Origin of the sequence: Gulosibacter sp. 10 (assembly GCF_900163695.1) — a bacterium.
Lineage (GTDB): Bacteria > Actinomycetota > Actinomycetes > Actinomycetales > Microbacteriaceae > Gulosibacter.
The window spans coordinates 112518-169004 of the sequence record NZ_FUIC01000012.1; the positions used below are offsets into that span (position 1 = coordinate 112518).

The window sequence follows — 56487 nt, forward strand, 5'->3', positions numbered from 1 at the left end:
AGGCCTATGCGCTGCCGGGCGGCCTCCGCGCGCGCCTCGGCGTCCTCCCCGGCAGCTGGCCGCGACTCGTGCTCGGGAGCCTGCTCGGCGCGGTGGCGCTCGCGGCGACCTACGCCGCGACGGCCTACTTCTTCGCCCGGGTCATGCAGATCGAGCTGCAGTCCTGGGCCTTCATCGGCCAGGCCATCGCCCTCGCCGTGCCGCTCGGGCTGCTGTTCGTCCTCAGCACGGCGGGCGAGGAGATCGCCTGGCGCGGATTCCTCCAGCACGCCTTCCGCCGGGGCGGCTTCTGGCGTGCCTCGGCCGGGGTCTCCGCGATCTGGGTGCTGTTCCACGTGCCCCTGCACGCGGCGATGGCGGCCCAGGGCGCGTTCCCGTGGGCCGTGGCCGCGGCCACCACGGCGGCGCTCTTCGGGCTCGGCATCTTCCTCAGCGCCCTCGCCGTCCGGTTCGGGAGCATCTGGCCCGCGGCGCTCGCCCACGCGGTGCCGGTCGGGGCGATCAACTTCCTCGCCGACGGGGGAGCCCTCCCCGCCGGGCAGATCGTGGCGGCCACCCTCCTCGCGGGCCTCGCCCTCCTCCTCGTGGGCGGACTGCTCGCCAGGGGCATCCCGGCCGCGATCCCGGAGCGCTCCGCAGAGGCACGCCGGCGTCCGACGTTCGGGCCGCGCAGCTCGACCGGCACCGCCCCGGGTAGGCTATTGGGATCATGATCAACCTCGAAATCTCCGAAGACATCGCCCAGCTGCGGTCCACGTTCGCCGATATCCGACAGGTGCTGGACCCCGAGGCGCTCGAGCGGTCGATCGGCGAACTCGAGCAGCGCGCATCCGCCCCCGACCTCTGGGACGACCCCGAGCGCGCGCAGCAGGTCACCAGCGCCCTCTCGCACGCGCAGGCCGATCTCAAGCGCATCCGCTCGATCGAGGAGCGGCTCGACGACCTCGAGGTGCTCGTCGAGCTGGCCAAGGAGGCCGACGACGAGGACACCGCGGCGGAGGCCCGTCAGGAGCTCGAGGCCATCGCCAAGGTCATCGGCGACATGGAGGTGCAGACGCTGCTCGACGGCGAGTTCGATCCGCGGCCGGCCGTCATGACCATCCGCGCCGGCGCGGGCGGCGTGGACGCCGCCGACTTCGCCGAGATGCTCCTGCGCATGTACCTGCGCTGGGCCGAGCACCAGGGCTACAAGACCACCGTGCTCGACACCTCCTACGCCGAGCAGGCCGGCATCAAGTCGGCCACGATCGAGATCGACGAGCCCTACGCGTTCGGCACGCTCTCGATCGAGGCGGGCACCCACCGCCTCGTGCGGATGAGCCCGTTCAACTCGGCCGGCTCGCGCGAGACGAGCTTCGCCGCGGTCGAGGTCGTGCCGCTCATCGAGCAGACCGACCACATCGAGATCCCCGAGAACGACATCCGCGTGGACGTGTACCGCTCCTCCGGCCCCGGCGGCCAGTCGGTGAACACCACCGACTCCGCCGTGCGCATCACCCACCTCCCGACCGGCACCGTCGTCTCCTGCCAGAACGAGAAATCGCAGATCCAGAACCGCGCCGCCGCCATGCGCGTGCTCCAGTCGCGCCTGCTGCTGCTGCAGCGCGAGCAGGACGAGGCGAAGAAGAAGGAGCTCGCCGGCACCATCACCGCCTCCTGGGGCGACCAGATGCGCTCGTACGTGCTCGCCCCGTACAAGATGGTCAAGGACCTGCGCTCGGGCTTCGAGACCGGCAACCCCGACAAGGTCTTCGGCGGCGATCTCGACGAGTTCATCTCGGCCGGCATCCGCTGGCGCAAGACGGCGCAGCAGGAGACCTGATCGCCCGCTCCGGTGCTACCATCCCGGCAAGAGCGCAAGACGCTCGCGCAGACCTCGACCCGGCGAGCACCAGGAGCGAAGCCAATGGCGGCAACGAAGCAGCACTCCCCGGTCGCCGAGACGTTCGCCTCGCGGAATGCCTTCATTCTCGCGGCGATCGGATCGGCGGTCGGCCTCGGCAACATCTGGCGATTCCCGTACGTCGCCTATGAGAACGGCGGCGGGGCGTTCATCATCCCGTACATCGTCGCGCTGCTGTGCGCCGGCATCCCACTGCTCTTCCTCGACTACGCGATCGGCCACCGCTACGGCGGCTCCTCGCCCCTCTCGCTCGCGCGCATCATGCGCTGGATGGAGTCGCTCGGCTGGTGGCAGGTGCTCGTCTGCGTCATCATCGGCATCTACTACGCCGTGATCGTGGCCTGGGCGCTGATGTTCATGATCTTCTCCGTCACGAAGAGCTGGGGCGACGACGCCAACGGCTTCTTCTTCGGCGAGTTCCTCAACCTCGCCCCCGAGGCCGGGGCCGGATTCGACTTCGTCCCCGGCGTGTTCTGGCCGCAGGTGCTCGTATGGGGCTCGCTGCTCGTGATCATGCTGCTCGGGGTGCGCAAGGGCATCACCCGCGCGAACCCTGATCTTCATGCCGCTGCTGGTGATCATGTTCCTCGTCATGGTGGTGCAGTCGCTGTTCCTGCCCGGCGCCATGGGCGGCCTGGACGCGCTGTTCACCCCCGACTGGAGCGCACTCGGCGACCCGAGCGTGTGGTCGGCGGCCGTGGGGCAGATCTTCTTCTCGCTCTCGGTGGGCTTCGGCATCATGATCACATACGCCTCGTACCTGCGCCGCAAGACCGACCTCACCGGCTCGGGCCTCGTCGTCGCCTTCTCGAACTCGAGCTTCGAGATCCTCGCCGGCGTCGGCGTGTTCGCGGCGCTGGGGTTCATGGCGAACGCGGCGGGGACGGGAGTCAACGACGTCGTCGACTCGGGCATCGGCCTCGCCTTCGTGGCCTTCCCGACGATCATCTCGGAGGCGCCGTTCGGGGCGGTGATCGGGGTGCTGTTCTTCGGCTCCCTGCTCTTCGCGGGGCTGACCTCGCTCATCTCGATCATCGAGGTGGTCATCGCGGGCGTGCGGGACAAGCTCGGGCTGCGCCGCGTCCCCGCCGTGCTGCTCGTCGTGATCCCGATGGCGGCGATCTCGCTGCTGCTGTTCCCGACCACGACCGGCATGTACATCCTCGACGTGTTCGACGCCTTCGTGAACCAGTTCGGCATCCTGGCGGGCGCGCTCGCGATGGTGATCGCCGTGTCGTGGATCGCGCGACGCATCCCGGCGCTCTCGCGCCACCTCACGGTGCTCTCCTCGTTCCCGGCGCGCAGGATCTGGATGGTGTTCATCTCCGCGGTGGTGCCGCTCGCGCTCGCCGCGATGCTCGTCAGCGAGATCGTCAAGAACACGAGCGAGGTCTACGGCGGCTACCCGCCGGAGTTCGTCGCGGTGTTCGGCTGGGGCATGTCCGGGCTGCTGATCGTCGGCGGCATCCTGCTGAGCCTGCTGCCGTGGAGCAGCCGGGTGCGGCCGGTGTTCGACGAGGAGCAGGCCGATGAGCTGAACCGCAAGATCATGAGCGGCGAGCTCGTGCAGGCCGACGACGGCCGCACGACCCCGGTCGAGACCGTCGACGCGAAGGAGCGAGAGGTATGAGTCCCGAGGCAGTCATCATGATGATCGTGGCGTTCGCGACCGTGTGGGGCGGGCTCGTCGCGGTGACGATCAACCTGCAGCGACGCGGCACGGATCGCGAGGAATAGCCGCCGGATCCGCTCACCGAAATCACAGCCGCGACGCGCGGCCGGCCCCGCGCGTCGCGGCGGCTTTCCGGAGGTCGGCACGTAGCGTTAGCGTGCCATGATCAGATTTGACCACGTCTCCAAGGTATTCCGCGGGCAGAAAGACCCCGCGCTGGACAGCGTGACCTTCGAGATCCTCCGCGGCGAGTTCGTGTTCTTGGTCGGGCCCTCGGGGTCGGGCAAGTCGACGGTGCTCCGGCACATCCTCCTCGAGGATCACCCCACGAAGGGGAAGGTCCACGTGCTCGGGCAGGATCTCGCGAAGATCTCGAACCGCAAGGTCCCGTTCTACCGCCGCAACGTCGGCATGGTGTTCCAGGATTTCCAGCTGCTCGCGAACAAGACGGTCTACGAGAACGTCGCCTACGCCCAGAAGGTGATCGGCCGTTCGCGGGGCCACATCCGGCAGGCGGTGCAGGACGTGCTGAGCACCGTCGGCCTCTCCGGCAAGGAGGACCGCCTCCCCAACGAGCTCTCGGGCGGCGAGCAGCAGCGCGTGGCGATCGCCCGCGCCGTGGTGAACAAGCCCGCGATCCTGCTCGCCGACGAGCCCACCGGCAACCTCGACCCCTCCACCTCGAGGGGGATCATGAGCGTGCTGCGGCGGATCAACAAGAACGGCACGGCCGTGCTGATGGCCACGCACGACGTCTCGATCGTCGATGAGGAGCGGCAGCGCGTCATCGAGCTGCTCGACGGGGCGATCGTGCGCGACGAGGCGAAGGGCGTCTACACGCCCGAGGTCGTCAAGTACGAGGCGCCCGAAGCCCCGGAGGTCGCCGAGGAGCCGGGGCCCAAGACCATCGCGGCGGCCATGGCCGAGCGCGTGGCGGCCCCCGACCGCCGCAGCGCCAGGCGAGGCGCCGGGGTGGACGTGCCGACGTCGCGGCTGCCCGAGGCGGATGAGGACGACGGCGAGGACTTCCACCGCGAAGGGGGGCGGCGCTGATGTTCGGATTCATCATGGGCGAGATGTGGCAGGGGCTGCGTCGCAACACCTCCATGGTCATCTCGGTGATCCTCGTGACCTTCGTGTCGCTCACCTTCGTGGGCACCGCGCTGCTGCTGCAGATGCAGATCCAGTCGATGAAGACCTACTGGTACGACCGGGCGCAGGTGGCCGTGGACTTCTGCACGGACATCTCGACCTCGCCCGACTGCGCGGCAGGGCTCGCGACGGAGGACCAGAAGGAGGCCGTCGAGGCCGAGCTGAGCGGTCCCGCGCTGTCGCCGTACATCGACAACTACGAGTTCGAGTCGCAGGATCAGGCGTACGAGCGCTTCGTCGAGCAGTTCGAGGACGATCCCATGGTGTCCTTCGTGAAGCCGGAGCAGCTCAACGAGGCGTTCTGGGTGAAGCTCGCGAACCCCGAGGACTCGGACATCGTGATCCAGACGATCTCGGGCATGCCCGGCGTCGAGTCGGTCACCGACCAGCGGCAGTTCCTCGACTCGATCTTCGCGGTGCTCAACGGCGGCAGCATCGTGGCCTTCGCGGTCGCGATCGTCATGCTCGTCGCCGCCGTGCTCCTGGTGGCCACCACCATCCGGCTCTCCGCCTTCTCGCGCCGCCGCGAGCTGCGCATCATGCGGCTCGTGGGCGCCTCGAACGGCTTCATCCAGGCGCCGTTCGTGCTCGAGGGGCTGCTCGCCGGGCTCATCGGCTCGGTGCTCGCCTCGGGCGCGGTCGTCGGGGCCGCGCACTGGTTCGTGCAGGGCTACCTCGCGCCGAGGATGCCAGGCATCCAGCTCGTCTCGGTATGGCCCGACGCGCTGCTCGCCTCAGGCGTGCTCATCGTGCTCGGCGTCCTGCTGGCCGGGCTCTCGTCGAGCGTGTCCATCCGGCGGTACCTGCGCGTGTAGGCGGCGAGGTCCGCCCGCGGCGGCATCGGCCCCTCGGCGGCCGGTGCCGCTACGCGCTATCCTAGAAGGCTGCAATGCGAATTCGGACGCGGCGAGGCGCCCGCGCGGACCAGTGAGGAGGGAGGCACCATGGCCAAGGAAGAGGGGCTCAAGGTCGTCGCGACCAACCGGAGGGCCCGACACGACTACACGATCGAGGACACCTACGAGGCGGGCATGGTCCTCCACGGCACCGAGGTGAAGGCGCTCCGGGAGGGGCGCGCCTCGCTCGTAGACGGCTACGCGTACGTGGATCGCGGCGAGATGTGGATCGACAACGTCTACATCCCCGAGTACTTCCAGGGCACCTGGAACAACCATTTGCCGCGCCGCAAGCGCAAGCTGCTGCTCCACAAGGAGCAGATCCGCCGCATCGCCGCGAAGACCCGCGAGGGCGGCTACACCGTCGTGCCGCTGCGGCTCTACTTCCTCGACGGCCGGGCGAAGCTCGAGATCGGCGTGGCGAAGGGCAAGCGCGAATACGACAAGCGCCAGGCGCTGCGCGAGCGGCAGGACCGCCGGGAGGCCGATCGGGCGATGGCCGCCCGCAAGTACGTGGGGGAGTAGCCTCCGCGCGACCCCGGCGGGCCGTCCCGCCGATCAGGAGGGGAGCCGGCAGCCCGAGGCGATGTCGACCATCGCGTCCCGATCCTGCAGGGTGACGGCGATGTCGTAGCGGTCGGCGAGGTAGGTGATGCGCGCCACGTAGACGCAGTGGTAGCCGGCGTCGGCGGGCAGCCATTCTCCCGGCAGCCGGTCGCCCTTGGCCTGGTTCTCGGGGCCCGAGACGGCCTCGAGGTTCACGGGGTCGTTCGCGAACTGCTCCCGCTCCGACGTCGTCCACGAGTCGGCGCCGCCCTGCCACGCCGCCGAGAGCGGGATGACGTGGTCGATCTGCACCTGCGGCGAGGTCTCCGGTCCGCGGACGAACTCGATCGTCTCGCCGGTGTACGGATCCACGAGGGTGCCGGTCATCACGCGGCAGCCGTCCTCGGCCCAGATGATCTCGTCGAGATCCCGGGCGAGGATGTCGTTGCGCGTGTCGCAGCCGTTGCCGTCGGGATCCGTCCAGTGCGGGAACTCGTCGCGGTCGTAGCCGATCCGGCCGCGATCGGTGATCCGCAGGGCGCCGGCCTCGGCGGCCACCGCCTGGCCGTCGATCGCGATGCCGCCCTCTACCTCGACGGCGAGCCCCGTCTCGAGCAGCGGGTCGAGCTGGGAATCGGGGGCCGCGGTCCGCTGCTCCCCGTCGAGCAGCCCTGCGTCCTGGACGAGGTAGAAGACGAGCGCGAGGACGACGAGGAGCACGAGCAGGATCCATCCGGCGCGGGTCTTGGGCAGCTCCCGCCTGGCGGGGAGGCGGAGGCGGCGATCGGTGGTGCGGGACACGGCATCCTTCGCGGTCGGGGGAGGCGGACGACGTACCAGTATCGGTGCGGGGAGGGCGCGGCGCGCGCAGGCGCAGCGGCGTGGGCGGATTCGTCTCCTCGCCTCGCGGGCCGATAGCGTGGCGAGGATGCACGCCTTCCGGCGGTCGATGCCGCCCCGCACGCTCGCCCTGCTCGCGCTGGTCGCGATCGGGGCCTTCGTCGACGGCGCGATCCTGCTGCTGCTCCTGCTGTCGAGCTCGGCGCAGGAGGCCTCCTGGTGGGTCACCGGCATCGTGCTCGCGAACCTGCTGCCGCCCGTCCTGCTCGCGCCGGCGCTCGGCTGGGTGGTCGACCGCATCCCCGGGCGCCTCGCATGGGCCGGCGGCTTCGGCGTCTCCGGGGCCTCGACCATCGGCCTGGCCCTCGTCGACGCTCCCGCCGCCTCCGTCGCGCTGGCCGGGGTGCAGGCCACCTGCGCGGTCGCGGTGAGCGCCACGCAGTTCAAGCTGCTGCCCGCCGCCCCCGGGTTGACCGAGCGCAGGGCGGCCTCGCTCGTGGTGACCCTCGCGGCCGTCGCCGGCATCGTCGCGCCGCCCGTGGCAGCGCTGATGTCGGGAATCGGCATCCGGGCCGCGCTGGTCGTGTGCGGCGCGCTCTTCGTGCTCTGCGCGGTGTCGGTCGGTCTCCTCGTCCCCGGCACGGGCAGGGCCGCGGTGCAGCGCTCCTCGTGGCACGAGATCTGGCTCGGCACGCGATCGCTCGGGCACATGCGCTCCTTCGCGGGGTTCGTGCCGGTCATGGGCGCGATCGTCGTCGCCACCTCCATGGAGGGCGTCGCAGGGGTCTTCTACCTGCAGGATGTCGCGGGCGGCGCGGTGGGATACGGCCTCATCCTCGCGGCCTGGGCAGTCGGCAGCCTCGCGGGCTCCTCGATGACCCTCCTGCCGGGGTTCCGGCTGGGCCCCGGCGCGAGCGTGCTGCTCGGCGCGATCGGGATCTCGGCGGCGCTGCTCTTCGAGGGGCTCGTGCCGATCGCGGTGCCGATCCTCCTCGCATTCCTCGTCGGCGGCGTCGCGAACTCGGTGCACAACATCGGCGTCCGGAACCTCGTCTACGACACCGTTCCCGAGGAGCTCCAGGGCCAGGCCTGGGCGGTGGTCGGCGCGCTCTTCTCGAGCGGGGCGGCCCTCGGCAACCTCCTCGGCACGCCGGGGCTCCTCGCGCAGGAGCGCGCGCTCGTCATCGCATCCGGGGCGCTCGGGCTGGGCGTCGCGGTCGTGTCCGCGGCGGTCATCGCGCTGCTGCACCGGCGTCGCGGCGGCTGAGCCGTCCCGTGACGGCGCGCGGCTACGCCGTGTGCTGCAGCCGGAGGTGGTCGGCGAGCCACTCGATCGCGAACTCGTAGCCGAGCGTCCCCGCGCCCGCGATCACGGCCTTCGCGAGTGGGGAGACGTACGAGTGGCGGCGGAAGGGCTCGCGCGCGTGCACGTTCGAGATGTGCACCTCCACGGTCGGGGTCTCGGCGTATTCGAGGGCGTCGTGGATGGCCACCGAGGTGTGAGTGTAGGCGGCGGGGTTGATCACGATGCCGACCGCGTCCCGCCGCGCCTGCTGGATCTTCTCGACCAGCTCTCCCTCGTGATTCGACTGGAAGAACTCGATCCCGAACCCCGCCGCATCCGCGCGGCGGCGCACGCGCGCCTCGACGTCCGCGAGCGTCTCCGCCCCGTAGATCTCGGGCCGGCGCGTGCCGAGCGTGTTGAGATTGGGGCCGTTGAGCACGAAGATCGTCGGTCGCTGCATGCCTCGATGCTACTCGCTCGCCGCGCGCGGCTGCCGTCCTGCCGCCGCCGTCTCCCAGCCGCCGCGCCGCCCGGCCGGGGTCTCCCGCGTGCTAGGCTCCAAGCCGCCCGAGGACGGGCGCCGGCGGCCGGAGGGCCGTCGTCTCTACAACGGATCGTCCGGCGCGTACCCGCCGGTGGAGGAAACCATGGCAACAGTGACGTTCGACGCCGTGAGCTGCGTCTATCCGGGAGCCGATCGCCCGTCGGTGGATCGGCTCGACCTCGAGATCGAGGACGGCGAGTTCCTCGTCCTCGTCGGCCCCTCGGGCTGCGGCAAATCGACCACCCTGCGGATGCTCGCGGGCCTCGAGGAGGTCCATTCGGGCCGCATCCTCATCGACGGCCAGGACGTGACCGATGCGCCGCCGAAGGACCGCGACATCGCGATGGTCTTCCAGAACTACGCGCTTTACCCGCACATGACGGTCGCGGAGAACATGGGCTTCGCGCTGAAGATCGCCGGCGTCGACAAGCAGGAGCGGGCGGAGCGCGTGCTCGAGGCCGCGCGCATGCTGGACCTCGAGCCGCTGCTCGAGCGCAAGCCCAAGGCGCTCTCGGGCGGCCAGCGGCAGCGCGTCGCGATGGGCCGCGCGATCGTCCGCGAGCCCCAGGTCTTCCTCATGGACGAGCCGCTCTCGAACCTCGATGCGAAGCTGCGCGTGCAGACCCGCACGCAGATCGCGTCGCTGCAGCGCCGCCTCGGCGTGACCACCGTCTACGTCACGCACGACCAGACCGAGGCGCTCACGATGGGCGACCGCATCGTCGTGCTCAAGGACGGGCTGCTGCAGCAGGTGGGCACCCCCCGCGAGCTCTACGAGACCCCGAGGAACGCCTTCGTGGCGGGTTTCATCGGCTCGCCTGCCATGAATCTGCTCGACGGCACCGCGACGGCGGAGGGGGTGCGCGTGGGCGGCCTCATCGTCCCGGTCGAGCGGGGCCTCGACGCCTCGGGCGCGGTCACGCTCGGCGTCCGGCCCGAGGACTTCCGGGTCGTGCCGGCGGGGGAGCCGGGTCTCGAGATCGCCATCGACCTCGTGGAGGAGCTCGGCGCCGACGGCTACCTCTACGGCCGCACGACCGGCGAGCATCCGGTCGCCGTCGTGGCGCGCGTGGACGGCCGCGCGCACCCGGGCGCGGGGGAGACGGTGACGCTGGCGCCGAACCCCGAGCACCTGCACCTCTTCGACGGGGAGTCGGGCGAGCGTCTGAACTGAGCCGATCGCCGGCGGACGATCCGGCGGAGACGGGGACGCCCCGATCGGAATCGATTCCGATCGGGGCGTCGACGCGTTCGGCGCGGTGATCAGGCCTCCGCCTGCTGCGCCTGCTGCGCTTCGGCGCGCTCCTGGCGCGCGGTGCGGGCGCGGAAGAACAGCGCGAGCAGGCCGCCCGAGATGTTGTGCCACACGCTGAACACGGCGGCGGGCAGCGCGGCCGCGGGGTTGAAGTGCGTGCTGGCGAGCGTGGCGGCGAGGCCGGAGTTCTGCATGCCGACCTCGACGGCCGTGGTGCGTGCGACGCTCTCGGGGTACTTGAAGATGCGCGAGGCGAAGTAGCCGAGCAGGTAGCCGAGGCCGTTGTGGAGGATCACCACGACGAAGACCAGGGCGCCGGCGACGAGGATCGTGTCGGCGGAGCCGGCGACGACCGCGACCACGACGAAGGCGATGCCGAGCACGCTGACCCAGGGCATGGCGGGCAGGATCGCGCCGATCCACCTGCGCAGGAGCCAGCGGACGAGCAGGCCGCCGATGATGGGGATGAGCACGAGCTGGACGATCGACAGGGCCATCGCCCCGGCGTCCACGGGGAGCAGCGCTCCCGCGAGCCACAGCGTGAGCACGGGCGTGAAGATCGGCGCGAGGAGGGTCGAGACCGAGGTCATCGTGATCGAGAGGGCGACGTCGCCCTTCGCGAGGTAGGTGATGACGTTCGAGGAGGTGCCGCCGGGCGCGCAGCCGACGAGGATGACGCCGATCGCGAGCTCGGACGGGAGCTGGAAGGCCCAGACGAGCGCGACGGCCAGGCCGGGCATGATGGCGTACTGCGCGATCACGCCGAGCAGCACCGGCAGCGGGCGCTTCACGACGAGCGCGAAGTCCGGCAGCGTCAGCGTGAGGCCCATGCCGAACATGATGATGCCGAGGGCGAGGTTCACGTACGGGCCGAGCGCCTGCATCTGGTCGGGCAGCAGGAAGCCCAGCAGGAAGGCGGCGATGACGATGATGGGGAAGACGGTGACGGCGAGGCGGGCTGAGCGGTCCTCGCCCGAGGGCTTCGCCGGGGTCGGTGCGGGTTTGGTCATGGGTTCTCGTTCGATCGCATTCGGACAGGGTGCAACTTCTCAGTCAGTTCACAGAATCTACCGGGTGCCGTGCGAATTCGCGAGGCGGGCGGGGCGCCGCACGGTTCGGGCCGATGCCGGGAGCGCGGAAACGGGGGCGGGGACGGCTCCTGTGGAGCCGCCCCCGCCCCCGTGAACGGCGACGCGCGTCAGCCTTCGAGCACCGCCGTGGCCGCGTCCCGGATCGCCTGCACCTTCTGGTCGAAGTAGGTGCCGAGCGAGGTGCCCGTGGTGGTCATCGAGTACGCGCTCGGCTCGATGTTCTGCCACTCCGTGAGGATGGCGTTCTCGGCCGAGACCTCCGCGTCGCTCGTGGCCTGGCCGAGGCCGTCGAGCTCGGGGTAGAGCGGCTGGTCGACCTCGGTGGTGGGCTCGGTGGTGCGCAGGTGGTCGACCACCTCGGCCCAGGCGTCCGACACGGACTGGTATTCGGTGGCGGCGACGTCGCAGACCGCCTGGAAGTCCGTGAGGAAGCACTGGTCGGAGTAGAGGGTGGAGAGCTCCGAGTAGTAGTTCACGTACGTCGTCTCCATGGCGGCCGCGAACTGCTCGCGGGTGTCGTCGTCGTAGAGGTTCGGGCAGCCGCCGCTCGCGTTGCACTCGTAGTAGACGTTCGCCTCCTCGATCTCGATGCGGCCGCCCTCCTCGACGACGTTCGCGTCGGCGAGCACGCCGTCGATGTTCGACTCGAGCTCGTCGTAGAGGTCGGCGTAGGCGGCGTAGTTGCCGCAGAACTCGCCGAGGGTGGCGAGGGAGCTCTCGCTCGTGCTCAGGAAGGCGTCGGCCTGCGTGCGCTGCTCGTTGAGCTTCTCCGCGTCGGCCTGCGCCTGCACGTAGGCCTCGGAGGCGGTCGCGCCCTCGTCCTCCGGCAGCGAGGGGACGTCGGCGTTCGCGAGCTCCTCGCGCTTCTCCTGCGCGGTGGGGATCGCGGCGCATGCGTCGTCGAGGGCGGTGCGGTTCTCGGAGTTGAGATCGAAGAACACCCGTGCGGAGGCGCTGATCGGCGTCGAGATGTCGACGGCCGAGACGGCCGCCAGGCTCTCCTCGTTCCAGGTGCCCTGATAGGACTCGAGGTCGCTCTGGAAGGCCGCGGCGAGCTCGTCGCCGCGGTTGACGTTGTTGTTGTGGATGATGAGCGGGGTCGCGATGGCCGCGCCGGCGATGAGCACGACGCCCACGATGGCGGGGATCATGATGGCCTTGCGCTTGAACCACTTCTTCTTGCGCTTGGGCGCGCCGTCGTTCGGGCCGGTGCCGCCGGGACCGCCCGCACCGGGTCCGGTCGGGCCGCCGGGGCCGCCCGGACCGCCGAGGTCCGGTCCGCCCGAGAACCCGCTGAAGGGCACGTGCTGGTCGCCGGGGAGCGCGGCGGGCGGTGCGCCGAAGACCTGCGGGGCGTCCTGCGCCTGTCGGCCGTCCTCCCAGGGAGCGGCCGAGGCGGCCCAGGGGGCGGCGTCACCGGCGCCCGTCGACTGGTCGTTCCAGTCCTGCGACCGATAGGCCTCGGTGGGCTGCGCGTCCTGCTGGGCGGCCGCGTCCCGGTCCGAGGCGAAGTCCTGACCGAAGCCCTGCTGCGCGTCGAATGCGCGGGTGGGCTGATCGAAGCCGCCCTGATCGAAGCCGCCGCGGTCGAAGGCCTCGGTGGGCTGGTCGTCGGTGCGGCCCGATGGCACGGGGGAGAACGGCACCGTGTCGTGCGCGGACGCCTGTCCGAAGGCATCGGCGGCCTGGTCCTCGGCGCGGTCCGAGGGCGCGGGGGAGAACGGGGCGGTGTCCGGTGCGGAGGACCGGTCGAAGGCCTCGGTCGGCTGCGCGTCCGCCGGCTCCGGAGCCTCGTCCCGCGGCGAGGGCGCCGGCGAGAAGGGTGTCGTGTCATGACCCGGAGCGGCCTGCTCGGGCGTCGGGGAGAACGGCTCCGTGGGCGGGCTGAACGGCTCGGTCGCGGGCTGGAATCCATCCGGGCCGTCGGCGCGACCCGCCTGCCCGCCCCAGCCGGAGCCCGCGGCGTCCGATGCCGGCTCGCGGCCCGCGTCGTCCGCTGCGGCGGGCTCCTCGGCCCCGGCGGGCGGGGGCGGCGGTGCGCCGAATCCCCGGGACTCCGGCGCGAAGGGGGACGCGAACGGCGACTGCTGCTGCTCGAAGGGAGCGCTGCTGAACGAGCCGAAGCCGTTCCCCTGGTCGGTATCGCGCGGCTCGCCGTGCGCGTCGGACGCCTCGGGGCGGCCGCCCTGGGCATCGGACGACTCGGCGCCGTCCCAGCCGTCGGCGGACCGGTTCGGCGTCGACTGCGACTCGTCGCCGGGCTTCTCGCGGTCCGGCCCCTGGGTACCATCATTCCAACTCATACCGATAAGGATATGCCGCGCCGCCGCCTCGATGCTCGCCGAACGGCGAATCAATCTCAGGTCGTAGGGGGACAAACGCCGGGGAGTGGAATATACTGGCTGATCTCAGGGTTTACTCTGAGGAACCCGCCCGGCCCTGGTCAGGCGGGGGACAACTCCACAGTGTCATGCTGCAGAGTCACGGGGATGATCGGTTTCGACATCGTTCGTGAAACTGCGTGAAGCGGGTCGAGGACGCGGGGTTATCTCGTAAACGCCCCTCGCAACCGATAAGTGCCAATAACAAGCGCACTGACTTCGCCCTCGCTGCCTAAGTAGCGAGCCCGAGTCCGTCAGCCCAGATTCGCGTTCGGTCTGGTTCCTGGCGTCATTGAGAACGCTTGCTGCGTAGCCGCGTCACAGGGCTGCGCAGGACTTCTACTGTGACTGGGCTCGTGTCGGTCAAGGTGTCTGCCCCCATGACCGGAGCCGAGTAGCACGCACGGCAGACTGCACCCGGAGAAACCGCAGAATCTCGGCGATGGACGGGGGTTCAATTCCCCCCATCTCCACGAATCGAAGGCCCGCCTTCCGCACTGCCGTGCGGAAGGCGGGCCTTTTTCGTGCGCCGACGGGCAGCGCCCGGTCGTGCCTCGGCGAGCAGTGCCGGTCCGTGCCCCGTCGCCCGGCGCCGTGCCCGCTCGGGCGATCCTCGACGGCCCCTCGGCCCCGACTCGGATCACCGGGCGGGGAGCCCGCCGCCGGGAGCCCCGCCCGGGTAGCCGAGGAACATCGCATGGGCGAGGTTGATGAGCGCCATCACCTCGCGCTCGTGCATCCCCTCGACGCCGGGCAGCTGGATCCAGCGGCAGCGGCGGTCCCGGATCGTGCCGGAGGGCCCGACCCGGTGCCGGAGCTCGGCGGGCAGCCGCTCGTTCACGCCGACCAGCCCCGATTCGCTGAGCGGCATGAGCGCCCGACGCTGATAGCTCCCGCTGCTCTTCGCGCGCACCCATTCGTGCCGCGCGGGCAGGAAGTCCTGCCAGGGGATCGGCCCGACGCCCCGGAGGCCGAGGCCGCGGGCGTCGATGACGACCGGCAGCCTCTCGGCCTCCAGGAATCGGCGCTGCCGACGCCGGTTCGCGATCATCCGCGCCGCGAGGCCGACGAGCACGGCCTCGACCATGAGGATCCCGAAGACGGTGGCGCCGGTGAACCGGACCCCCGACGCGGCGGCGATCACGGCGACGACGAGCCCGCCGACGACGAGGAGCAGCAGCAGCCCGATGAGCACCGAGTAGAGGGCCTTGAGCGCACCCGCCTGGCCGTCGGAGGTGCCGGGCAGGGAGATGCTCCCCCTCATCCGCAGGGCGTGCGCGGCGTGCTCGAAGCCGGTCGACGTCGTCATGCGATGCGGCTTCCGGGGATCGGCGCCCCGATCATCGCTGCGGCCCCACGGCGCCTAGAAGAGCCGTTCCGAGGCGAGGCGCGCGCCCTCGGCGAGCGAATCGAGCTTCGCCCACGCGATGTCGGGGTGCACCCGGCCGCCGAGGCCGCAGTCGGTCGAGGCGATGACGTGCTCGCGCCCGACCACCGAGGCGAACTGCTCGAGGCGGTCGGCCACGAGCTCGGGGTGCTCGACGACGTTGGTCGAGTGCGAGACGAGGCCGGGGACGATGAGCTTGCCCTCGGGCAGCTCGACGTCGCGCCACACCTTCCACTCGTGCGCGTGGCGCACGTTCGCGGCCTCGAACGAGTAGGAGCCGGCGCGGACCTCGAGCATCTGCTTCACGAGGTGCCGGAACTCGATGTCGGTGGTGTGCGGCCCGTGCCAGGAGCCCCAGCACAGGTGGAAGCGGACCTTGTCCTCGGGCAGGCCATCGAGGGCGTGGTTGAGGGCGTCGATGCGCACCTGCGTGAAGGCGAGGTAGTCCTCGACGGTGGGCTCGGGCACCACCTGGTCCCAGGACTCGGCGATCGAGGGGTCGTCGATCTGCACGGTGAAGCCGGCGTCGACGATGGCCTTGTACTCGTGCTTGAGCGCCTCGGCGCAGGCCCACACGACCTCTTCGTCGTTCGCGTAGAACTCGTTCGGCAGGCGGGCCGCCGAGCCGGGGGAGAGCGCGGCCACGAAGCCCTCGGCGGGCGATTCGAGCTCGTCGAGCGCGCGGCGGAGCCCGGCCACGTCGGCGGCCACGGCGTCCTCGCCGATGTACTCGATCTTGCCGGTGATCGAGGGCTGGTTCAGCGGCTTGCGGCCTGCGAGCACGCCGTTCTCGGGGTCGTGGTAGGCGTCCTTGAAGCGGGTGCGGTCGCGTCGGTGCGAGAAGGAGGCGAGCCGGATCCGGCCGGGCTCGGAGAGGACGACCTCCTCGTCCGCCTCCTGCCAGCGGTCGGCATTGCCGGGGGTGAGCCCGGAGAGGCGCGTGAACGAGTAGTTCCACCACCCGCCGTAGTCGACGGACTGGGTCATGATGTGGCCGTACTCGCCGTCGTTGAGCACGTCGATGCCGAGCTCGTCCTGCCGGCGCACGACGCCGACGACCTCCTCGTGCAGCACCGAGGTGAACTCGTCCCAGCCGAGCTCGCCCTCCTGGTGGCGCCGGTTGGTCTCGAGCAGTCGCCTCGTGCGGGGCAGCGATCCGACGTGGGTGGTCTGGAAGCGGTCGTTGTTGGGCTGCGTCATGGTGTCCCTTCGGGTGTTGGATAGTCAGACGGTACTCCCTGCGCGCTGTCCGAGGTCTCGGCGCCGTCGCCCGGCGTCACGACGCAGACGATCTCGCGATCGTCCTGCTCGTCCCAGCCCGCCTCGCCGGGGGCGAAGCCCATCGCCGCCCACGAGTCGGAGGCCGCGGGGGCCCCGCCCGTGTAGTCGGCGAAGGCCGCGGGGCACAGCTCGTCAGTGAGGGCCTGGAGCGCCTCGTCGCCGGGGAAGGCGTCCCCCTCGACGGGATGCACGTCCGTCACCTCGAAGAGGTGGGGCTCGCTGCAGGGGGTGACGAAGGCGGCGGTGTGCTCCGCATCCGTCGAGAAGCAGTCGCCGCGGCTCAGCGAGAAGACCGAGACGGGCTCGGGGGAGGTCTCCTGCATCGCGCATCCGGCGAGGCCCAGGCCCGCCAGCGCGGCGATCGCCGCCGCGCGCACTGCTCTCGTAGTCACGCCTTTCAGGCTACCCGCACCGGGGCTAGACTGACGCGGTGTCGAATACCCCCGAGAGCATCGCGAATCGCTGGCCCGCCTTCATCGTGACGATCGCGGTGGCGATCACCACGATCCTCGACCTCGTGAAGGTGAACGTCACGATCTCGCCGATCGAGGAGACGCTCGGCGCCACGTCCTCGCAGGCGCAGCTGATCGTCGCGGGCTACGTGCTCGCCTTCGGCATCTTCCTCGTGCCCGCGGGCCGGCTCGGCGACATCTGGAACCGCAAGGCGATGTTCATCATCGGGCTGAGCGTGTTCACCGCGGCGAGCCTCTACTGCTCGCTCGCCCCCGACGCGGTGCAGCTCGTGGTGGCGCGGTTCATCCAGGGCACCGCCGCGGGCATCCTCATGCCGCAGGTGATCGGGCTCATCCAGAACCTCTTCCAGGGCAAGGAGCGCGGGCAGGCCTTCGGCATCTTCGGCGCCTCGATCGGCCTCGGCACGGCTTTCGGCCCGACCATCGGCGGGCTCTTCATCGGCGCGCTCGGCTCGGAGCTCGGATGGCGCTGGACCTTCGGCATGAACGTGCCGCTCGCGCTCGTCATCCTGCCGTTCGCGATCTGGCTGCTGCCGAGCAGGCAGAAGCACGAGAAGCACAGCGACCTGGACATCGTCGGCACCGTGCTGATGGCCGGCACGGTGCTGTTCGTGATGCTGCCGTTCGTGCTCACCTCGGGCGGGGCGGACGACGACCCGCGCCGCTGGTGGCTGCTGCTCGCGGCCGCGGGCTTCGCCGCCGCGTTCGTGTGGTGGGAGCGCCGGTACGTCGTCAAGGGGCGCAGCCCGGTCATCGACTTCGGGCTCTTCAAGTTCCCCTCCTACCGCAACGGCGTGCTCATCACCACGCTCTACTTCGGCATGATGCCGCCGATGTTCTTCGTCATGACGCTCTACAACCAGCAGGGGCTCGGGCACCCGGCGGTCGTGGTGGGCATGATCAGCATCCCGTTCGCGATCGTCTCGGCGGTGATCGCCGCGGTCACCGGCAAGTACACGTTCCAGCATGCGGCGGGCATGGTGCTGAGCGGTCTCGTGATCTTCGTGACGGCGATGATCGGGCTCGTGCTGATCGCGCTGCTCGTCGAGCCGGAGGCCACGCCCATGTGGATGGCGATCATGCTCGGCGTGGGCGGCGTCGGCCCGGGCCTCGTGATGTCGGCGAATCAGATGCGCACGGTCAAGCACGTGCCGCTCGAATCGGCCGGCGTGGGCGGCTCGTTCATGCAGGTGGGCCAGCGCCTCGGCAACGCGATGGGCATCGCGATCGCCACCTCGATCTTCTTCTCCTTCGTCTCCTCGCTGCACCTCGTGGACGGGCTGCCGGATCCGAGCGATCCGGCCACGCTCGAGATCTACCGCCAGGGCTTCGTCGCGGCGATGTCCTTCGTCGGCGGGATGGGCCTGCTCGTGCTCGTCATCGCGGTCTTCGACTACCGGGTGGACCGCCGGGAGCGGCGCGCCGGGGCGGCGTAGGGGCCCGGGTTCGCTCGAGCCCGCCGGAGCGCCGCCGGGGCTTGCCGTTCCGGATGCGAATAGCTCACAGGACCCGCATAGACGGCTCTGCGGGCCATACGCATCCGGAACGGCGGTTCGCGCGCCGCACCCCCGCAGCAGTACCGTGAAGCGCATGGAGCAATTCGAGTTCGTGCATCTGGACGAGGACCGGCGGGATCAGTACGAGCAGCTCAACGACTGGACCTGGCCCTCGACCTTCACCCCCGAGCAGCAGCGCGCGCTGCCGTTCCCCTTCGATCCCGAGCACACGCTCGGCTTCGCGGATGGCGACCGGCTCGCGGCCGAGGCCGCCTTCTACCCGTTCCCCGACCTGGCCGTGCCGGGCGGGCGGGTCCGCGCGAACGGGCTGAGCACCGTCGCGGTCCACCCCTCGTACCGGCGGCGGGGACTGCTGCGCAGCATGATCGAGCGCTACTTCGAGATGAGCATCGCGCGCGGCGACGCCCTCAGCCTGCTCACCGCGCAGGAGTATGGCATCTACGGCCGCTTCGGCTACGGGCACGCGAGCGACACCCTCACGCTGCGCATCCCGCACGGCACGAGGCTCGTCGCGCCCCGAGACGGCGGGGGAGCCCCTCCCGTGCTCGACTTCGACTACGCCGACCCGGACCGCGACGCGGCGTTCATCCACCGGGTCCAGCGCGCCCAGGATCGTCCGGGCACGCCCGTCCGTGAGCTCGACGGCTTCCAGCGCCGCGCCCTGATCGGCGAGCCGCTGCCGGCCCAGCCCGTGCGCATCCTGCGCGTGGGGGCGGAGGGTGCGCCGGCGGCCTACGCGCTGTACACCCGGCCCCACGCCGACGCGTCGGCGAAGACCCTCACCGTGTTCGAGTGGAACGCCCTCGACGCGCGCGCCGAGCACGCCCTCTGGCAGGCGCTCGTCGAGAAGGACCTCATCGAGACGGTCGTGGCGATGCACGTGCCCACGGACTCGCCGCTGCTCTCGCTGCTGCCCGACCCGCGCGTCGCCGAGCCCGCGCTGCGCGACGACATGTTCGCCCGCATCCTCGACCTGCCCGCCTGCGCCGAGGCGCGCCGGTACGGCGCGGACCTCGACCTCGTGCTGCGCGTCGACGATCCGGTGCTCGAGGCGAACGACGGCCGGTGGCGGCTCAGGATCGCCGAGGGCCGGGGGAGCGCCGTCCGCGCGGAGGGCGAGGAGCCCGATCTCGCGCTCTCGATGTCGCAGCTCTCGGCCGCGTACCTCGGCCGGCCCGTGATCGCCGCGCAGGCCCGCGCCGGACTGCTCGAGGAGCGGACGCGGGGCGCCGCGGATGCGCTGCACCGGGCCCTGATCTGGCCCGAGCAGCCCGCGGCGACCTGGGGGTTCTAAGGGCCGGCCGGGCCGGTGCCGCTCAGGCCCGGTGGAACACCTCGAGGGCGGCCTCGTGCACGTTCGCGTTGGTGGCGAGCGCCGAGCCGTGCCACGGCCCTTCCTTGCCCTCGATCGAGGTGAACTGCCCGCCGGCCTCCTCGATGACGGGGATGAGCGCGGCCATGTCGTAGGGCTGCAGGCCGACCTCGCACGCGACCTCGAAGGAGCCCTCGGCCACGAGCATGTAGGGCCAGAAGTCGCCGATCGAGCGGGAGCGCCACATCCGGTCGTTGAGCTCGACGATGGGCTCGAGGCGGTCGATCTCCATCCAATACTGCATCGAGCCGTAGCTGAGCTGGCCGTCCTCGAGGGTCTCGACGCCCGAGACGTGGATGCGCCGGTCGGTCGCGGTGTCGGAGTCGGCGAGGTCGTCGTCGAGGTATGCGCCGTGTCCGGTGGCGCCCCACCAGCGCCGGTTCAGCGCCGGGGCGGAGACCACGCCGACCTCGGGCCTGCCGTCGATGACGAGCGAGATGAGCGTCGCCCAGATCGGCACGCCGCGCATGAAGTTCGCGGTGCCGTCGATGGGGTCGATGATCCACTGCCGGCGCGAGTTGCCCTCGCTGCCGTACTCCTCGCCGAACACCGAGTCGCTCGGCCGCTCCTCGGCGAGCTTCGCCCGCAGCGCCTGCTCGACGTTGCGGTCGCCGTCGGTCACGTGCGTGCGGTCCTCCTTCACGTACACCCCGAGGTCGCGCCTGCGGAAGTAGTCCATGGAGATCTCGTCGGCGATGTCGGCGAGCTGCCGGGCGAGGCGGAGATCGGCGGTGATGGGGTGCAGGAGTTCGACGGCCATGCCTCAAGTATCCCGCTCCGCCCGTGATTTGCCTGCGGGCCGCACCGTGCCCGCGCGGTTCCGACACGCCCGAGGCCGGTCGAGCGCCGCGATTCTGGGCATCTCGGAGGCGGCGGGATGCGAACCCCATGCATTCTCGTTATCGTGCCGCGGTGGCCGTTCTCCCACGTAGGTGGGGGCCGAGGCCGCGAACCGACGAAGCAGCACCGGAGGAGGGGACTTTGATGACGACGATGACGGCGACCGCGACCCAGCGGTTCGAGGAAGTGCATCCGCGAGACGCCAGGCTGAGTCCGGTCTTCGAGGAGCTCGTCAGGGAGTACGAGCGCGCATACGGCGATTTCGAGGGGTACGCCGAGGCCGAGGTGCACGGCGTGGACGAGGAGCGCTTCACCCGCGAGCGGGGCGGGGCGTTCGTCGCGCTCGTGGACGACGAGCAGGACGCGGTGATCGCCACCGGGGCGGTGCGCCGCTTCGACGATCGCACCGCCGAGTTCAAGCGCATCTGGGCGCATCCGGAACGGCGGGGCGAGCGGCTCGCGAGCCGGATGCTCGAGCGGCTCGAGGAGCGCGCCCGCGAGCTCGGCTACGGCCGGGCCTACCTGACCACGGGCCCGCGCCAGCCCGCCGCGGATCGGCTCTACCGGCGCAGCGGGTTCACACCCCACTACGATCCCGAGGCCTTCACGATGCACGCCTACGTGAAGCCGCTCGACGACGCGGCGGAATCGGAGCGGCTGCCCACGGCCGCAGTCGAGCAGCTCATCGACTTCGAGGATCTGGTCAGGCTGTCCTAGGGCGGGAGCGCCGGGTCGGCGGGGATCGCCGGCCCGGCGCCCGTCACGGGGCGGGACTCGTGTCCACGGCCTGCTGCAGCAGGTCGGCGGCGGTGAAGTAGTCGAACACGGGCAAGCCGGTGCGCCGCCGCAGCGCCCGGGAGACCAGCGTGAGCTCCCCGCATTCGACGCAGATCGCGCCGATATCGGGATGCCCGGCCAGGGCCTCCTCCACGGCTGCCGACGCCTGCCCGACGATGGCCTCGATATCGGTGATCTCGCCCGCCTCGAATACCTGCGCGGCGAACGGGCCCGGTCCGTCCAGGCCTCGCACGATCACCCGGTCCCGCGGGTCGAGGCCGGCCGCGCGGATGCAGCGCGCGTCGGCCGCGGCCCGGTTCGAGGCGAGCACGAGGATCGTCCGGTCCCCGACGAGCGCCCGGATCATCGGCAACTGCAGCAGGCTCGAGCTCAACACCGGGACCGGGAGATCCCGTGAGAGCGCCGTTTGATATGGCGTGAAATAGCCGCAGGTGGTGATCACCCCTGAAGCGCCCTCCGTCACGACCAGCTCGGCGGCCTCGAGCACGCTCGGGTAGAGCTCGGGGTCGGCGCGCAGCGCCAGCCGCTGCAGCGCCTCGTGGCAGAGCGGACGGGCGATGACGGCGAAGCGATAGGAGCCGGGGTGCCCTGCCGTGCCTGGGATCGGCACGACATCGCCGAGCGTGACGAGGCCGAGCGCTGCGGCGGAGGATGCGGTGGACACGGCGCGCCTCACCGCGACCAGACGGTGGAGCCCGTGGACTGCTCCTCCGCGTTGTCGATGCCGAGGTCGATGCCTCGGCGGTCCCGCAGCAGCAGGGTCGCGAGAAGCCCCGCGAGGGTGAGGGCGCCGAGGTACAGCGATACCGAGGCCGTCGTGCCGGTGCTGTTCACGAGCCATGTGGCGATCATGGGTGCGAAGGCGCCGCCGAGCACGGCGCCGAAGGTGTTCGAGACGTTGACCCCGGAGTACCGGACCGTAGCCGGATAGAGCTCCGCGTACCAGGCGGCCTGCGGGCCGGAGGTGAACCCGAGCCCGACGGTGAACAGGCACATCGCTAGGTAGAGCAGCGCCATGCTGCCGGTGTTGATCAGCCAGAACAGCGGGAACACCATCGCGAGCTGGCACGCCCAGCCGATGAGATAGCAGGTCTTCCGCCCGATGCGGTCGGAGAGCACCCCGGCGAGCAGCGTCATGAGCAGCCAGGTGACGGCGCTGAGCATGACTCCGAGCACGACCGCGGTGCGGTCGAGCTGCAGCGCGCCGGCGGGATCCGTGGTGTAGTTCTGGATGAAGCCGCCCGTGGTCATGTACCCGGCCGCGTTGTTGCCCGCGAACACCACCGAGGTGAGCAGTACGACGGGGCCGAACCTGCGGAAGAGCACCACCACGGGCATCTTCGTCTGCTGCTTCCTCTCGGACATCTCCGCGAATACGGGGCTCTCGGAGACGGAGCGGCGCACGATGTAGCCGATCGCGACCAGCACGACGCTGAGCAGGAAGGGCACGCGCCAGCCCCATTCCAGGAACGCGTCGCCCGGCGCGATGACGCCGGTCATCAGCGCGATCACGCCGCTCGACAGGAGCATCCCCAGCGGCACGCCGATCTGCGGGAACGTGCCCCACAGCCCGCGCCTGTTCGAGGGCGCCGATTCGACGGCCATCAGCGCGGCCCCGCCCCATTCGCCGCCGGCCGAGAAGCCCTGAAGGATGCGCATCAGGACCAGGAGCACGACGGCGGTGATGCCGATGTGCTCGGTGGTGGGGAGGAACCCGATCAGGGTCGTGCTCGCGCCCATGAGGATGAGCGTGAAGACGAGCATCGCCTTGCGGCCGATCCTGTCGCCGAAGTGCCCGGCGACGAAGGCGCCGAGCGGCCGGAAGAGGAAGCTGACGCCCACCGAGGCGAAGGAGAGCATCGTCGCCGCGGCCGGGCCCGCTGGCTCGAAGAAGACGGCGGGGAAGACGAGCGCCGCGGCGCTCGCGTACAGGAAGAAGTCGTACCACTCGATGGTGGTGCCGGTGATGGTGGCGAAGGCCACGCGGCGGAGATTCGCCGGGGCGCTGGACGGCGCGCGCGTTTGGCGCGCGGCGGAAGAGGGCAGGGACATCGTCGTACCTCGTGGTGATCGGGATGGGTGATGGGATCGGGAGTCAGACGCGCTCGGGCTGTATGCGGGCGATCCACGCCGAGCGCATGTCCCGCAGCACCCACTTGAGGCGGTCGTCGGGGATGCAGTACCCGCCGACGCCGGTTGTGAAGAGGATGTCGAAGATGCGGCCGGACAGCGCCTCGAGCGCATCCGCCCGGTGCTCCGCGGGCGGAACCACCGGCAGGAGCACGGCGATGGTGTCGTGCCGCTGATCGACGATCTCGACGCGGTAATCGCCCTCGGGCATGTAGCCGAAGTACCACCGGAGCTCGGCGACCGGATCCTCGATGAGGCGCGCGCGGGCGGCGGGGTCCGAGGTGAGCAGCCGGTAGTGCTCGGCGGGGTCGTGAGTCGTCCGCGCGGGAGGAGGCGTCGAGGGGCCGCGCGCGAGGCGAGCCGATTCGGCGTCCGGCTCGGGCGCGTCGGATGCCGCCGAGGACCGCTGCACCGGTGGAATCGGCCCCGACGCCTGCGCCCGGCGATGCGCCTGCCGCATGCCGAGGAGGTCCATCTTCAGCCCCTCGGGCAGCAGCCAGCAGAACTGATCGGCGCTGCGCCACAGGTCCATCTGGTTCGGGATGAAGCCGTCCGGGCAGGCGGCGCGGGTCTCGGCATCTGGCATGGGCGGGATTGCGAAGTAGAGCGTGTCCCGGCGCTGCACCCTGATGTCGAGCCGGACGCCCGCGGGCACCCTTACGCCGAGCTCGAGCAGCGCAGTCGCGGGTTCCGTCCGCAGCAGCGTGGCGAAGCGGGGATCGGACCAGGCGCGTTCGGTGAGCGCGTACTCGAGGTCCGCGTCGCTCATCGCCGCTCGCCCTGCGTCTCGGCTCCCGCGGGCGCATCCGCGTCCTCGAGGGGAGGGAAGAGCGGCCCCTCGGCCACTCCGGGGCGCACCACCGGCTGCTTCGGCCGGCCATCGAGCAGCAGCCTCGTGACGTCCGGCCGGGCGTAGTGCCCCGCCGGATCGACCGTGTTCTTCGCGAGGTCGATCCGGGCGAGGTCGATCTCGGCGAACACCAGCCCCTCGTGCCCGGGGTCCAGTGGCTCGGTGAGCAGCGCCGAATCCGGTCCGTAGACGCGTGCGTATCCGCCGCCGCCGGTGTAGACGGGGCAGGGGAGGCCCTCGCCCGCGGAGAAGACGAGGGCGCCCTCCTCGCTCATGATCTGGGTGGCCATGATCGCGTAGGTGCTGCCGATGAGCGCGTACGTCTTCGTCGCGGCGGTGAGCGCCTCCGGGCTGAGGGCGGGCACGTCGCCGAGGATGCCGAGGCACGGCCAGCCGGCGATGTGGATCTGCTCGTCCTGCGCCGCCATGGCGTAGACGCTGAGCGGCTGGATGTGCTCGAAGCAGTTCAGCGCGCCGACCCGGCCGATCGGCGTGTCCACCACCTTCAGGCCGCTGCCGTCGCTCTCGCCGAAGAGCGTGCGCTCGGCGTGCGTGGGCTTCAGCTTGCGGCGGTGCTGGAGCACCTCGCCGTCCCCGCCGATCACGATCTGCGCCATGTAGAGCGAGCCGCCGGATTTCTCGCTGAAGCCGAGCACCACCGTGATGCCGCGGGCTCGCGCGGCCTCGCGGATGCGGGTGATCTGCGGGCCGTCCACGGCGACCGAGTTGGCGTGATAGCGGGCGACGAACGGCATCTGCTCGTAGACGGGATGGCTCCAGAGGAAGACCGGATACCCGGGCAGCCAGGTCTCGGGGAAGGCCACGAGGTCTGCACCGCCATCGGCGGCCTCCTCGATCAGCCGGATGGTCTTGTCGGTGGTGCGGTCGGCATCGAGCCAGACCGGTTCGGCCTGGACGGCGGCGACGGTGCTCTGCGTCATTGCGTAACTCCTTAGGACGGGACGAGCGGGTTGTTCAGGGAGCCTAGGAACGAGCAGGAGCGCGGCGCATCGACACATCCTGCATTCCGCTAGGCATCCTCTGCACACTCTCGGGAAGGGCCCCGCCGCCGTGCGCCGGGGGATACGCTGGGCCCATGAGACACCAGTGCCGGTGATATCGCCGGCGGACCCGGGAGCCCACCATGACCGTCATGACGGCCGAGAACGTCGCACAGTGGCAGGCGCTGAGCAGTCGCATCTACGTGCCCCTGTACTGCAGCGAGATCGCGGAGGACTTCGAGGCCCGGGTCGACCTGCGGATCCCGAGCCCCTTCCTCTCGCTCACCCGCATCGACACGGGCAGCGTGCACGTGCAGCGGAGCACAACCATGGCGGCGGGGGAGGACGAGGAATTCGTCCTCTTCGCGATCCAGGACGCCTCCTCGGGAAGCGTGTCGCAGTACGGCCGCGACGCGATGCTGCGGCCGGGCGACGCGGTGCTCTACGAGACGAGGGGCGCCTACGAGATCGACCACCGCCAGCCGGGCCAGCGGGAGCTCATCGCGAAGATCCGGCGCTCCGCGATCCACCTCCCCTCGGAGACGATCTCGGCGAACTGCGGCCGCCTCATCGCCGCGGGAGAGCCGCGGCTCCGCGTGGTGTCCGCCTACATGGAGGCGCTCTTCGCCGATACCGAGGAGCTGAGCCTCACCGCGCGATTCGAGATGGCGGCCGTGGCGGTGGACCTGCTCGAGACCCTGCTGCGCCCCGACGGCGAGCGCGCGGTGCCGGAGGGGAGGGAGCAGCTGCTCGAACAGCTCAAGATGTTCGTGATCGACAGCCTCGGCTCGCCCCGACTCACGGTGGAGAGCCTCGCCGCCCATCACCACCTCTCCGTGCGCACCGTGTATCAGCTGTTCGAGGCCACGGGGGAGCCGCCCGGGGTGTTCATCCGCCGCGCCCGGCTCCGTCGCGCGGCCTCATTGCTCGGCGATGCATCCGGCGGCCGTCGCACCGTCGCCTCGATCGCGGCGGAATGCGGCTTCCCGGACCCCTCCACGTTCACCCGCGCCTTCCGGCGCGAGTACGGGGTCGCCCCGACCGCGTGGATGAGCGAACAGGCCTCGACTGGATGATCGGCCGCATTACCCCGGCCGCGTCCCGCGCGCAGCGCCGCTCCGCGCTGTATGACGCTCCGTAACGCTGTTTGATGCTCCGCAACTCCACATGACGTAACACATTGTCGGCGGCGCCGCACTGGTGCTGAACTCCTCTCCATGTTCCAGTCGAGCCACGACGAACCGGAGAAGAGCGAATGACCACTACCGGCACCACCACCGGCACACGATTCGAGGTCGTGCATCCGAGCGACCCCCGCCTCGTGCCCGTCCTGGAGGACCTCGTGCGCGAGTACGACTCGCGCTACGGCGACTTCGACGAGCACGACGCCCGCGGCGAGGTCTACGACGCCATCGAGACCGAGTTCGTGGAGTCGAACGACGGCGTCTTCCTCGCCCTGCTCGAGGGCGAGACCGTCGTCGCCACGGGCGCGGCGCGGCGCTACGACGAGGAGACGGTCGAGTTCAAGAAGCTCTGGTCGCATCCCGAGCGCCGCGGGCAGCGGCTCTCGAGCAGGCTCCTCGGCCGGCTCGAGGAGGAGGCCCGCCGACTCGGCTACCGCAAGGTGTTCCTCACGACCGGACCGCGGCAGCCCGAGGCGGACCGGCTCTACGAGCGCAACGGCTACACGGCGCACTTCGACCCCGAGCAGTTCACGGTGCATCCCTATACCAAGGCGCTCGTCGAGGGCGCGGACGGCACGACGCTGCCGTTGCAGGCCGTCGAGGCGATCGAGCGCGACTTCGGCGATCTCATCGCCGCGCGGCGCGAACAGGCCGAGGCGGATCAGGCGCCGCCCCGGCGCGACGCCCCCGCACCGCGGCGGATCATCCGGCGCCGCCACTGGGGTCGCTGGATCTTCGCCGCCATCGCCCTCTTCCTCGTCGCCCAGGGCGTGGTGTCGCTGTTCCGCAACCCGCAGTGGCGGTGGGACGTGTTCGCCCAGTACTTCCTCTCGCAGGCGATCGTGGACGGCCTCGTGCTCACGCTCGTGCTCACCGCGGTGTCCGCGGTCGCGGGGTTCCTGCTGGGCGGGATCCTCGCGGTGATGCGGCTCTCGAAGTCGCCGATCCTCTCGGGCCTCGCGAGCGCGTACATCTGGTTCTTCCGGGCCGTGCCCCTCGTCGTGCAGCTGGTGGTCTGGTACAACCTCGGCTATCTGTGGCCGACGCTGGGACTGGGCACGCCGTTCACCACGGACTTCTGGCTGCTCGAGGTCAACACGGTGCAGCTCATCTCCGCCTTCACCGCGGCGGTGCTCGGCCTCTCGCTGCACGAGGCGGCCTACTCGGCGGAGATCATCCGCGGCGGGCTGCTCTCGGTCGACCACGGCCAGGTGGAGGCGTCCAAGGCGCTCGGCATCCCGCGCGGCGTGCGGTTCTTCCGCGTCGTGCTGCCGCAGGCGCTGCGCTCGATCGTGCCGAACGCCTTCAACTCGGTCATCGGCCTGGTCAAGGGCACCTCCGTCGTCTTCGTCGTCGCGCTGCCCGAGCTGTTCTACACGGCGCAGGTCATCTACAACCGCAACCAGCTCGTCATCCCGCTGCTGCTCGTGACGGTGGTCTGGTACGCGATCATCACGACGCTGCTGAACATCGCGCAGTACTACATCGAGCGCCACTACGCGCGCGGCCACGAGCGCGAGCTGCCGCCCACGCCGCTGCAGCGCATCCGCCGCTGGTTCGCCGCGAGGCGCCCCAACCCGGTCCCGACGCCCGTGGACCGGACCCTGGAGAACCGGGACCCGGAGCGCCGGGACCCGCAGCACCCGGCCGCCCGGCGGCCCGAGGCCGAGGAGGCACGAGCATGACCACGGACACCATCACGCGCGGGCGGGTCGAGATCCGCCAGGTGCACAAGTCCTTCGGCGAGGTCGAGGTGCTGCACGGCGTCGACCTGACCGTGGAGCCCGGCGAGGTCGTGGTGCTGCTGGGACCATCCGGGTCCGGCAAGTCGACGCTGCTGCGCACCATCAACCATCTCGAGACCATCGATCAGGGCGAGATCACGATCGACGGCGAGTTCATCGGCTACGCCGAGCGCGGCGAGGGCCTGCTCGAGCTCTCCGAGCGCGAGGTGCTCGACCGCCGGCTGCGCGTCGGCATGGTCTTCCAGCAGTTCAACCTGTTCCCGCACCTCACGGCGCTCGAGAACGTGACGCTGCCCGTCACCTCGCGCAAGCTGCTCGGCAAGGAGCAGGCGAAGGCCAAGGCGCGCGACCTGCTCGAGCGCGTGGGCCTCGGCCACCTCGCCGATCGGTATCCGCGCCAGCTCTCCGGCGGCCAGCAGCAGCGCGTCGCGATCGCCCGCGCGCTCGTGCTCGACCCGGATGTGCTGCTCTTCGACGAGCCGACCTCGGCGCTCGACCCCGAGCTGGTCGCCGAGGTGCTCGGCGTCATCCGCGAGCTCGCCGACCAGGGGCGCACCCTCATCGTCGTCACCCACGAGATCGCCTTCGCGGGGCAGATCGCCGACCGCGTCGTCTTCATGGCCGACGGCCGGATCGTCGAGCAGGGCGAAGCCGAACAGCTCCTCAAAGCCCCGCGCGAGCCCCGCACCCGCGAGTTCCTGCGACGGCTCCTCTGAGCCGGCCGCCATCCCCAGCCCGTACCCCTCCCCGATAGGACTGAAATGACCGAACGAACCCGCACCCGCACCCGACTCCTCCGAACCCTGCCGCTGCTCGCGACCGCCGCGCTCGCGCTGACCGCCTGCACGAATCCCGTGAGCGCCTCCGAGACCCAGGGCGACACCGCAGGCTTCGACCTCACCACGGGCAACGCCGAGGACCGGCCCCGCCTGGAGCCGGTGCAGGAGGCCATCGACGCGCTCGAGGCGAACGGCTTCGAGCCGATCGACGAGGGATACCTGACCGTCGCGGTGGCCCCCTACGCGGCGCCGCTCGCCTTCGCGGCCGAGGACGACCCGAACATCATCATCGGCAGCGAGATCGACTTCGCCCAGCTCATCGCCGACGGCCTCGACCTCGAGCTGAAGACCGAGGCCGTGTCCTGGGCCGACTGGCCGCTGGGCGTGCAGTCCGGCAAGTACGATCTCGTCGCATCCAACGTGACGGTGACGGAGGAGCGCAAGGACCTCTTCGACATCGCGACCTACCGCGAGGACGTCGTGGGCTTCGCGGTCAAGGCCGACAACACCGAGGTCACCTCGATCGAGGAGCCCGCCGACGTCGCGGGGCTCAAGATCGTGGTGGGCTCCGGCACGAACCAGGAGAAGATCCTCCAGGCCTGGGACGAGCAGAACCAGGAGGCGGGCCTCGAGCCGGTCGAGTTCGTGTACTACGACGACAAGGCCGCCGCGAACCTCGCCCTGCAGTCGGGCCGCGTGGATGCGCTGCTCGAGCCCAACGCGACGGTAGCGTTCGCCGCGGCGTCGACCGGCGAGACGCAGGTGGTCGGGACGCTCAACGGCGGCTGGCCCGAGACGGCGAACATCGGCGCCGCGACGGCGAAGGACAACGGGCTGATCGAGTCGGTGCAGCTCGTGCTGCAGGCGGCCATCGACGACGGCACCTACCAGGAGGTGATCGACCGTTGGTCGCTCGACGAGGAGGCGGTCGAGGAGTCGCTCGTCAACCCGCCCGGACTTCCCCGCGAGGAGGGCTAGGCGCAGGCTCCCGGCCGTGCCGCCGAGGCCGGCCGAGAGGGCGGTGACGGTCGCACGGGTTCGCAGCGCGCGAACCCGTGCGACCGTTTTTGACGCGCCGGCTTGTGCCGGGGGCCCCGCGGGTGTGGACTATGCTCTCGACGCCGCCGGGCCCTCGCGGACCCGGCCCGCCGCCCAACCGCAACGACACCGGGCTCTAACACCGAGCCGCACGATTCGGAGACCACGCATGACCACGACCGGAGCCGCATCCACCGCGCGTTTCGAGGCGCTCGAGCCCGCCGACCCCCGGCTCGAACCCGTACTCGAGGACCTCGTGCACGAGTACCACGTGCGCTACGGCGAGTTCGCGGGGCACGACCCCCGCAACGAGGTCTACGAAGGGCTCGAGACCGCGTACACCGCGCAGAACGGCGGCGTCTTCCTCGCCCTGCTCGACGGCGAGACCGTGATCGCCACGGGGGCCGCCCGCCGCTTCGACGAGGAGACGGTCGAGTTCAAGAAGATCTGGTCGCATCCCGAGCGTCGGGGACGGCGCCTGTCGACCCGGCTGCTGGCGCGGCTGGAGGACGAGGCGCGCCTGCTCGGCTACCGCAAGGTGTTCCTCACGACCGGGCCGCGGCAGCCCGAGGCGGACCGGCTCTACGAGCGGAACGGCTACACGGCGCACTACGATCCCGAGGAGTTCACGCTGCACGCGTACACGAAGGCGCTGGTGGCGGATGCGGACGGCACGACGCTGCCGCCCGATGTCGAGGAGCTGTTCATGGACTTCGGCGAGCTCATCCTGGCCGAGTCGATCGCGCGTGCCGAGGCTGCGGCGCAGGACGAGGCCGCGGCGCAGAACGAGGCCACGACGCGGGACGAGATCGCGGCGCGGGCCGAGGCTTCCGCGAGGGATTAGCGAAGCGGCGGCACGGCGCGCCTGCAGGAGCCGTCCGGCAGAACGCCGCGCCGGAGGCCCTCGAACGGCCTTAGCTATTGCGCTAGGCCGCCGTGTCCTCGCCCGCCTCCATCGACGCGAGGAGGCGGCGGAGCGAGGCGACGCGGGCGGCGCCTACCGCGTCGAGCTCCCCGGACTCCATCGCCGCGTCGAGCTCGCAGTCGGGGGCGTCGGCGCGGTGCGTGCAGCCGCGCGGGCATTCCGCGACGATCCGGGCGAGGCCCGGGAAGGCGGTGAAGACGGCCTCGCTGTCCACGTGCCCGAGGCCGAAGGAGCGCACGCCGGGGGTGTCGATGATCCAGCCGTTCGCGCCCTGGGCGTCCTCCACGCGCAGCGCGAGGGAGGACGAGGAGGTGTGGCGGCCGCGGCCGGTGACCGCGTTGACGCGGCCGGTGGCCCGGCCCGCCTTGGGCACGAGGGCGTTGACGAGCGTGGACTTGCCCACGCCCGAGTGGCCGACCATCACGGTGATGTGCTCGGAGAGCTGCGACCGCAGCTCGGCGGGCGGGGGCACGTCGAGGGCGGTCTCGAAGACGGGCACGTCGAGCGGGGCGACGAGCTCCCGGATCGCGTCGGCCCGCGCGAGGTCGGTCTTCGTGATGACGACGAAGGGCTCGATGCCGGCGTCGTAGGCCGCCACGAGGTAGCGGTCGATGAGCCGGGGCCGGGGCTCGGGCCGGGCCGCGGCGACGACCACGCAGAGCTGGTCGGCGTTGGCGACGATGATGCGCTCGACGCGGTCGGAGTCGTCGGCGGAGCGGCGCAGGAGCGTGTCGCGCTCCGCGATGCGCACGATGCGGGCGAGCGAGCCTGGCTCGCCGGAGACGTCGCCCACGAGCGAGACGCGGTCGCCGACGACGACGGACTTGCGGCCCAGCTCGCGCGCCGTCGCGGCGAGCACGGTGCGCTCCCGCTTGCGGCGCCCCTCGTCGACGAGGCATGTGTAGCGGCCGCGATCCACGGTCAGCACGAATCCCTCCACGGCGTCCTCGTGGTCGGGGCGCTGCTTCGTGCGGGGGCGGGATCCCCGCCGGTTCGCGCGGACGCGGACGTCGTCCTCGGAGAAGCGGTCGTAGCGGTCGTACGCCTCCGTGCGCTCCCAGCTCATCCGCGGCCTACAGCTCCGTCGTGAGGAATCCTGCAGCGGGCGAGTCCTCCTCGGGCTCGTCCTCGTCGCCGGCGAGCAGCGCATCCCAGAGCTCCACGAACTGCGGCAGCGTCTTCGAGGTGCACTTGACGTCGTCGAGCACGATGCCGTCCACGGCGAGGCCCACGATCGCGCCGGAGGTGGCCATGCGGTGGTCCGCGTAGCAGGCCCACTCGGCCCCGTGGAGATCGCCGCCGCGGATGACGAGGGCGTCTTCGCGCTCCTCGACATCGCAGCCGATGCGGGTGAGCTCGGCGGCCAGCGCGCTCACCCGGTCGGTCTCATGGCCGCGGAGATGGCTGATGCCCGTGAGCGTGCTGGGGGTGTCCGCGAAGGCGCACAGCGCGGCGATGTTCGGCACGAGCTCCCCGCCCGCATCGGCGAAGTCGAGCTCGGCGCCGTCGAATCGGCCGCCGTCGATCACACCGCGCCCGACGCGGCAGGTGAGCACGCCGTCCGCGAGCTCGATCTCGGCGCCGAACCTCGGCAGGATCTCGCGGAGCAGGTCGCCGACCTGCGTGGTCTCGGAGGGCCAGTTGGGGATGCGCACCTCGCCGCCCGCGACGACGGTCGCGAGGAGGAAGGGCGCGGCGTTCGAGAGATCGGGCTCGACGTCGAGCTCGACGCCGCGAATGGGGCCGGGCTCGACCCGCCACGTGCGCTCGTCGATGCTGCGGGCGTCGACGCCGCGGTTTCGGAGCGCCTCGAGCGTCATCTCGATGTGGGGGAGCGAGGGGAGCGCGTCGCCCGTATGCGCAAGGGTCAGGCCCTTGGCGAAGCGCGGCGCCGAGAGCAGGAGGCCGGAGACGAACTGGCTGGATGCCGAGGCGTCGATCTCGAGCTCGCCGCCCTCGACCTCGCCGGTACCGTACAGGGAGAAGGGGAGCCTGCCGCGGCCCTCGTCGCTGACGTCGACGCCGAGGGCCCGGAGCGCCTCGAGGGTGCCGGACATCGGCCGGTTGCGGGCGGCCGGGTCGCCGTCGAATGCGACGGGGCCGAGCGCGAGCGCGGCCATCGGGGGGACGAACCGCATGACGTTGCCCGCGAGTCCGCAATCCACGGAGACGCCGCCCTCCAGCTCCTCGGCCGGGGTGATGGTCCAGTCGGGGCCGAAGCGCCCGCCGGGCTCGACCTCGTCGACACGGGCGCCGAGCTGCTTGACGGCCTCGGCCATGAGGGAGGTGTCGCGCGCGTGGAGCGGGTGGCGGAGCGTGGATTCGCTCTCGGCGAGCGCGGAGAGCACGATCTCGCGATTGGTGATGGACTTCGAGCCGGGGATCTCGACGGTCGAGTCGAACGCGCCCTCGGCGCGGGGCGCGGGCCAGGGGCCGTCGTCGAGCACGAGCGGATCGGTCTGCTGATCGCCGTAGATGTCGAACGAGGGGCCGGAATAATTGAAGATCTCCATCGGTTCAACACTGTAGCGGGCGCAACCCGCTCCGTGGCGGTGCGGCGCGGGCAGACTCTGCCCGTTGCCAGGCGGTGCGGAGGGGAGCGTGCGCGGAGCACCGCAGCGCGGGGCCGGTTCGCTAACCGGCGTGAGCGCGGCGCACCCGCCGCGGCCCGTACCCGTATCGAGACGAACGACGGAGGCATGGATGGGCGCCTGCACCCTGGAGCGCGTGGCCGTAGACTCGCAGACGATGAATGCCTCCGATTCCCGCAACGCGGAGTACAGCGACGAGGAGCTGGCCGCCCTCTTCGAGGAGCAGGCGATGCCGCTGCTCGACCAGCTGTACGGACACGCGATGCGCATGACGCGCAATCCGGCCGATGCCCAGGACCTGGTGCAGGAGACCTTCGCGAAGGCGTTCCAGTCCTTCCGGTCGTTCCGCCAGGGGACCAACCTGCGGGCCTGGCTCTACCGAATCCAGACGAACCTCTACATCAACCAGTATCGGAAGGCGCAGCGCGAGCCGTACTCGAGCGCGCTGGAGGATCTCGAGGACTGGCAGCTCGGCGGCGCCACCTCCTATACCGCGGAGGGCAGCTCGCGCTCGGCCGAGGCCGAGGCGTTCGACAACCTGCCCTCGGACGTGGTGAAGGAGGCGCTCGCGGAGCTGCCGGACGACTTCCGCATGGCCGTGCTGCTGGCGGACGTCCAGGGATTCGCATACAAGGAGATCGCCGAGATCATGAGCACGCCGGTGGGGACGGTCATGAGCCGCCTGCACCGAGGGCGCAAGCTGCTCAGGGACCGGCTGCAGGATTATGCCGCCGAGTACGGCATCGGCGGCGCGAAGGAGAACGACGAGTGAACGACTGCGGATGCGAGAAGGCGAAGAGGGCGCTCGAGGACTACCTGCGCGACGAGCTGGGCTCCGATCTTCGGGCCGAGATCGAGCGGCACCTCGAGGGGTGCACCGAGTGCTCCACCGAGGCACATATCCACACGGTGATCACCGGCGTAGTGCGCCGCTCGTGCGACGGCGAGGCGGCGCCGGACGAGCTCCGCGAACGGGTGCGGAGGGCGCTGCGCGCGACGAGTCACTAGCGCGCCTGCCTCTGCCTATACGAGCGGACATGCCTCGGCTTGTCGTGGGGGCGGTTGGCGGTCGGTGGAAGCCGACGCGGTAGGCCGGTAGGGCACGGTAGAGCATCGGACTGCTGTCGTGCTGTCGTGCTGTCGCCCGATGAGCCCGCGCGTCGCCTCTACGAACGGCTCGGGTTCTCGACGCTCACGGTGACGCGGATTCTCGAGGTGCCGATCGTTCACTCGATGCGGAGGGACGCTCTGTGTGTTCAAGGCGCGCCGGCCGACGGTGCTCGGTGAGGGAGGTCTCTCCACCCTTCGAGAGGCGCGACGAGCAATCCCGGTAAGGGCGCTTCAACTTGATCGCGTTCAACTTGATCGCGGTTCCGCCCAGGCGTCGTTCTGGATGGAGAGCGTTCTGGACGGAGAGCGTGATGCCCTGGCTAGTGGGGCTCTTAGGGCCGGGCTCTCGGAACAGGGCCCTAGAACGGTGGCGGGTCCTCGCCCGGTGGTCCTCCCGTATCTGACCGGGTCTCGGCACGCCGACGCATATGACTGCGCACCGAATGGCCCCGACTCCGATCATCGGGATCTCGTTCTGCGTGTTGCCGTTCTGCGCATTGCCGTTCCGCGTGCTGTCGGTCCGCCTGTTGTGGTCGGTGCTGTTGCCCTCCGTGTTGTGGTCCGGGCTGGTGCCGGCCTGTGTTCGGCTGTTCGGAGTGGAGCTGGTCGGCGTGCCGGTGATCGGGAGGCTGGTCGGCGTGCCGGGTGCCGGGATGCCGCTCACCGGCGCGATGGCGCCGTCCGGCATGGCGGAGCCCTGGGGCGACGTGGTCTTCGTAAACGACGAACCGTTGCCCCGTCGGAGAGATCCAGACCATGCGGCCGGGGCCGTCTTGTTCGAGTACCCAGCCGGCTTCACGCATGGTGTGATGCCCGCGGCATAGCACCGCGAGATTCTCGTACTTCGTGGACCCGCCTTGGGCCCACGGCGTGGTGTGGTCGATATCGCAGTCTTTCGCGAGCCGGCGGCAGCCGGGTGCGACGCAGGTCACGTCTCGGATCTGGAGTAGCCGGCGGAGTGCGGCGGGTGGCCGGTAGGTCTCCGCGGTGAGCGGCGTGCCCTCGATCGGGTCGGTGAGGACCCGGTACCAGGTGGTCGTGTCCCCGCAGAGTTCGAGGGCGGTGTGGATCGGAATCGGGGTGCGGCCGGCGAGTTCCGCGGGACCGGTGAACGCGGCCAGTGGAATCGGGTGCTCGGGAGCGTTCTGCTCGGCTTGTTCGGGCTGGCCGACGAGGGGCGTCGTGGTCGTCTCGCGGGCGGGCATCGTCGTCGTGCCGGGGGCGGGATTCGTAGCGGGCTCGGCGTTCGCCGCGGTCGTGGCAGTACCGGCGGTGACCGTGCGCCCGGCGTTGACGGGCATGCTCACGCCAGTGCCAATCCCGGTGTCGGTGCCAATCCCGGTGTCGGTGCCAATCCCGGTGTCGGTGTCGGTGCTTGAGCGTACTTGCGCTCCCTCATCGCCGTGCGCGACGGGACTCGACGCGGTTGCGACCGGACCGGCTGAGGCATTCATGGTCGATGCTGTCGATGCTGTCGATGTGGTCGGGGTTGTTGTGCCGCGGTTTGCGGTGATCAGAGAGATCGCGGGTACCGTGATCGCAACGGTCGCCTGGATCGGTTTCGCGACATGGTTCGGCGAGTCTGGGGCGACTTGACCGGTGAGGAGCAGATCGGCGAGCACGTCGGCGCGGGTCTGCTCGAAGGTGCGCGCGTCGTGGGCGTCACGACCCGGCCCGTGGAGCTGTTTAGCCGTCTGGGTGAGCCGGTCGAAGATGCCCGCACCCACCACCGCGGGGAGAAGTGTGGAGAGCTGGCACATGCCGTCGGGTTCGTCCTGGACCCACACCCGGCGGTCGTCCTGGGCGTGGTGGAGACGCTGCTCGGTTTCCTCGGGTTCCAGGTCCGCCGCCACGCGCTTCGCGTACACGCGGAGCCGACCCGGGGTGGTTTCCAGAGCCTTGGCGACCACGAGCTCCTCATACGTGCGGATCGATTCCGCCCGGGTGAGGCCGTCGCCGCAGGACTCGATCACTCGCACGTGCCCGGTACTGATGGCGCCTTGGCCCCAGGCGGCGGCGGTACGCGGGTAGCGGGCCTCCAACGCCGGTGCCGCGTTGAGCTTCGCCGAGACGGTACGGTCACTGGTGCGCGTGACCGCGCCGATCTCCGCCGCGAGGGATTTGAGTTCTTGCTCGAACGCGTCGGGGCCGTGGCCGGCGGTGAGTTGCCGGCAGTGCTCGTACGACGCGGCCAATAACTGCGCTTCGAGCGCTTCCGCGGAAGCCCGAAGCTTCGCCGCATGACCAAGCGCGTCCAGGAGCAGCCGCCGGTTATGCATCGCCTCCGGGGTACGGGTCCCACCCCTGAGATGCTCAGGCGTGCCATGAGGGCGGGGCCGATCGGCCTGGCGGGAGGAGCCGTGCCGGCCGGCGCTGTCGTGCTGCCCTGCATCAGCAGTGCTGCTGGTCGTCGAGGTCATCAGCCCCACCCCCCCCTTCCATGCGGTGTATTCACCTGCGGTGTTCGTGCATTAATTCTACTACGCGGGTCGCTGGTTTCTTCGGGCTGTGGATAACTCCGCAGCGACTTCAACCCCGCGTGCTCCCGCCCACGCAACCGTCACCGCGCTGCCGTCCCCGTGATGTTTGCCAGCGGGCATCCCGGCGCACTTCGGGGAAGACAACAGCGGCTTCGACCTCGTACCCGAAGTAGACCACGAGCCACCGACATCCCGCGCTCGCCCGCGAACAGCCCCGCTTCCGATGCTGCCGCGGGGAGCGCAGCATGCGCCTCGCACTCCCAACCGCGTACTCGCACCGAGGATTACCTCTACGCACCGGTCGGCACCCCCGCCGCGCTCCCGACCACCGACTTCCCGGCCCCACGACGTTCCGGCGCAGCGCCCGGAGACCGGAGAGATGGCGCCGTAAGAGTCGGCAGCGCCGATACCCGGCGAATCATCCGACGCTCATGACAGCCTGGCCGTACTTCCGCCCCGGTGCGGACGAGGGAGACCGCATGGCCAGAGACATCCGGCAATGCCGATGACGACGGTGAGGGAGACGTAGACGAGGGAGACCGCATGACCATCGACATCGAATACCCCTTCACCGGCCGCTGGATCGCGCGCAACAGCCCGGCGAACCGAGTGCCGAGCCACGGCACGGAGCTGTTCGGCAGCGCCTACTCGATCGACTTCGTGCCCGTGGATGCCGACGGCCGGACCGCGCGCTTCACGGCGCGTTCGCTGCTGCGCCCCGAACCGCCCGAGGCATTTCCCGGGTTCGGACGCCCGCTGACGTCACCCGTGGACGGCACGGTCATCGCCGCGCACGACGGCGATCGCGATCATCCCGCGTACAGAGGATTCCCCTCGCTCGGCTATGCGCTCTCCCAACGACGACGACTCGCGGCCGGCTGGCCGGGACTCGCGGGCAACCACGTGCTCATCGCGGTTCGCGGAGCGTATCTCGCCCTGTGCCACCTCCGACGAGGCAGCGTCGAAGTCCGCGCGGGGGAGCGCGTTCGCGTCGGCGAGCGGGTGGGGCGGTGCGGGAACTCGGGCAACAGCACCGAGCCGCATCTGCACCTGCAGGCGATCGATCGTGCGGATCCGGTTCGAGCGCGCCCGGTCCCGATCGCGCTGCGCGGCGGCCTTCCCCGCAACGGCGAGATCATCGACGTCGATGCGCGGGAGCCGCGGCGCGGAGCGGATGACACGAGGGCCCGCATAGCGCCCGCCGCTTCAACCGTGGCCGCACCCGGCACGCGGTTCACGGGACACCGCACCCGGCAGGCGGTTCACGGGACACCGCACCCGGCTCGCGGCTCGCGGGACGCGGCACCCGGTACGCGGCTCGCGGTTCACGGGAGGGAATGCGTGGCGCACTAGCCCCCGGGAAGCGCCGCCACGAGCTCCTCCGCGGCGGCGGCGGGATCCGCGGCCTCCGTGACGGCGCGCACGACCACGACGCGCTCCGCGCCGGCCTCGCGCACCGCGGCCAGCCGCTCGCCGGCGGCGATGCCGCCGATCGCGAACCACGGCTTCCGCGCGACCGAGGCGGCGTACTCGACCAGTTCGAGTCCCACCGCGGCGCGCCCGGGCTTCGTGGGCGTCTCCCAGACGGGGCCCACGCAGAAGTAGTCCAGGCCGTCGTCCTCGTTCGCGGCCCGGATCTGCTCGCGGGTGTGCGTCGAGCGGCCGATCAGCACCTCCGAGCCGAGCAGGGCCCGCGCATCCGCGGTGCCGAGATCGCCCTGGCCCACGTGGAAGACGTCCGCGCCGACGAGCGCGGCGATGTCGGCCCGGTCGTTCACCGAGAACAGGGCGTCGTAGCGCGAGGCGGCCTCGGCCAGCGTCCGCAGCTGCACGAGCTCGGCGGCCGCCTCCATGCCCTTGTCGCGGAGCTGGATGATGCCGACCCCGCCCGCGAACGCCGAATCGAGGAACTTCGCCAGATCCCCGCGATCGACCCGAGCGTTCGTGCACACGTAGAGGCGGGTCGCCTCGAGCCGGGCGAGGCGCTCCTTGCGGGAACGTGCGGATGCGCGGCGATCGGAGGGGTGCGTCTTGAACGTTGCGGTCATATGCCTACACTAGAGGCACTGTTCGCGGGAGCCCGATCCGGGCTGAGAGGGCCGAGTGCCGACCGCTGCACCTGATGCGGTTAATGCCGCCGGAGGAAGGAACATCGTGGCGAACGCTATCGTCGTCGGCGCAGGCGTCATCGGTCTCGCGACCGCGTGGGAGCTCTCCCGCCGCGGGTGGTCGGTGACGATCTGCGATCCCGCGCCCGCCTCGCAGGCGACCCGCGCCGCCGCGGGCATGCTCGCCCCGGCCGCCGAGGTCGTGTGGGGCCAGGACGCGCTCTACCCGCTCATGCGGGACTCGGCGGAGCGGTATCCGGAGTTCGTCGCGCGCATCGAGGCCCGGACGGGTCGCCCCACGGGCTATCTCCGCAACGAGACGCTCGTGGTGGGCCTCGACTCGGCGGATCGGCAGACCCTCGACGAGCTCGCGGCGCAGCAGACGCGGTTCGGGATGCGCGCCGAGCGCATCAACGCGCTGCAGGCGCGCAGACTCGAGCCCGCGCTGGGGCGGGGCGTGGTCGGCGGGGTGCACCTGCGCGAGGATCACCAGATCGACCCGAGGACGCTGACGAGCACCCTGCTCGAGCACCTCGGGGAGCGGGTGCGCCGCGCGCGGGTCGTCTCGCTGCTCGAAGAGGGCGGGACGACCGTCGGCGTCGTGCTCGCGGACGGCTCGCGGCTGCGCGCCGAGCAGATCGTGCTCGCCACGGGCCTCGCGGCGCTGCCCGAGACCGCGCACCTGCCGCTCCGCCCCGTCTACGGCGACGTCGCGCGGCTGCGCCTCGCGGACCCCGCCCGACCGCTGGTGGACCGCACGGTGCGGGCGCTCGTGCGCGGCCGACCCTGCTACGTCGTGCCGCGCGCCGACGGATCGCTCGTGCTCGGCGCCACCTCCCGCGAGGACGCGCGCAGCGGCGTGAGCGCCGAGGGCATCCACCAGCTGCTCGAGGACGGCAGGCGCGTCGTGCCGGGCATCCTCGAGGCGGACCTCGAGGAGACGATGGCGCGCGCCAGGCCGGGCACCCCGGACGACCTGCCGGTCGTCGGCCGCCTCGACGCCGGCGCGGTGGTCTCCACGGGCTACTTCCGCCACGGCATCCTGCTCGCCCCGCTCGCCGCGGCGGTCGCCGCCGACCTGGTCGAGGGGCGGGGCATCGACCACGACATCCAGCAGGCCGTCGACCCCGGGCGGTTCGCCGGGGCGCCGGCCGCCACGCACCACCGATCACCGAGAGGGAGTCACGCATGACCACAACGCCGACACCGCAGGCGGACACGATCGCCATCACGATCAACGGCTCGCCCGCCGAGACCGCCGCCGGGGGCGCGCTGCTCGACGCGGTCGCCGCCCACACCGGGAGGGAGCTGCTCGAGGACGGCACCGCCGCGGACGGGGAGCGGCTGGGCATCGCCGCCGCCGTCAACGGCGTCGTCATCCCGCGCAGCCTCTGGGCCGCTCGCGGGCTCGAGGCCGCCGACGAGCTCGAGATCGTCACCGCCGCGCAGGGAGGCTGAGCAGATGACCGCGCAGGAGACCAACGGACGCCCGCTCGTCATCGACGGAGCGGAGCTCTCGAGCCGGCTCATCATGGGCACGGGCGGAGCGACCTCGCTCGCGAGCCTCGAGGAGGCGCTCGTCGCCTCCGGGACCGAGCTGACCACCGTCGCGATCCGCCGCTACAGCCCGGGCTCGGGATCGGCGATGTTCGCGATGCTCGAGCGGCTGGGGATGCGGCTGCTGCCGAACACGGCCGGCTGCTACACCGCGCGCGACGCGGTCTTCACCGCCCAGATGGCCCGGGAGGCGCTCGAGACGAACTGGGTGAAGCTCGAGGTGATCGCGGACGAGGACACGCTGCTCCCGGACCCGCTGGAGCTCGCCGACGCGGCGGCCCAGCTGGTGGACGACGGCTTCACCGTGTTCGCCTACACGAACGACGATCCCGTCCTCGCCCGCCGGCTCGAGGACCTCGGGGTCGCCGCGGTGATGCCGCTGGGCGCGCCGATCGGCACGGGACTCGGCGTGCTGAACCCGCACAACATCGAGCTGATCACGAGCCGGGCGGGCGTTCCGGTCGTGCTGGACGCCGGCATCGGCACCGCCTCCGACGCGGCCCTCGCGATGGAGCTCGGCTGCGACGCCGTGCTGCTCGCCAGCGCCGTGACCCGCGCCCACGATGTGACCATGATGGCGCGGGCGATGCGGGACGCGGTGAATGCGGGCCGGCTCGCGGCGAACGCGGGCCGCATCCCGAAGCGCACCCTCGCGCTCGCCTCCTCGCCGAGCGAGGGCCGCATGGCCGAGGTGGCGATGTGACCGCGCCGGAGCGCACGGCGACGCGCATCCCGCCGCTCGTGGAGCCCGCCGGTCCGCTGAGCCCCCGGGAGCTCGGACGGTACTCGCGGCATCTCTCGCTGCCCGGGATCGGCCCGGAGGGCCAGCGCCGGCTGCGGGCCGCCCACGTGCTCGTGATCGGCGCGGGCGGGCTCGGCGCGCCGGTGCTGCAGTACCTCTGCGCGGCTGGCGTCGGGCGGCTCACCGTGATCGACGACGACGTGGTCGAGGCCTCGAACCTGCAGCGGCAGGTGATCCACCGCACGGAGGACATCGGCCGGCCGAAGGCCGAATCCGCACGCGACGCGCTGCTGCGGCTCGACCCCGAAGCACGGGTGCGCGCGATCCACGGGCGGCTGAACCCGGAGAACGCGCTCGAGCTGTTCGCCGAGCACGACCTGGTGCTGGACGGCACGGACAACTTCGCCACCCGGTACCTCTCGAACGACGCCTCGGAGCTCACCGGCACGCCCCTCGTGTGGGGCACGATCTTCCGGTTCTCGGGCCAGGCGAGCGTGTTCTGGCCCGAGCACGGCCCGACGCTGCGAGACCTCTTCCCGGACATCCCCGCCGCGGACTCGGTGCCGTCCTGCGCCGAGGGCGGGGTCTTCGGCGTGCTGCCGGGCCTCGTGGGCAGCACGATGGCGAACGAGGCGCTCAAGCTCATCTGCGGCATCGGCGAGCCGCTCATCGGCCGGCTCTGGCGCTACGACGCGCTCGCCGCCACGGCCGGCGAGCTGCGCTTCGGCCGCGACCCGGGCAGGGAGCCGGTCGTCGACCTGGAGGAGGCGACCGTCGCCTGCGGCGTAGAGGCCCCGAAGGAGCCGGAGGAGGCCGGCCGGATCGGGAGCGCCGAGGCGCGCGCCCTGTCGGAGCGCGGGCGGGCCGTGCTCGTGGACGTGCGCGAGCCCTGGGAGCTCGAGATCGCGAGCATCCCCTCTGCGCGGTCCGTGCCCCTCGGCGCGATCGAGGCGGACGGATGGCGGGCTCTCGGCGACCTGCCCGAGGACTCCGCCGTGGTGCTCCTGTGCAAGGCCGGGGTCCGGTCGGACCGGGCGAGGGAGCGGCTGCTGCGGGATGCGCGGCGCGACGTGCGCTCGCTGACCGGCGGCATCATCGCGTGGCAGGAGACGGTGCACGGCGAGACGCTCGTGTACTAGCCCCGCTCCCGGCGCAGACGAGGACGCCGCCCGGAAGGCCGAAGCCTTCGCGGGCGGCGTCCGCGTCTACGGGCGTCGGTCAGCCGAGCGCCTGCTGCACCAGGTCCGACTGCTGGGTCTGGTGCGCCTGCATGGTGCCCACCGACGGCGCCGATGAGGCCGGGCGGGTGGCCGGACGGATCGGCCGGTCGAGGTGCGGGACCAGGGTGGTCTGCAGGAACGGCCAGGCGCCCTGGTTCTCGGGCTCCTCCTGCGCCCACACGAGCTCCGCGTCCGGGTACTTCGCGAGCACGCCCCGGAGCTCCTCGAGGGGGAGCGGGTAGTACTGCTCGAGGCGGACCAGCGCGATCGACGAGTCCTCCTGCTTCTCGAGCTGCTGCTTGAGCTCGTAGTGCAGCTTGCCCGAGTGGATCACGACCCGGCGCACGTCCTCCGGCCTCGTGATGCGGGCGTCGTCGAGCACGCCGCGGAAACGGCCCTGCGTGAAGTCCTCCACGCCCGAGGTGGCGCCGCGAAGACGGAGCATCGACTTGGGCGTGAACACCACGAGCGGCTTGCGCGGGCGCGAGTACGCCTGCTGGCGGAGCAGGTGGAAGTAGTTCGCCGGCGTCGAGGGCTGCGCGATGGTCATGTTGTCCTGCGCGGCGAGCGTGAGGAAGCGCTCGATGCGGCCCGAGGAGTGGTCGGGGCCCTGGCCCTCGAAGCCGTGGGGCAGCAGCATCACGACGCTCGAGTGCTGCGACCACTTCTGCTCGCCCGCGGCGATGAACTCGTCGATGATCGTCTGCGCGCCGTTCACGAAGTCGCCGAACTGCGCCTCCCACAGCACGAGCGCGTCGGGGCGCTCCACCGAGTAGCCGTACTCGAAGCCGAGCACCGCGTACTCGCTCAGCAGCGAGTCGTAGATCGAGAACCTGGCCTGGTTGTCGCGGATGTTCTGCAGCGGCAGCCAGTTCTGGTCGGTCAGGCGGTCGTGCAGCAGGGCGTGCCGCTGCGTGAACGTGCCGCGGCGCGAGTCCTGCCCGGACATCCGCACCGGGGTGCCCTCCGCCAGCAGCGAGCCGAGCGCGATGAGCTCGCCGAAGGCCCAGTCGATGCCGCCCTCGCGGGACATCTTGTACCGGCTGTCGAGCACGCGCTGCAGCTTGGTGTGCACGGTGAAGCCCTCGGGCGCGTTCTGGTGCGCATCGCCGATCTCCTCGAGCAGTTCCCGGGAGATCCCGGTGGTCTCGGGCACCGACGCGTTCTGATCCTCGCGGGAGCCGACGGTGGAGAGCTCCGTGGCCGAGATGGACTCGGTGTGCGCGTTGTGCGTCTCCGCGAAGGCCCGCTCGAGCTCGCCGTGGAACTCCGCCTGCGCCGTCTCGTACTCCTCCTGCGTGATGTCGCCGCGGCCGACCAGGTTGTCGGCGTAGATCTTTCGCACCGAGCGCTTGGCCTCGATGAGGTCGTACATGAGCGGCTGCGTCATCGACGCGTCGTCGCCCTCGTTGTGGCCGCGACGGCGGTACGACACGAGGTCGATGACCACGTCGCGGTTGAACTCCTGGCGGTACTTGAACGCGAGCTGCGCCACGCGGGCCACGGCCTCCGGGTCGTCGCCGTTCACGTGGAAGACCGGCGCCTGAATGGCCTTTGCCACGTCGGAGGCGTACATCGACGTGCGGCCGTCCTGCGGCGTCGTGGTGAAGCCCACCTGGTTGTTGATGACCACGTGGACCGTGCCGCCGGTGCGGTAGGCGCGCAGCTGCGACATCTGCAGGGTCTCGAAGACCACGCCCTGGCCGCTGAACGCGGCGTCGCCGTGCACGAGCACGGGGAGCACCGAGTAGTCGTTCTCGCCGAAGCGGTCCTGCTTGCCGCGCACGATGCCCTCGAGCACGCCGTCCACCGCCTCGAGGTGCGAGGGGTTCGCGGCGAGGTAGATCGGCAGCTCCTTGCCGTCGGGCGAGGTGTAGGTGCCTTCGATGCCGAGGTGGTACTTCACGTCGCCCGTGCCGGAGACCCGGCCGGCCTTGCCGCCCTCGAACTCGCGGAAGACCTGGTTGTAGGTCTTGCCCGCGATGTTCGCGAGCACGTTGAGCCGGCCGCGGTGGGCCATGCCGATCGCGACCTCGCGGAGGTCGTCGTTCACGGCGTCCTGCGCGATCTGGTCGAGCAGCGCGATCACCGACTCGGAGCCCTCGAGGGAGAAGCGCTTCTGCCCCACGTACTTCGTCTGCAGGAAGGTCTCGAAGGCCTCTGCCTGGTTGAGCTTGGTGAGGATGCGCAGCTGCTCCTCGTGCGTCGGCGGCACGTAGGGGTGCTCGAGCTCGCCCTGGAACCAGGCGCGCTGCTCGGGCTGCTGGATGTGCATGTACTCGATGCCGATCGTGCGGCAGTACGTGTCGCGGAGGATGCCGAGGATGTCGCGGAGCTTCATCAGTCGCTTGGTGCCGAAGCCGTCCGTGACGAACTCGCGCTCGAGGTCCCAGAAGGTGAGCCCGTGCGATTCGATCTCGAGGTCCGGGTGGGTGCGCTGCACGTACTCGAGCGGATCGATGTCGGCCATCATGTGGCCGCGGACGCGGTACATGTTGATGACCTGGGCGACGCGGGCGGTCTTGTTGATCGCCGCGGCGGTGTCCACATGGACGTCCTTCGACCACAGCACCGGCCGGTAGGGGATGCGGAGGGAGGCGAAGATCTCCTCGTAGAAGTTGAAGCCGCCCGTGAGCTGCTCCGCGACGAGCTTGAGGAACTCTCCCGAGCCGGCGCCCTGGATGACGCGGTGGTCGTAGGTGGAGGAGATGGTCATCCGCTTCGAGATCGCCATCTCGTTGAGGGTCTCCTGCGCCATGCCCTGGAAGGCGGCGGGGTAGTCGAGCGCGCCGGCGCCGATGATCGCGCCCTGGCCCTTGGTGAGGCGCGGCGCCGACTGCACGGTGCCGATGCCGCCGGGGTTGGTGAGCGAGATGGTCGCGCCGGCGTGGTCGGCGGCGGTGAGCTTGCCGTCGCGGCCGCGCTGCACGAGCTCCTCGTAGGCGTTGACGAACTCGCGGAAGTTCATGTCCTCGGCCTGCTTGACGCTGGGGACCACCAGGCCGCGCGAGCCGTCCTTGTTCGCGACGTCGATCGCGATGCCGAGGTTGATGTGGGCGGGTGCGACGACCGAGGGCTTGCCGTCGATCACGTCGTAGTAGACGTTCTGGCTGGGGAACATCTTCAGCGCCTGCACGATCGCGTAGCCCAGGAGGTGGGTGAACGAGATCTTGCCGCCGCGGGTGCGGCGCAGGTGGTTGTTGATGACGATGCGGTTGTCGATCATCAGCTTGGCGGGCACCTCGCGGTAGCTCGTCGCCGTGGGGATCTCGAGCGAGACCTCCATGTTCTTGGCGATGGCCTTCGGCATGCCGCGGAGGGCGTCGATCTTCGCCTCGCGCTGCGGGGCCGCCTCCTTCTTCTCGGTCGGCGCCTCGGCGGGGATCGGCTGCGCCCGGGCCGGGCGGGCGGTGGTGCGCGCCTGCTTGCCCTGCTCCGTGCGGGGCTCCGAGGCGACCGGCGTCGTCTCGGGCTTCGTCGCGGGTGCGGGGGCCTCCTGGCGGGAGGCGGATTCGGCGGTCTGCTGCCGGATCTCCGCGTCGTAGCGTTCGAGGGTGGGCCACCAGGCCTCATCCACGCTGTTTCGGTCTTCTTGGAACTTCGCGTACATTTCGGCAACCAGCCAATCGTTGGCTCCGAAACTCGGCATGTTGCTTGGACTGTCCAAACCGGAGATGGGGGTCGACACTAGGAAATCGCCGCCTTTTCTGCTTGTCGATTGTGACCCAGAAGTGGATATGAACTTCGGCACTGTCGACCAGCCAGCATACTGCCTGAAGGCGATAAACGCTGAATGCTCGGGAAGCCTGTCGGCGAGCCACGACGGGAGCGCGCCATAGAGTGGTGCCATGCAGTTCTATGGACAAGCTCCGCAGCATGATCTGACCTATTCGGACGTCTTCCTGATCCCCTCGAGATCCGAGGTCGGGTCGCGCCTCAACGTGGATCTCGCCACCGGCGATGCGACCGGCATGACCCTGCCGCTGGTCGCGAGCAACATGAACTCGGTGACCGGGCCGCGCATGGCCGCGGCGATGGCCCGGCGGGGCGGCCTGGGCGTGCTCCCGCAGGACCTCGACGACGCCCAGCTCGCCACGGGCATCCGCTGGGTCAAGCGGCAGTCGCCGCTGTGGACGGCGGCGTTCGAGTTCGACGCCGAGGAGGGCGTCGCGGACGTGCTGCGGCGGGTGCCGCCGGTTGCGGGTCAGGCCGTGGCGGTGCTGCGCGGGGGAGTGCCGGGGTTCGTCCTCGAGGCCTCGCACCTCGAGCGGATGCCCGAGGACGCGCGGCTCGGCGATCTCGGCCATTTCGCGGCCCCGGTCCGACCGGCTGCCGAGCTCGCGGACGCGCGCGCCGCGTTCGACCTGCTCGAGGAGGCGGAGGGCCGGCTCGCCGCGGTCGAGGAGGACGGGAGGCTCGTGGGCGCCTTCTCGCAGCGGGACGCGCTGCGCTCGACGATCTACCCGCCGAACGTCGACGCGGACGGCCGCCTGCGCGTGGCCGCCGCGGTGGGCGTCAACGGCGACGTCGCGTCCCGGGCCCGGGCGCTCGCCGCGGCGGGGGCGGACGTGCTCGTCATCGACACGGCGCACGGCCACCAGTCGAGCATGCTGCGGGCCATCGCCGCGGTGCGGGAGGCGGAGCTCGGCCTCCCGATCGTGGCGGGCAACGTGGTCTCCGCCGCGGGCACTCGGGACCTCGTGAGCGCGGGCGCGTCGATTGTCAAGGTCGGCGTCGGCCCGGGGGCGATGTGCACGACCCGCATGATGACCGCCGTGGGGCGGCCGCAGTTCTCCGCCGTGCTCGAGTGCGCCGAGACGGCGCGGCACCACGGCGCAGGGGTGTGGGCGGACGGCGGGGTCCGGTACCCGCGCGATGTGGCGCTCGCCCTCGCCGCGGGCGGCGCCGCGGTGATGATCGGCTCCTGGTTCGCGGGCACGTGCGAGGCGCCCGGCACCGTGCTGCGCGACGAGGAGGGCCGCGTCTACAAGGAGTCCTTCGGCATGGCCTCCACCCGGGCGGTCACGAGCCGCTTCGGCGGGCTGAGCGCCTACGAGCGGGCCCGGAAGATGCTGTTCGCCGAAGGCATCTCGAACTCGACGATCCTCATGGACCCGAAGCTGCCGAGCGTCGACGACCTCATCGACATCATCGCCACCGGCGTGCGCTCGAGCTGCACGTACGCGGGGGCCGGCAGCCTGGCCGAGTTCCGCGAGCGGGCGAAGGTGGGCATCCAGTCCGCGGCGGGGTACGAGGAGGGCAAGCCCCTGCCGGTCTCCTGGTAGCGGCCGGCGCCGCCGGCGTCCTGCCGGCGCGCGGTCGCAGCACGGCGATCCAGTAGACTCGCGGACAACTATGGACTGGTTACTTCTGGTCGTCGGCCTGCTGCTCTGCGTGGGCACGGGCGTCTTCGTCGCGACCGAGTTCACGCTCGTGAACCTCGACCGCAACGAGCTCGAGAACCGCAGGGACCGGGGCGAGCGCGGCCTCGGCCCCGTGATCGCGGCCCTCAAGGAGACCTCGACGCATCTCTCGAGCGCGCAGCTCGGCATCACGCTCACGACGCTGCTCACGGGCTACACGATGGAGCCCGCGATCACCTCCCTCCTCGCGGACGGGCTGATCGCCCTCGGCATCGGCGAGGACTGGGTGTCGAGCATCGGCACCATCATCGCGATGCTCGTCGCGACGTTCCTGTCGATGGTGATCGGGGAGCTCATCCCCAAGAACTTCGCCCTCGCGCTGCCGGACCGTCTCGCGAAGATCGTGGTGCCCGCGCAGAACGTCTTCACCGCGGTGTTCCGCCCGGCGGTCGCGGTGCTCAACGGGTCGGCGAACTGGCTCATCCGCCGCATGGGCATCGAGCCGAAGGAGGAGCTCTCGGGCGCCCGCAGCGCCGAGGAGCTCTCGAGCCTCGTGCGCCGCAGCGCCCTCGCGGGCGTGCTCGACACCGACAAGGCCGTGCTGCTCAACCGCACGCTGCGGTTCAGCGAGCACACGGCGGAGGAGGTGATGACCCCGCGGCCGCGCGTGGCGGTGATCGGCGCCGACGCCTCGGTCGACGAGCTCATCGCGCTCGCGCACCAGACCGGGTTCTCGCGCTTCCCCGTCACCGACGAGGACATCGACGACGTGGTCGGCGTCGCGCATCTCAAGTACGCCGTCGCGGTGCCGCGGGACCGGCGCGCGAGCGTGCCGGTGGGGGCGATCCGCCGCGACGCCCTCATGGTGCCGGAGACCATCGAGCTCGACGCGCTGCTCGGCGAGCTGCGCAGCGGCGAGGGCTACCAGATGGCGATCGTGCTCGACGAGTACGGCGGCACCTCCGGGGTGGTGACGCTCGAGGACCTCGTGGAGGAGATCGTCGGCGAGCTCGTGGACGAGCACGACCGGGCGCACGCGGAGATCATCCGCCGCCGGGACCGCATCAGCTTCGACGGCCTGCTGCGGCCGGACGAGCTGCGCGAGCGGCTCAACATCCGCATCGCGGAGGACGGCCCCTACGAGACGATCGGCGGCTTCGTGATGATGGAGCTCGCGCGCGTGCCCGCGGTGGGCGAGCAGGTCGCGATCGACGAGGGCGTGCTCGAGGTCGAGGAGATGGACGGCCGCCGCGTCAGCCGGCTCCGATTCATCCCGAACGACACCTACGAGAGCCGCGAAGAGCTGCTGCGGCGCACGCGGCAGTCCGAGGAGCGAGGGGGCCGGCAGTGAACCCGGATATCCAGGGCATCGTCTGGCTCGTGGTCCTGCTCGCCTTCAACGCGTTCTTCGTGGCCGCGGAGTTCGCCGTCATCACGGCGCGCCGCTCGCAGATCGAGCCCCGTGCCGAACGCGGTTCGAAGGCGGCCCAGACCGCGCTGTTCGCGATGGAGCACGCGACCCTCATGCTCGCGACCTCCCAGCTCGGCATCACGGTGTGCTCGCTGCTGATCCTCAACGTCTCGGAGCCGGCCATCCACCACCTCGTGGAGGGGCCGCTCGCCTGGACCGGCATGAGCGCCGAATGGGTCGGCGTCTCGGGCTTCGCGATCGCGCTGATCCTCGTGACCTACCTGCACGTCGTGCTCGGGGAGATGGTGCCGAAGAACATCGCCTTCTCGGTCCCGGACCGGGCGGTGCTGCTGCTCGCACCGCCGCTCGTGTTCGTGGCCCGCGTGTTCCGTCCCGTCATCTGGCTGCTCAACGAGGTCGCGAACCTCACGCTGCGCGCGTTCCGGGTCACGCCCAAGAGCGAGGCGACGAGCACGTTCACCTTCGACGAGGTGGCGGGCATCGTCGCGCAGTCGAAGCGGGAGGGCATCCTCACCGATGAGGCCGGCACGCTCGCGAACACGTTCGAGTTCACCTCGAAGAAGGTCGGCGAGGTGGCGGTGCCCATCGCCGGCATCCGGATGCTGCACGAGGGGGCGACCCCGCACGACGTGCAGCGCGCGGTGGCCGAGTACGGCTACTCCCGCTACATCATCGCGCGGGAGGGCGTACCGGTCGGCTACATCCACCTCAAGGACCTCATCGGCCTGGGCGATGCCGAGTACGACCGGCCCATCGTCGAGTCCGAGGTGCGGCCGCTCGCGTCGATGTACGCGGGCACCGAGCTCGAGGACGCGCTCGCCTCGATGCGCCGCACTGGACGGCACCTGTCCCGGGTGATCGACAAGACGGGGCAGACGCTCGGGGTGCTCTTCCTCGAGGACGTCATCGAGGAGCTGGTGGGCGAGGTGCGCGACGCCACCGAGCGGCGCTGAGAGGAGCCGGATCTCGCTAAGCTGGCAGGCATGGCACACACCTCCCGGCCCGGATGGCGATCCGTCGATGCCGAGTTCGTGCGCCGGCGCCTCCGGGCCCCGGCGGGGAGCGACCACAAGTACACCCGCGGCGTGGTGCTGCTCGCGACCGGTTCGGCCGGCTTCCCCGGCGCGGCCGTGCTCGGCGCCCAGGCGGCGGCGCGCGGCGGCGCGGGGATGCTCCGGTACGCGGGACCGGATCCGGTCGGCGAGGCCGTGCTCGCGGCGCGGCCCGAGGTCGTGCGCGGCGAGGGGCGGCACGACTCGCTGGTCATCGGCTCGGGGCTCGCCGATCTCGAGGGCGACCCGCGGCGCGGGCTCATCGCGGAGGCCGAGTCCGCCGGCGTCCCGATCGTGGCCGACGCCGGCGCCCTGAGCGCCATCCGGCGGGGCACGCGCGGACTCGTCGTCACCCCGCATGCGGGGGAGCTCGAACGGCTGCTCGGACGGCTGCCCGGCGACGCGCCCACGAGGGCGGAGATCGAGCGCGATCCCGGCTCGGCCGCGCTGCGCGCCGCAGATGCGCTCGACTGCGCCGTGCTGCTCAAGGGCGGCACGACCCGCATCGCGCGGGGGGAGCATCGCCTGCTCGTCGAATCGCCGACGGCGTGGCTCGCGACGGCGGGCACGGGGGACGTGCTCGCCGGACTGCTGGGCGCGCTGCTGGCCACGGCCCATGCGGCGAGCGCGCCCGACCCGCTCGCGGACGAGGACGTGGCCGCGATCGCGGCCGCGGGCGCCTGGGTGCACGCGCGGGCCGGCTGGGTCGCGGCCCAGCGGGCCGCGGGCGCCTCGCCGGGCTCCGAAACGATCGTCGCGGACGCCCGAGGGCTCGCGGCCGGCCCGGCGGGCGGGCCGATCACCGCCTCGGACGCGGCCGCCGCGATCCCCGCCGTCATCGGCGCGGTGCTCGCATCGTGACGGCCGCGGGCCGCCGCGCGCCCCGCGCCGTCCCCCGCCCGCGATGGTTCGGGCCGGGCGTCGAGCTGTGGCTGATGTGGGTCGTCTTCATCGCCTGCCACCTCTACTACGGGTGGGTGTCCTCCTGGCACGCCTCGGTGCCGATGAACGATGTGACGGGCGTCTACCGGGGCTGGCTCGATCGCGCCGCGGAGACCGGATCGATCCCGGGCGTGCACGAGCCGTTCGTCTATCCCGTGGCCTCGCTCCTGCCGATGTGGCTGGCCGACCTCATCGGCGGGCACGCGCACTACGGGACCGCCTGGCTGCTGATCGTGCTGCTGCTCGACCTCGCCGCGCTGTGGTGGCTGACGCTGAGGAACCGCGGCGCGGCGGGCGCGGGGCTCCGGCGCGCGGCCGCGTGGTTCTGGGTGGCCTTCATGATCGCGATCGGACCGATCGGCATCGGCCGGATCGACGCGATCACGGTCCCCTTCGCGCTCGTCGGCATGCTCTCGCTGCGGGAGCGGGCGATGGGCGCCGGGGCCGCGCTCACCTTCGCGGCGTGGATCAAGGTGTGGCCCGCGGCCCCCTTCGCGGCGGCGTTCGTCGTGATCCGGCGCCGCGGGCGGCTCGTGATCGGGGCCGTGCTCGCCTGCCTCGCCGTGCTGCTGCCGATCATGCTCCTCGTCGACGGATGGCGCTTCGAGCATCTGACGAGCTTCGTCGCCGAGCAGACCGGTCGCGGCCTGCAGGTCGAATCGCTCGGCGCGAGCCTGCTGCTCATGCTCGCCGCATTCGGGGCCGGCGGCTATCGCGTCTACTTCGACCAGCAGATCCTCACGACGCAGATCGAGGGCCCGGGCTCGGCCGCCATCGCCTCGGCGCTCACGCCGCTCATGTTCGTCGTGATCCTCGCGCTGCTCGGGTTCGGGTTCCTCGCGGCACGGGGCGGGACGCGGTTCGCGCGGCTGTACCCCTCGCTGACGCTCGCGCTCGTGGCCACCTTCATCCTCGTCAACAAGGTCGGCTCGCCGCAGTTCTTCACGTGGCTCGCCCCGGTCATCGTGGTCGGGCTCGTGTGGGACTTCCGCTGGTTCCGCTGGGTGGCGCTGCTCGGGCTCCTCGTGGCGCTCCTCACGCAGGTCATCTACCCCTGGTACTACGGCTGGGTGACGGCGGGCATCCCGTGGGCGGCGTTCACGCTGCTGCTGCGCAACCTGCTGGTCCTCGCGATGCTCGTGCTCGCCGTCGTGCGGATGGTGCCGCGAGGAGCGCGGTCGCCCGCCGCGGCGCCGACGCGCTGAGCCCGCGCCCGGCTCAGCGCCGCTCGAGCACCTGGCGCAGGGCGCCGCCGACCTCGCGCATCTCGAGCAGGAAGCCGTCGTGCCCGAAGGGCGATTCGATGACCATCGCGCGATCGCCCGTGAGCGAGTTCGCCAGACCGGCGGCGATGCGGTGCTGCGTCCCGATCCGGAAGAGCGTGTCGCTGTCGATGCCCACGACGAGCGCGGGCACCTCGATCCTGCCGAGCGCCGCCTCCGCGCCGCCGCGATCGCGGCCGACGTCGTGCGTGTTCATGGCGCTGGTGAGCGTCACGTAGCTGTTGGCGTCGAAGCGCCGGGTGAACCGGTTGCCGTGGAAGTCGAGGTAGGACTCCACCGCGTAGCGCCCGACGCCGTCCTCGGGCGCGAGCGAGGACTGCCAGGAGCGGCCGAAGCGGTTGTCGAGCTCGGTGTCCGAGCGGTACTGGAGCATCGCCAGCCGGCGGGCGAGCGCGAGCCCCCGGTTGGGGCCCTCGCCGGCGGAGGCGTCGTAGTAGTCGCCGTCGGCCCATGCGGGATCGAGGCGGATCGCGTCGGCCTGCAGCGTGTTCTGTGCGATGGTCATCGCGTCGATCACGGGCGGCGCCGAGAAGATCACCAGCCGCTCCACGCGCTCGGGCAGCATCGCGCCCCACTCGAGCGCCTGCATGCCGCCCATCGAACCGCCGACGACCGCCGCGAAGCGCTCGATTCCGAGTGCATCGGCGAGGGCCGCCTGCGCGCGCACCTGGTCGCGGATCGTCGTGCGCGGGAACCGGGCGCCCCACTCCCGCCCGTCCGGCGAGATGGATGCGGGGCCGGTCGTGCCCTGGCAGCCGCCGAGCATGTTCGGCGCGATGACGCACCACTCGTCCGTGTCGAGGGGGAGTCCGGGGCCGATGAGGCCCGGCCACCAGCCCGGGGTGGCGTGGCCGCGCCCGACGGCGCCCTCCACGTGCGAGTCGCCGGTGAGGGCGTGCAGCACGAGCACGGCGTTCGAACGGTCTTCGTTCAGCTCGCCCCAGGATTCGTAGGCGATGCGCAGCGGCACCGAGCCGCCGTGCTCGAACTCGAACTGCCCGGCGAACGCGAATCGGCGCGCGCCGGGGTCGTCGCCCTCCAGCCACGCGCCCGTGGCCGGAGGGCGGATGGCGGAGGAACTCCGACGCTCGGCCGCGCGCTCGATGCCGCGCACCCCGTAGAGAGCATCACTCCATTGCATTGCAGACAGCCTAGCCGCCGACCGCCGCTCGGATGGCCTGTTCGAGGTCGCCGATGATGTCGTCGATGTGCTCGATGCCGACCGAGAGCCGGATCAGCCCCGGGGTGACGCCGGCCGCGAGCTGCTGCTCGGGGGTGAGCTGGGCATGCGTGGTGGATGCGGGGTGCGTGATGATCGAGCGCACATCGCCGATGTTCACGACGTGGTTGAACAGCTCCACGCCCTCGACGACCTTGCGGCCGGCGTCGTGCCCGCCGCGGAGCTCGAAGGTGAGCAGCCCGCCGGCGCCGTTCGGCGAGTACCTGCGGATCCGGTCGTGCCACGGGCTCTCGGGCAGTCCCGCGTAGTTCACCGAGACCACCTGGTCCTGCTGCTCGAGCCACTCCGCGACGGCCTGCGCGTTCCGCACGTGGCGCTCCATCCGCAGGCTGAGCGTCTCGACGCCCTGCATGATCTGCCAGGCGGAGGCCGGCGCGAGGGTCGTGCCCATGTCGCGCATGAGCTGCACGCGGGCCTTGAGGATGTACGCGGCGGCGTCGCCGAGCGCGCCCGTGTAGCTGATGCCGTTGTACGTGGGGTCCGGCTCCGTGAGGCCGGGGAAGCGGTCGACGTGCTCGCTCCACGGGAAGCGGCCGCCGTCGACGATGAGTCCGCCCACGACGGCCCCGTGGCCGCCGAGGTACTTCGTGGCGGAGTGCACGACGATGTCGGCGCCGTGCTCGAAGGGGCGGATGAGGTAGGGCGTCGCGACCGTGTTGTCCACGATCAGCGGCAGTCCCGCCTCGTGGGCGACCTGCGCGACGGCCTCGATGTCGAGCACGTTGATCGCGGGGTTGCCGATCGTCTCGGCGAAGAACAGCTTGGTGTTCGGGCGGACGGCGCCGCGCCACTCCTCGGGGTCGTCCTGATCGGCGATGAAGGTGACCTCGATGCCCTGCCGGGCGAGGGTGTACTTGAAGAGGTTGAAGGTGCCGCCGTAGATCGACGTGGAGGAGACGATGTGGTCGCCCGCGCCGGCGATGTTCAGCACCGCGAGCATCTCCGCGGCCTGCCCCGAGGAGGTGGCGAGCGCGGCGGCGCCGCCCTCGAGCGCGGCCACGCGCCGCTCGAGCACGTCGGTAGTCGGGTTCATCATGCGCGTGTAGATGTTGCCGGTCTCGGTGAGCGCGAAGAGCCCCGCCGCGTGCTCCGCGTCGTTGAAGGCGTAGGCGGTCGTCTGATAGATCGGGGTGATCACCGCGTTGGTGGTCGGGTCGGTCTGGGCGCCGCCGTGCACCTGCAGCGTTTCGAACCGTGGCGTCATTCGTGGACTCCTTAGTCGTCGTGGGATTCGATCGCGTCGAATCCCGGATCGGGGCTTCGTCGCCTACCGAGTATCCTGCCCGCATCCGGGAGCTCTGCCAATTCCGGGCGTAACGCGCGGGCCCATCCGTGGCACGATGGAGGCGATGAGCATTCTTCTGGCTGGCGGCGGCGATCGCGAGGCTCTGCGCCCCATCGTCGATCGGTTCGTGGCGTCCGCGCAGGCGCGGGCGGGCGGTCGGATCCCGCGCGTCGCGGTGATCGTCGCGGGGGAGCACCCGGACGCCGCGCTGCACGAGGCGGTGTCGTTCGGCATCGATTCGCGGGTCGAATGCGTCGCGCTCGCCGCGCGCACGGACGAATCGGACGCGGTGACGGCGGGGTTCGACGGCGGCGAGCTCCTCACCGCCGACGGCATCCTCGTCGCCGACGGCGCCCCCGCGGCGCTGCTCGCGGCGCTGGCCGACCGGGCGACCGACCTCCGCAGGCTCGTGCACGAGCGGGTGCCGTACCTCGGCATCGGCGCCGGCGCGGTCGTCGCCTCGGAGGCGGCGATCCTCGGCGGGGACGAGATCGGGGGCGTCAGGGTGGCCCCCGCCGGCCCCGCCGGCCCCGCCGGCTCGGCCGGGGAGGTGCGCGTGGAACCCGGGCTGGGCCTGATCGACATGTCGGTGCTGGGCCACGCCGCGCAGCGGGGCCTCGTGGGGCTCGGCGTGGCCTGCTGCGAATCGGGGCTCGTCGAGACGGTCCTGGCCCTCGACGAGGGCACGGCGCTCGAGGTCTCCGAGACGGCGCTCGAGCTGCTGGGACGCGGCTCGCTCTGGCAGATCTCGGCCGCGGACGGCGGCGTCCGCGTCGAGAGCTCGCGGGCGGAGGAGCCGGCATGACGCTCGCGGATCTGGTTTCCTCGGGCCGCATGGACCCGGGCTGGGCGGAGGCGCTCGCGCCCGTGGAGGGCCGCATCGCCGAGCTCGGGCGGTTCCTGCGCGCCGAGAACGCGGCGGGGCGTGGCTACCTGCCCGCGGGCGAGAACGTGCTCCGCGCCTTCAAGCAGCCGTTCGCGGATGTGCGCGTGGTCATCGTGGGGCAGGACCCCTACCCGACGCCGGGGCATCCGATCGGCCTGAGCTTCGCGGTGGACCGCGAGGTGCGGCCGATCCCGCGCTCGCTCGACAACATCTACCGCGAGCTGCACGACGATCTCGGCATCCCGCCGGCCGAGCACGGCGACCTCGCCCGATGGAGCGAGCAGGGCGTGCTGCTGCTCAACCGCGCGCTC

49 protein-coding genes, 1 other RNA gene, 1 pseudogene and 1 riboswitch (2 of these 52 running past the window's edge) are annotated in these 56487 nt (G+C 71.2%); of the genes and pseudogenes, 32 read left to right on the forward strand and 19 right to left on the reverse strand.

Annotated elements, in window-relative coordinates; all coding sequences use genetic code 11:
- The 7 genes and pseudogenes from FM112_RS05085 to smpB form a co-directional block, all read left to right on the forward strand.
- Window positions 1-713, forward strand: partial view of a CPBP family intramembrane glutamic endopeptidase gene (locus tag FM112_RS05085; protein ID WP_087004449.1) — the 3' portion only. It extends 214 nt beyond the left edge of the window; only the last 713 of its 927 coding nucleotides appear in the window; its start codon lies off the left edge, out of view; its stop codon occupies window positions 711-713.
- Window positions 710-1822, forward strand: coding sequence for a peptide chain release factor 2 (gene prfB / locus FM112_RS05090; RefSeq protein WP_087004454.1), 1113 nt, complete (start codon window positions 710-712; stop codon window positions 1820-1822). Before FM112_RS05085 ends, prfB begins: the two co-directional genes overlap by 4 nt.
- A gap of 84 nt (window positions 1823-1906) precedes the next feature.
- A pseudogene (locus tag FM112_RS05095) lies at window positions 1907-3533 on the forward strand (sodium-dependent transporter).
- A complete protein-coding gene (locus FM112_RS05100) occupies window positions 3530-3640 on the forward strand; it encodes a methionine/alanine import family NSS transporter small subunit (RefSeq protein WP_087004457.1) in 111 nt (36 codons plus the stop codon). Before FM112_RS05095 ends, FM112_RS05100 begins: the two are co-directional and overlap by 4 nt.
- A gap of 97 nt (window positions 3641-3737) precedes the next feature.
- Window positions 3738-4628, forward strand: a complete 891-nt coding sequence (gene ftsE / locus FM112_RS05105) for a cell division ATP-binding protein FtsE (protein WP_087004461.1) — start codon at window positions 3738-3740, stop codon at window positions 4626-4628.
- A complete protein-coding gene (gene ftsX / locus FM112_RS05110) occupies window positions 4625-5542 on the forward strand; it encodes a permease-like cell division protein FtsX (protein WP_087004463.1) in 918 nt (305 codons plus the stop codon). The genes ftsE and ftsX overlap by 4 nt, the downstream gene beginning before the upstream one ends.
- Window positions 5543-5671: 129 nt before the next feature.
- Window positions 5672-6148: an SsrA-binding protein SmpB gene (smpB, locus tag FM112_RS05115; RefSeq protein ID WP_087004466.1), complete on the forward strand. Its 477-nt coding sequence runs from the start codon at window positions 5672-5674 to the stop codon at window positions 6146-6148.
- Between the two features lie 33 nt (window positions 6149-6181).
- Here the strand turns inward: smpB and FM112_RS05120 are convergent, their stop codons facing one another.
- Window positions 6182-6970, reverse strand: coding sequence for an HNH endonuclease family protein (locus FM112_RS05120; RefSeq protein WP_176386674.1), 789 nt, complete (start codon window positions 6968-6970; stop codon window positions 6182-6184).
- Between the two features lie 127 nt (window positions 6971-7097).
- Here FM112_RS05120 and FM112_RS05125 point away from each other — a divergent pair, with 127 nt between their 5' ends.
- Window positions 7098-8276: an MFS transporter gene (locus FM112_RS05125; RefSeq protein ID WP_140400576.1), complete on the forward strand. Its 1179-nt coding sequence runs from the start codon at window positions 7098-7100 to the stop codon at window positions 8274-8276.
- 22 nt (window positions 8277-8298) lie between these two features.
- Here the strand turns inward: FM112_RS05125 and aroQ are convergent, their stop codons facing one another.
- On the reverse strand, window positions 8299-8754 hold the full coding sequence (gene aroQ, locus FM112_RS05130; RefSeq protein WP_087004471.1) for a type II 3-dehydroquinate dehydratase: 456 nt from the start codon (window positions 8752-8754) through the stop codon (window positions 8299-8301).
- Between the two features lie 187 nt (window positions 8755-8941).
- On the opposite strand from aroQ, the gene FM112_RS05135 reads away from it, so the two are divergent.
- On the forward strand, window positions 8942-10012 hold the full coding sequence (locus FM112_RS05135; RefSeq protein WP_087004474.1) for an ABC transporter ATP-binding protein: 1071 nt from the start codon (window positions 8942-8944) through the stop codon (window positions 10010-10012).
- A gap of 89 nt (window positions 10013-10101) precedes the next feature.
- On the opposite strand, the gene FM112_RS05140 is transcribed toward FM112_RS05135, so the two are convergent.
- Complete coding sequence (locus FM112_RS05140; protein ID WP_087004477.1) at window positions 10102-11103, reverse strand: bile acid:sodium symporter family protein; 1002 nt, start codon at window positions 11101-11103, stop codon at window positions 10102-10104.
- 188 nt (window positions 11104-11291) lie between these two features.
- Complete coding sequence (locus FM112_RS05145; RefSeq protein ID WP_087004480.1) at window positions 11292-13487, reverse strand: hypothetical protein; 2196 nt, start codon at window positions 13485-13487, stop codon at window positions 11292-11294.
- Between the two features lie 182 nt (window positions 13488-13669).
- Between FM112_RS05145 and ssrA the strand changes: the two genes are divergently transcribed.
- Window positions 13670-14041: a transfer-messenger RNA gene (ssrA, locus tag FM112_RS05150) on the forward strand.
- A gap of 164 nt (window positions 14042-14205) precedes the next feature.
- Here the strand turns inward: ssrA and FM112_RS05155 are convergent.
- The 3 genes from FM112_RS05155 to FM112_RS05165 are packed head-to-tail and all read right to left on the reverse strand — an operon-like array spanning window position 14206 to window position 16625.
- Window positions 14206-14874: a hypothetical protein gene (locus tag FM112_RS05155; protein WP_087004484.1), complete on the reverse strand. Its 669-nt coding sequence runs from the start codon at window positions 14872-14874 to the stop codon at window positions 14206-14208.
- Window positions 14875-14928: 54 nt separating this feature from the next.
- Window positions 14929-16152 (reverse strand): cobalamin-independent methionine synthase II family protein, encoded by a 1224-nt coding sequence (locus FM112_RS05160; RefSeq protein WP_087004487.1) that lies wholly within the window; start codon window positions 16150-16152, stop codon window positions 14929-14931.
- Complete coding sequence (locus FM112_RS05165; protein ID WP_140400577.1) at window positions 16149-16625, reverse strand: septum formation family protein; 477 nt, start codon at window positions 16623-16625, stop codon at window positions 16149-16151. The genes FM112_RS05160 and FM112_RS05165 overlap by 4 nt, the downstream gene beginning before the upstream one ends.
- 38 nt (window positions 16626-16663) lie before the next feature.
- Here FM112_RS05165 and FM112_RS05170 point away from each other — a divergent pair, with 38 nt between their 5' ends.
- Entirely contained in the window at window positions 16664-18142 is a 1479-nt protein-coding gene (locus FM112_RS05170; RefSeq protein ID WP_087004493.1) for an MFS transporter, read from the forward strand.
- 154 nt (window positions 18143-18296) lie between these two features.
- On the forward strand, window positions 18297-19517 hold the full coding sequence (eis, locus tag FM112_RS05175; protein ID WP_087004496.1) for an enhanced intracellular survival protein Eis: 1221 nt from the start codon (window positions 18297-18299) through the stop codon (window positions 19515-19517).
- A 22-nt stretch (window positions 19518-19539) separates the two neighbouring features.
- Here eis and FM112_RS05180 read toward each other — a convergent pair whose 3' ends face one another.
- Entirely contained in the window at window positions 19540-20355 is an 816-nt protein-coding gene (locus tag FM112_RS05180; protein ID WP_087004499.1) for an inositol monophosphatase family protein, read from the reverse strand.
- Between the two features lie 224 nt (window positions 20356-20579).
- On the opposite strand from FM112_RS05180, the gene FM112_RS05185 reads away from it, so the two are divergent.
- Window positions 20580-21152 (forward strand): GNAT family N-acetyltransferase, encoded by a 573-nt coding sequence (locus FM112_RS05185; protein WP_176386675.1) that lies wholly within the window; start codon window positions 20580-20582, stop codon window positions 21150-21152.
- Between the two features lie 43 nt (window positions 21153-21195).
- On the opposite strand, the gene FM112_RS05190 is transcribed toward FM112_RS05185, so the two are convergent.
- The 4 genes from FM112_RS05190 to FM112_RS05210 are packed head-to-tail and all read right to left on the reverse strand — an operon-like array spanning window position 21196 to window position 25154.
- Entirely contained in the window at window positions 21196-21897 is a 702-nt protein-coding gene (locus tag FM112_RS05190; protein ID WP_140400578.1) for an aspartate/glutamate racemase family protein, read from the reverse strand.
- Between the two features lie 8 nt (window positions 21898-21905).
- Window positions 21906-23285 (reverse strand): MFS transporter, encoded by a 1380-nt coding sequence (locus FM112_RS05195; RefSeq protein ID WP_087004508.1) that lies wholly within the window; start codon window positions 23283-23285, stop codon window positions 21906-21908.
- A 43-nt stretch (window positions 23286-23328) separates the two neighbouring features.
- Window positions 23329-24132 carry a hypothetical protein gene (locus tag FM112_RS17385; protein ID WP_217874429.1) on the reverse strand — a complete coding sequence of 268 codons (804 nt, stop codon included), beginning with the start codon at window positions 24130-24132 and terminating at the stop codon, window positions 23329-23331.
- Window positions 24129-25154, reverse strand: a complete 1026-nt coding sequence (locus FM112_RS05210; RefSeq protein ID WP_087004511.1) for a carbon-nitrogen hydrolase family protein — start codon at window positions 25152-25154, stop codon at window positions 24129-24131. The genes FM112_RS17385 and FM112_RS05210 overlap by 4 nt, the downstream gene beginning before the upstream one ends.
- A gap of 203 nt (window positions 25155-25357) precedes the next feature.
- Here FM112_RS05210 and FM112_RS05215 point away from each other — a divergent pair, with 203 nt between their 5' ends.
- From FM112_RS05215 to FM112_RS05235, 5 genes are all read left to right on the forward strand, one after another.
- Window positions 25358-26290 carry a helix-turn-helix domain-containing protein gene (locus tag FM112_RS05215; protein WP_087004514.1) on the forward strand — a complete coding sequence of 311 codons (933 nt, stop codon included), beginning with the start codon at window positions 25358-25360 and terminating at the stop codon, window positions 26288-26290.
- A gap of 179 nt (window positions 26291-26469) precedes the next feature.
- Window positions 26470-28083, forward strand: coding sequence for an ABC transporter permease subunit (locus FM112_RS05220; RefSeq protein ID WP_087004517.1), 1614 nt, complete (start codon window positions 26470-26472; stop codon window positions 28081-28083).
- The gene (locus FM112_RS05225) at window positions 28080-28859 is read left to right on the forward strand and encodes an amino acid ABC transporter ATP-binding protein (protein WP_087004520.1); all 780 of its coding nucleotides are present in this window, start codon (window positions 28080-28082) and stop codon (window positions 28857-28859) included. Before FM112_RS05220 ends, FM112_RS05225 begins: the two co-directional genes overlap by 4 nt.
- A gap of 45 nt (window positions 28860-28904) precedes the next feature.
- Window positions 28905-29900 carry an ABC transporter substrate-binding protein gene (locus FM112_RS05230; RefSeq protein ID WP_087004523.1) on the forward strand — a complete coding sequence of 332 codons (996 nt, stop codon included), beginning with the start codon at window positions 28905-28907 and terminating at the stop codon, window positions 29898-29900.
- Window positions 29901-30129: 229 nt separating this feature from the next.
- Entirely contained in the window at window positions 30130-30804 is a 675-nt protein-coding gene (locus tag FM112_RS05235) for a GNAT family N-acetyltransferase (RefSeq protein ID WP_087004526.1), read from the forward strand.
- An 82-nt stretch (window positions 30805-30886) separates the two neighbouring features.
- Here FM112_RS05235 and rsgA read toward each other — a convergent pair whose 3' ends face one another.
- Window positions 30887-31951 carry a ribosome small subunit-dependent GTPase A gene (gene rsgA, locus FM112_RS05240; protein WP_087004529.1) on the reverse strand — a complete coding sequence of 355 codons (1065 nt, stop codon included), beginning with the start codon at window positions 31949-31951 and terminating at the stop codon, window positions 30887-30889.
- A 7-nt stretch (window positions 31952-31958) separates the two neighbouring features.
- The gene (gene aroA / locus FM112_RS05245; RefSeq protein ID WP_087004535.1) at window positions 31959-33398 is read right to left on the reverse strand and encodes a 3-phosphoshikimate 1-carboxyvinyltransferase; all 1440 of its coding nucleotides are present in this window, start codon (window positions 33396-33398) and stop codon (window positions 31959-31961) included.
- A gap of 235 nt (window positions 33399-33633) precedes the next feature.
- Here aroA and FM112_RS05250 point away from each other — a divergent pair, with 235 nt between their 5' ends.
- The gene (locus FM112_RS05250; RefSeq protein ID WP_087004692.1) at window positions 33634-34248 is read left to right on the forward strand and encodes a sigma-70 family RNA polymerase sigma factor; all 615 of its coding nucleotides are present in this window, start codon (window positions 33634-33636) and stop codon (window positions 34246-34248) included.
- On the forward strand, window positions 34245-34484 hold the full coding sequence (locus FM112_RS05255; RefSeq protein ID WP_087004538.1) for a zf-HC2 domain-containing protein: 240 nt from the start codon (window positions 34245-34247) through the stop codon (window positions 34482-34484). The genes FM112_RS05250 and FM112_RS05255 overlap by 4 nt, the downstream gene beginning before the upstream one ends.
- A gap of 461 nt (window positions 34485-34945) precedes the next feature.
- Here the strand turns inward: FM112_RS05255 and FM112_RS05260 are convergent, their stop codons facing one another.
- Entirely contained in the window at window positions 34946-37006 is a 2061-nt protein-coding gene (locus tag FM112_RS05260) for an HNH endonuclease signature motif containing protein (RefSeq protein ID WP_140400579.1), read from the reverse strand.
- Window positions 37007-37609: 603 nt separating this feature from the next.
- On the opposite strand from FM112_RS05260, the gene FM112_RS05265 reads away from it, so the two are divergent.
- Window positions 37610-38419, forward strand: a complete 810-nt coding sequence (locus FM112_RS05265) for a M23 family metallopeptidase (RefSeq protein ID WP_217874432.1) — start codon at window positions 37610-37612, stop codon at window positions 38417-38419.
- Here the strand turns inward: FM112_RS05265 and thiE are convergent.
- A complete protein-coding gene (gene thiE, locus FM112_RS05270; RefSeq protein WP_087004544.1) occupies window positions 38416-39114 on the reverse strand; it encodes a thiamine phosphate synthase in 699 nt (232 codons plus the stop codon). The genes FM112_RS05265 and thiE overlap by 4 nt on opposite strands.
- Window positions 39115-39128: 14 nt before the next feature.
- Window positions 39129-39230: riboswitch (TPP riboswitch) on the forward strand.
- Between thiE and thiO the strand changes: the two genes are divergently transcribed.
- From thiO to FM112_RS05290, 4 genes are all read left to right on the forward strand, one after another.
- On the forward strand, window positions 39221-40366 hold the full coding sequence (gene thiO, locus FM112_RS05275; protein WP_087004695.1) for a glycine oxidase ThiO: 1146 nt from the start codon (window positions 39221-39223) through the stop codon (window positions 40364-40366). (Overlaps the previous riboswitch by 10 nt.)
- Complete coding sequence (thiS, locus tag FM112_RS05280) at window positions 40363-40632, forward strand: sulfur carrier protein ThiS (protein ID WP_087004547.1); 270 nt, start codon at window positions 40363-40365, stop codon at window positions 40630-40632. The genes thiO and thiS overlap by 4 nt, the downstream gene beginning before the upstream one ends.
- 4 nt (window positions 40633-40636) lie before the next feature.
- Window positions 40637-41434, forward strand: coding sequence for a thiazole synthase (locus FM112_RS05285; protein WP_087004550.1), 798 nt, complete (start codon window positions 40637-40639; stop codon window positions 41432-41434).
- Entirely contained in the window at window positions 41431-42612 is a 1182-nt protein-coding gene (locus FM112_RS05290) for a ThiF family adenylyltransferase (RefSeq protein ID WP_087004553.1), read from the forward strand. Before FM112_RS05285 ends, FM112_RS05290 begins: the two co-directional genes overlap by 4 nt.
- Before the next feature lie 79 nt (window positions 42613-42691).
- Here the strand turns inward: FM112_RS05290 and FM112_RS05295 are convergent, their stop codons facing one another.
- Window positions 42692-46342 carry a multifunctional oxoglutarate decarboxylase/oxoglutarate dehydrogenase thiamine pyrophosphate-binding subunit/dihydrolipoyllysine-residue succinyltransferase subunit gene (locus FM112_RS05295; RefSeq protein WP_087004556.1) on the reverse strand — a complete coding sequence of 1217 codons (3651 nt, stop codon included), beginning with the start codon at window positions 46340-46342 and terminating at the stop codon, window positions 42692-42694.
- A 199-nt stretch (window positions 46343-46541) separates the two neighbouring features.
- Here FM112_RS05295 and FM112_RS05300 point away from each other — a divergent pair, with 199 nt between their 5' ends.
- The 5 genes from FM112_RS05300 (at window position 46542) to FM112_RS05320 (ending at window position 52687) form a co-directional block, all read left to right on the forward strand.
- On the forward strand, window positions 46542-47978 hold the full coding sequence (locus FM112_RS05300; RefSeq protein WP_087004559.1) for a GuaB1 family IMP dehydrogenase-related protein: 1437 nt from the start codon (window positions 46542-46544) through the stop codon (window positions 47976-47978).
- A gap of 70 nt (window positions 47979-48048) precedes the next feature.
- Window positions 48049-49407: a hemolysin family protein gene (locus FM112_RS05305; RefSeq protein ID WP_087004562.1), complete on the forward strand. Its 1359-nt coding sequence runs from the start codon at window positions 48049-48051 to the stop codon at window positions 49405-49407.
- A complete protein-coding gene (locus FM112_RS05310; protein WP_087004565.1) occupies window positions 49404-50441 on the forward strand; it encodes a hemolysin family protein in 1038 nt (345 codons plus the stop codon). Before FM112_RS05305 ends, FM112_RS05310 begins: the two co-directional genes overlap by 4 nt.
- Window positions 50442-50471: 30 nt before the next feature.
- Window positions 50472-51401 (forward strand): NAD(P)H-hydrate dehydratase, encoded by a 930-nt coding sequence (locus FM112_RS05315; protein WP_087004568.1) that lies wholly within the window; start codon window positions 50472-50474, stop codon window positions 51399-51401.
- Entirely contained in the window at window positions 51398-52687 is a 1290-nt protein-coding gene (locus tag FM112_RS05320; protein ID WP_087004571.1) for a glycosyltransferase 87 family protein, read from the forward strand. The genes FM112_RS05315 and FM112_RS05320 overlap by 4 nt, the downstream gene beginning before the upstream one ends.
- Window positions 52688-52700: 13 nt before the next feature.
- Here the strand turns inward: FM112_RS05320 and FM112_RS05325 are convergent, their stop codons facing one another.
- Window positions 52701-53906, reverse strand: coding sequence for a homoserine O-acetyltransferase (locus FM112_RS05325; RefSeq protein ID WP_087004574.1), 1206 nt, complete (start codon window positions 53904-53906; stop codon window positions 52701-52703).
- A 10-nt stretch (window positions 53907-53916) separates the two neighbouring features.
- Window positions 53917-55209, reverse strand: coding sequence for a bifunctional o-acetylhomoserine/o-acetylserine sulfhydrylase (locus FM112_RS05330; RefSeq protein WP_087004577.1), 1293 nt, complete (start codon window positions 55207-55209; stop codon window positions 53917-53919).
- A gap of 145 nt (window positions 55210-55354) precedes the next feature.
- On the opposite strand from FM112_RS05330, the gene FM112_RS05335 reads away from it, so the two are divergent.
- Both FM112_RS05335 and FM112_RS05340 read left to right on the forward strand, forming a co-directional pair.
- Window positions 55355-56095 (forward strand): Type 1 glutamine amidotransferase-like domain-containing protein, encoded by a 741-nt coding sequence (locus FM112_RS05335; RefSeq protein ID WP_176386676.1) that lies wholly within the window; start codon window positions 55355-55357, stop codon window positions 56093-56095.
- Window positions 56092-56487, forward strand: partial view of a uracil-DNA glycosylase gene (locus FM112_RS05340; protein ID WP_087004581.1) — the 5' portion only. Its footprint extends 291 nt past the window's final position; 396 of the gene's 687 nt are visible here — the first part of the coding sequence; it begins with the start codon at window positions 56092-56094; its stop codon lies off the right edge, out of view. The genes FM112_RS05335 and FM112_RS05340 overlap by 4 nt, the downstream gene beginning before the upstream one ends.

Excerpts from the sequence above, each read along its gene's own strand:
- aroA (WP_087004535.1), bottom strand. The coding sequence starts at position 33,398 with ATGGAGATCTTCAATTATTCCGGCCCCTCGTTCGACATCTACGGCGAT.
- FM112_RS05160 (WP_087004487.1), bottom strand. The coding sequence starts at position 16,152 with ATGACGCAGCCCAACAACGACCGCTTCCAGACCACCCACGTCGGATCG.
- FM112_RS17385 (WP_217874429.1), bottom strand. The coding sequence starts at position 24,132 with ATGAGCGACGCGGACCTCGAGTACGCGCTCACCGAACGCGCCTGGTCC.
- FM112_RS05300 (WP_087004559.1), top strand. The coding sequence starts at position 46,542 with ATGCAGTTCTATGGACAAGCTCCGCAGCATGATCTGACCTATTCGGAC.
- FM112_RS05220 (WP_087004517.1), top strand. The coding sequence starts at position 26,470 with ATGACCACTACCGGCACCACCACCGGCACACGATTCGAGGTCGTGCAT.
- FM112_RS05140 (WP_087004477.1), bottom strand. The coding sequence starts at position 11,103 with ATGACCAAACCCGCACCGACCCCGGCGAAGCCCTCGGGCGAGGACCGC.
- FM112_RS05335 (WP_176386676.1), top strand. The coding sequence starts at position 55,355 with ATGAGCATTCTTCTGGCTGGCGGCGGCGATCGCGAGGCTCTGCGCCCC.
- FM112_RS05180 (WP_087004499.1), bottom strand. The coding sequence starts at position 20,355 with ATGGCCGTCGAACTCCTGCACCCCATCACCGCCGATCTCCGCCTCGCC.
- FM112_RS05145 (WP_087004480.1), bottom strand. The coding sequence starts at position 13,487 with ATGAGTTGGAATGATGGTACCCAGGGGCCGGACCGCGAGAAGCCCGGC.
- FM112_RS05155 (WP_087004484.1), bottom strand. The coding sequence starts at position 14,874 with ATGACGACGTCGACCGGCTTCGAGCACGCCGCGCACGCCCTGCGGATG.
- aroQ (WP_087004471.1), bottom strand. The coding sequence starts at position 8,754 with ATGCAGCGACCGACGATCTTCGTGCTCAACGGCCCCAATCTCAACACG.
- FM112_RS05215 (WP_087004514.1), top strand. The coding sequence starts at position 25,358 with ATGACCGTCATGACGGCCGAGAACGTCGCACAGTGGCAGGCGCTGAGC.
- FM112_RS05250 (WP_087004692.1), top strand. The coding sequence starts at position 33,634 with ATGAATGCCTCCGATTCCCGCAACGCGGAGTACAGCGACGAGGAGCTG.
- FM112_RS05325 (WP_087004574.1), bottom strand. The coding sequence starts at position 53,906 with ATGCAATGGAGTGATGCTCTCTACGGGGTGCGCGGCATCGAGCGCGCG.
- FM112_RS05285 (WP_087004550.1), top strand. The coding sequence starts at position 40,637 with ATGACCGCGCAGGAGACCAACGGACGCCCGCTCGTCATCGACGGAGCG.
- FM112_RS05295 (WP_087004556.1), bottom strand. The coding sequence starts at position 46,342 with ATGCCGAGTTTCGGAGCCAACGATTGGCTGGTTGCCGAAATGTACGCG.
- smpB (WP_087004466.1), top strand. The coding sequence starts at position 5,672 with ATGGCCAAGGAAGAGGGGCTCAAGGTCGTCGCGACCAACCGGAGGGCC.
- thiE (WP_087004544.1), bottom strand. The coding sequence starts at position 39,114 with ATGACCGCAACGTTCAAGACGCACCCCTCCGATCGCCGCGCATCCGCA.
- FM112_RS05125 (WP_140400576.1), top strand. The coding sequence starts at position 7,098 with ATGCACGCCTTCCGGCGGTCGATGCCGCCCCGCACGCTCGCCCTGCTC.
- FM112_RS05100 (WP_087004457.1), top strand. The coding sequence starts at position 3,530 with ATGAGTCCCGAGGCAGTCATCATGATGATCGTGGCGTTCGCGACCGTG.
- FM112_RS05235 (WP_087004526.1), top strand. The coding sequence starts at position 30,130 with ATGACCACGACCGGAGCCGCATCCACCGCGCGTTTCGAGGCGCTCGAG.
- prfB (WP_087004454.1), top strand. The coding sequence starts at position 710 with ATGATCAACCTCGAAATCTCCGAAGACATCGCCCAGCTGCGGTCCACG.
- thiS (WP_087004547.1), top strand. The coding sequence starts at position 40,363 with ATGACCACAACGCCGACACCGCAGGCGGACACGATCGCCATCACGATC.
- FM112_RS05195 (WP_087004508.1), bottom strand. The coding sequence starts at position 23,285 with ATGTCCCTGCCCTCTTCCGCCGCGCGCCAAACGCGCGCGCCGTCCAGC.
- FM112_RS05185 (WP_176386675.1), top strand. The coding sequence starts at position 20,580 with ATGACGACGATGACGGCGACCGCGACCCAGCGGTTCGAGGAAGTGCAT.
- FM112_RS05135 (WP_087004474.1), top strand. The coding sequence starts at position 8,942 with ATGGCAACAGTGACGTTCGACGCCGTGAGCTGCGTCTATCCGGGAGCC.
- eis (WP_087004496.1), top strand. The coding sequence starts at position 18,297 with ATGGAGCAATTCGAGTTCGTGCATCTGGACGAGGACCGGCGGGATCAG.
- FM112_RS05210 (WP_087004511.1), bottom strand. The coding sequence starts at position 25,154 with ATGACGCAGAGCACCGTCGCCGCCGTCCAGGCCGAACCGGTCTGGCTC.
- FM112_RS05260 (WP_140400579.1), bottom strand. The coding sequence starts at position 37,006 with ATGACCTCGACGACCAGCAGCACTGCTGATGCAGGGCAGCACGACAGC.
- FM112_RS05305 (WP_087004562.1), top strand. The coding sequence starts at position 48,049 with ATGGACTGGTTACTTCTGGTCGTCGGCCTGCTGCTCTGCGTGGGCACG.
- rsgA (WP_087004529.1), bottom strand. The coding sequence starts at position 31,951 with ATGAGCTGGGAGCGCACGGAGGCGTACGACCGCTACGACCGCTTCTCC.
- FM112_RS05330 (WP_087004577.1), bottom strand. The coding sequence starts at position 55,209 with ATGACGCCACGGTTCGAAACGCTGCAGGTGCACGGCGGCGCCCAGACC.
- FM112_RS05225 (WP_087004520.1), top strand. The coding sequence starts at position 28,080 with ATGACCACGGACACCATCACGCGCGGGCGGGTCGAGATCCGCCAGGTG.
- FM112_RS05230 (WP_087004523.1), top strand. The coding sequence starts at position 28,905 with ATGACCGAACGAACCCGCACCCGCACCCGACTCCTCCGAACCCTGCCG.
- ftsE (WP_087004461.1), top strand. The coding sequence starts at position 3,738 with ATGATCAGATTTGACCACGTCTCCAAGGTATTCCGCGGGCAGAAAGAC.
- FM112_RS05315 (WP_087004568.1), top strand. The coding sequence starts at position 50,472 with ATGGCACACACCTCCCGGCCCGGATGGCGATCCGTCGATGCCGAGTTC.
- FM112_RS05265 (WP_217874432.1), top strand. The coding sequence starts at position 37,610 with ATGACCATCGACATCGAATACCCCTTCACCGGCCGCTGGATCGCGCGC.